Source organism: Haloglomus salinum (assembly GCF_024298825.1).
In the GTDB taxonomy this organism is placed as follows: Archaea; Halobacteriota; Halobacteria; order Halobacteriales; family Haloarculaceae; genus Haloglomus; species Haloglomus salinum.
Window position 1 is genome coordinate 3,366,219 of the sequence record NZ_CP101153.1, and the last position, 56,073, is coordinate 3,422,291.

Sequence of the window (56,073 nt, forward strand, 5' to 3'; positions counted from 1 at the left end):
CTCGTCCTCGGGATGGACGAGGCCCACAACTTCCTCACCGACGCCGACAGCGTGCAGGCCCGGAAGGTCGTCTCGAAGTTCTCCGAGGCCGCCAAGCAGGGCCGCAAGGAACGGCTCGGCCTCTTCCTCATCACGCAGGACCCCCAGGACATCGCGGACCCCATCTTCAAGCAGGTGAACACGCGCCTCGTGCTGAACCTCGGCGACGAGGACGCCGTTTCCGCCGTCAACCTCCCCAGCGCGCTGGAGGGGAAGGTCCCCTACTTCGAGAAGGGACAGCTGGCGGTCTACTCGCCGGACAACTCCGAGCCCGTCGAGCTCATCGGGCTGTCGAACTGTCTCACCAAGCACGGCCGGGACTGAAGCATGGCCAGGGCCGGCCCACCGTCCGCGTCGCCATCCGGCGACACCCACGCAGTGCGGCGATTCGGGCTCCCCGCCCGGTACGCATCTTTATATGTGGTCCGTTCACAGGGAAGTGGTATGAGCGACGATGACGCCCCTCGCTTCGACTTCCCCGGGGCGTTCGACCTGTCGGGCGAGGTGGCGGTCGTCACCGGTGGGTCACGCGGTATCGGGCGAGCTATCGCCCACGGACTCGCGTCGGCGGGCGCGGCCGTGGCGCCGGTCTCTCGGACGGAATCCGATGTCGAGGAGGTCACAGCCGAACTCGGAGAGTACGGGGCCGAGACGTGCGTGGCCACCGCGGACGTGGCCGACGAGGCGGACGTACTGGACTGCTTCGATACCGTCGCGGCGGAGCTCGGGCGGCCGTCCGTCGTCGTCAACAACGCGGGAGTCAACCCCGAGGCCGCACTCGGCACCCCCGACCGCGTCGACACCGACGGGTTCGATAAGGTTAACAACGTTAATCTCAGGGGGGCCTACGCCTGCGCCCACGCGGCGGCCGACCATCTGGAAGCGACGGGGGGGTCACTGGTCAACGTGGCCAGCGTCGGTGGGCTCGTCGGACTGCCGCGTCAGCACCCCTACGTGGCCTCGAAGCACGGGCTGGTCGGCCTCACGAAGAGCCTCGCGCTGGACTGGGCGCCGGACGTCCGGGCGAACTGTCTGGCCCCCGGCTACGTCGCGACGGACCTGACCGAGGACCTGACCGGAAACGAGGAGCTCGCAGCCTCTATCCGGGAGCGAACGCCGCTCGACCGGTTCGCCGACCCGGCGGAGGTTGCCGGCCCGGCGGTCTTCCTCGCGTCGCCGGCAGCGAGCTATCTCACCGGCGCCACGATCTCCGTCGACGGCGGCTGGACGGCCCGATAGCGGAGGCGGGACTTCGTTCACGCCACCGGGGCCTGGTATTCTCGTTCCTGTGCCCATTATATTGTAACCGGCATACGACGGCCCCACACATTTATCTGTGAGGTGGGCTAACGTGCCACCGGTATGGCTAACGATGGAAACCGAGATGACGCGAACGAGGGCAAGACACCGGAACACGCCGACTCCGACCGGCGGGACTTCCTGAAGGTAACGGGGCTCGGAGCGGCAGGTGTCGCGGCGGGGCTGGCCGGCTGTACGGGCCCGTCCGATGGCGGTGATGGTGGCGACGGTGGCGGTGGTGATGGTGGCGACGGTGGAAGTGGTGGCCTCCCGGATACCATCCGTGTCGGTGCGCTCGGCCCGGCCGAGCAGTCGTTCGGGAGTTCGATCATCAAAAGCGTCGAGCTGGCCGCCGATGAGATCAACAACGACGGTGGTATCGGTGAGAGCGGCGCCACGGTCGAGGTCGTCAGCGGCGATACGAAGGACCAGCCCAGCGTCGCTCGGCAGCGATACGAGGAAATGACTGCCGGTGGGAACGCGGTCGACGCGACCATCGGTATCTTCGGCTCCGAGCAGCTGCTGGCGCTGATGCAGAACATCGCCCAGAAGGAGACCGTCCACCTGACCGCCGGCTCGGCGACGCCCGAGGCCCCGGCGCAGGTCAAATCCGACTACGACAAGTACAAGTACTGGTTCCGGGTTGGACCGGTCAACTCCTCGTTCCTGGGCGACAGCCTGCTCCAGTACGCGGAGGACAGGTTCGCCGATATGGGCTGGGAGCGGGTCGCTTTCGTCGCCGAGCAGTACAAGTGGACGGAGCCGGTCACCCGGAAGATCAAGAACAACCTCGAGGACCGGGCCGACGTGACACTCACCTCCGCTCGCCGTGTCTCGGAGGGGACCGAGGACTTCTCGCCGGTGTACGACCAGCTGGAGAGCGAGAACGTCGACGGCTGCTTCACGGCTCTGGCACACACCGGTGTCAACGCGCTGGGCCAGTGGGCCGGCCAGCAGCGCCCGTTCGGCTTCGGTGGCATCCACGTCCCGACGCAGCTCCCGTCGTTCTACGAGGCGACCAGCGGGGCCGCCATCGCCACCTTCAGTCAGACGACCGCGACCCCGAACGCGGCGGTCACCGAGAAGACCATCCCGTACGCGGAGGCCTACAACGAGGCCAACGACGCCTTCCCGGTGTACAGCGGGTACAGCGCCTACGACGCGATGTACCTCCTGAAGGAGGCGATCGAGTCAGCCGGAACCCTCAACAGCGACGACCTGGTCACGGAACTGGAGGCCACGTCCTACACCGGCACCTCCGGACAGATCGAGTTCTACGGGGAGGACAAGAAGTACCCGCACGACGTCCGGTACGGTGCGGAGTACGCCCGTGGCGTCTACTTCCAGTGGCAGCAGGAGAACGGCGAGGGCGTCCAGAAGACCATCTGGCCGGACAACCTGGCCGATGCAGAGTACAAGAAGCCGCCCTGGGTCTGAACCGTCCCACCAGCAAGTCCCTACTATAGATAAATGGCAGTAAGTCCAATCACGGTCGGCATCAACGTCCTCATGCTGGGGGCGCTGTATGCACTGATCGCTGTCGGGTTCACGCTCATCTTCGGGGTCGGAGGTATCCTGAACCTCGCCCACGGGGCGTTCCTGACCATCGGTGGATACGTCGCCTTCTACATCGTCGATGCCGGTCAGAACGTTGCCCTCGCGATACCCATCGCGGCGGTCGTTGCCGGCGTCGCCGGCGTCGCCCTCTACAAGGGTGTCCTCAAGAAGGTCTCCGACAATCCAGTGTCCGTGCTCATCCTCTCGCTGGTCGCGGGACTCCTCGTCGAACAGGTGTTCCTCATCCTCGAGGGCGGTGAACCGAAGATCCTCCCCGGCATCGTCGAGGGGAGCCTCGCGCTGGGGGGTGCCTCGGTCCAGTCGAATCGCCTCCTCGTGTTCATCGCCAGCTGGGTCGTCATCGGCGCCCTGTTCTACTTCGTCAACCGGACGAAGACCGGGCAGGCCATCCTCGCGACCTCGATGTCCCGGAAGGGGGCCGCCATCGTCGGCATCGATGCCGACCGGGTGTTCACTCTGACCTGGATCCTGGCCGCCGCGCTGGCGGGCATCGCCGGCGTGTTCCTGGCGACGTTCCAGTCGGTCAACCCGCTGATGGGCCGGAACCCGCTCCTGCTGTCCTTCTCGATCGTCGTCCTCGGCGGTCTGGGTTCGATCCGCGGGAGCATCGTCGGCGCCTACGTCATCAGCTTCCTCGACCAGATCACCGTCCAGTACATCGACTCACAGCTCGCCGGTGTCTCCGGCCTCATCGTGCTGGTCGCAGTGCTCATCCTCCGGCCGGAGGGGCTGTTCGGCCGGGAACTCACGGAGGGCTAACATGGCAGGAGAAACTACCGACGCGCCGACCGCCGACGAGTACGAGGAGCAGAGCCTCCTCGAGCTGTTCGACCCACGCGGGTTCGGATGGCCCACCCGGTTCGGGCTGTTCGGTCTGCTGCTGCTGGCGATACTCCCGTTGCTCCGGGGGTACGGCGTCGCCGTCCCCGGGCTCGGTATCGTCAGAGTGAACAGCCTGCTCCTGGGCAACTTCACCGGAGCGCTGTTCTTCGCCATCTTCGCGATGTCCTGGGACGTGGTCTCGGGGTACACCGGCGAGATATCGTTCGGTCACGGTCTCTTCTTCGGGGTCGGCGGGTTCACCAGTGCTATCCTCAACGCCGACTTCGGCCTGGGACTGATGATGAGCATCCCTCTGGGGATGGTCGCGGCGGCCATCGCCGGCCTGCTCATCGGTGTTCCGTCGCTGCGACTCCAGGGGCCGTACTTCTCGCTCATCACGCTGGTCACTCCGATCATCGTGCTGGGCCTGTTCAAGTTCGCGCCCGAACTCACGGGCGGAGCGACGGGGAAGTTCACCGGGACCCTCAGCGTCGACCCCGCGATGAACTACGCCTACGCGTTCCTCCTGTTCGTCTTCACGCTGGGGCTGTTCCTGGCTATCACCCGCTCGGACGCGGGAATCGTCCTGACGGCCATCCGCGAGGACGAACTGGCGGTCGAGGCCGCGGGCCTCAACCCGGCGAAGTTCAAGCTGTTCGCCTTTATCCTCTCGGGGAGCGTGGGCGGCCTCGCCGGCGCCATGTACGTCCACACGTACCTCGGTGGCATCGCCACGCCCAGCGACCTGCTGGCACTGGTCATCAGCATCGAGGTCATCATCGCCGCCATCCTCGGCGGCATCGGGACCATCGTCGGGGCCGCGGTCGCGGGGCTCGTCCTGTTCCTGTTCCGCATCTACATCGCCAACATCAACGCGACCGTCCCCGTGCTCGGCGTCGATATCGCGGAGATCTACTTCTTCCTCTTCCTCGCCGCCACGTTCCTCTTCCTGTTCTACATCCCGGAGGGGATGGTGCCCCGCATCCTGCGGGCCGTCCGCAGTCGGGAGGAGAGCGCCGACGACGGCACCGGTGGGTCCGGTGGCGACGGCGGCGAGGAACAGGAGGTCGCGGCCGACGGTGCGGGCCCCGGCTGGACCGAGGGCGGCTCGACGACCCTCGAGCGCATCGTCGCGAAGTTCACCCGCGAACTCCGCGAACTGACGGGCGGAGGTGACGACCGATGAGTGCCGAATCAGAGGGAGGCGACACTCCCACCGACCTGGAGGACGGTGCGGCCGGCGAGTCGACCGACCACGCGTCCGAGAGCTACGGCCCCGACGACGGCGTGCTGGTCGTCGACAGTCTCACCAAGCGGTTCGGTGGGCTCGTCGCCGTCGACGACCTCTCCTTCGCGGTCGAGAAACAGGAGATACTCGGCTTCATCGGCCCGAACGGTGCCGGGAAGTCGACCACGTTCAACTGCATCACCGGCGTCTACCCGCCCAGCGAGGGGACCGTCTACTACAACGGCCAGGAGGTCACGGGCTCTGCGTTCTATCGGATGGTCCAGAACGGGATGGCCCGCACCTTCCAGGAGTTCAGGCCCCTGGAGGACCGCACGGTCGTCGGTAACGTCCAGATATCGCTGGTCCCGGACAAGCTGTTCTCGACCTCCGGGCTGCGCGGGCGGACCAAGGCGAAGGCCGTCGAGCTCTGCGAGCGGGTCGGCCTCGGCGAGCGACTCCACCAGCTCCCCGACGAACTCCCGCACGCGGACATGATCCGCCTGGAACTCGCCCGTGCGATGGCGACCGACCCGGACCTCCTGCTGGTCGACGAGCCGTTCGCCGGCCTCGCCGAGGAGGACGTAAAGGGTCTGTCGGACCTCATCCGGAGCCTCCGCGACGAGGGCACGACGTTCATCGTCGTCGACCACAACATGCGCGGTCTGCTCCAGCTCATCGACCGCGCCATCGTCATCAACTTCGGGGAGAAAATCGCCGACGGCACCCCCGAGGAGATCACGAACGACCCGGCGGTCCGGAAGGCCTACCTCGGGTCCGAGGACTGAGCGCAGGGCGCCGCTAGATATTCTCTATATATCTAGTTTATTCGGTAAGTTCCTTTCATTTCTTGCTTGTATTCGCCACTGCGAGTTTATACTCCTTGTAGTACTTAATATCGATGAAATACTCCTCGGAGGTGTAGCTCTTGTAGAACATGACGACTCGTCCGAGAGTGGCTCTCACGCCGACTCAGTCGCGCCGCCGGAGCGTGAGCGCGGCTGTCAACAGCCCGCCCAGCAGGGCCGCGAGGACGCCGAAACCGGGACCGGACCCGGCGGTCGGCGTCTGGTTGTCGCCGCTGCTGCTATCGGTGTCACCACCGACGGTGGCGGTCGGAGTCGCGGTACTGCCGCTGCCGTTGCCGGCTGCGGTCGCGGTTGCGGTCGCCGTCCCCCCGGTGCCACCGCCGCCGCCGGTGGCGGTCGGGGTCGCGGTCGCCGTTGCGGTGGTGCTCCCGCTCCCTCCACCGCTCGCGGGCGTCGGCGTCGCAGTCGGCGTCTGAGTCGGCGTTGCGGTGGCGGTATCGCCCCCCTCTCCGCCGCTCTCGGGTGTCGCCGTCGCGGTCTCTACCGGAGTCGCCGTGGCCGTCGCGGTACCGGGGTCGCCACCGCCCTCGCTCGGCGGCGGGCCGAGTTTCTCGCGGGCCTGCGCGCGAGAATCGCAGTCGCAGACGTAGACCCACTGCGAGAGGTCCCGGATCTTGTAGTCTGTGTCCGTTCCGCTATCGTCGGAGTCGACGTGGCCGGTGATGGTGCCGTTGATGCGGTACCAGCCGGGCTCGGAGGGGTTGTCGTAGCAGTTGCTCTGTGCCGCGACGATCTGGTCGTGGACGCTCCCTCGGACCGGTTCGCCGGCCAGCTGTGATTCCCGGTAGTAGACGATGTCGATGAAGTTCTCCTCGGAGGTGTAGCTCTTGTAGGCCGTCAGTAGGGACTTGTCGGTGGTCGTCCCGGGGTCGTCGTTGCCGCGGTCGATACCGAACGCGCTGGCGTCACTCGGTTCGCAGTTCCCGAATCCGAAGTCGTCCGAGACCAGTTTGATGCGGTAGAGGGTCCCGTTCTCGGTCAGGCCCACGGCGTAGTGCTTCGCCGCGCCGTCGGTGACGCCGGGCTGGTGGTTCTCGAGGCGGAAGGTGTAGTTGACCTCGTAGATCTGGTCATCGTTGTCTTCCGCTGCTCTCAGCTCCTCGCCGTTGGAGACATCGCCGTCGGTGGCGCTTGCGAGGTCCTCGGCTGCGACGAGCCCCGCACCCACCGCGGATGCGAGGACGAGCGACGCCACCACGAGGAGCGTGGTCGTGTGTTTCGGTCGCATATCTCAGTCGTCTATGAACGGGCTCTCCCACATCCGGGTTGGGCGACAGAACTGCGGCTTTTTAAATTCGCCCGTACCTGTTCGACAGAAATCGTGCTGGGCCGAGTTACCGGCGCGCCAGCAGGAGTGCGACGAGTCCGCCCAGAAGCGCCGCCCCGGCACCGAACCCGGGTCCGGAACCGATTGTGGGGGTCCCGACCGTCCCGGAGTCCGGGGCGTCTCCCTGCGCGGGTTGGCGCGCCGCGGTCGCCGTGTCGGTGTTCGCACTCCCGCCGTCGCTGCCGCCACTCGCGGCCGTCGCCGTCGGGGTGTCCGTGCGCTCGTCTCCCTCGTTATCGTCGCTGTCCGGGGTTGCCGTTGCGGTCGTGGATGCCGTCGCGGTCGCGGTCGCGGATGCCGTGGCCGTTGCGGTCGCGGATGCCGTCGCAGTCGCGGTCGCCGTAGCCGTCGAACCGTCGCTGCCCGACGGGGTCGCGGTCGCCGCCGCAGTCGCAGTCGCCGTCGGCGTGCTGGCGTCGCCGCCGTCGCTACCACCGTCCTCGTTCGGCGGCGGGCCGAGCGTCGACTCGGCCTCGGCGCGCGAGGAACAGTCACAGACGTAGAAGTACCCGGACAGGTCACGGACCTTGTAGTCGGTCGTCGTGTCGCCGTTGGTACTCCCGGTGATGGTACCGTTGATGCGGTACCAGCCCGGTTCGGACGGATTGTCGTAACAGCCGTTCTGTGCGGCCACGACCTGGTCGTCCACGTACGCCTGGATGGGGCCGCCCGCGAGTTTCTCCTCCTTGTAGTACTTGATGTCGATGAAGTCCTCCTCGGAGGTGTAGCTCTTGAAGGAGGTCAGCAGCGAGACGTCCGTGTTCGTGCCGGGGTTGTCGTTGCCGCGGTCGATACCGAACGCCGCCGTATTGTCCGGCTCGCAGTTGCTGTAGCCGATATCCTCGCTGTACAGCTTGATGCGGTGGAGCGTGATCTCCTCGGTCAACCCGACGGCGAAGTGCCGGGCGTCGCCCTCCGCACCAGGCTGTGGGTTATCGATGACGAACGTGTAGTTCGTATCGAGGACCTGGTCCTCGTCGTCCTCCGCGGACTTCAACTCTTCACCGTTCGTTACGTCACCGTCCGTCGCGCTAGGTTTGTCGGCTGCCGCGGCGAGGCCGATTCCGACGACGGCCATGACTACCACCAGTGCGACCGTCCCCAGCACCACGTTCCGCCCTGTCGCAACACTCATCTATGCGCCGAGTCGACGGGCAGGAACTTTTTGAACGTTCTGTTCATATTTGAAGGGAGAGTTATCAGTCGCCGTCCTCGACCGCCGGGGGGGAGGCCGCTCGGGCGTCAGTCGCGCCGCAGTGCGAGCACCCCGGCCAGCAGTGCGCCGACGAGTGCGGCTACCACACCGAAGCCGGGGCCGTCGCCGACCGTCGGCGTCGAGGGCTGCCCGGCGCCGGCGTCGCCCTGTGCGGGCTGCTGGGTCGCCGTCGCCGCGCTCGAATCGTCACCGGCTTCGCCTCCACCGTCGGTGCCCGGTGTGGCGGTCGCGGTGCTCGTCGGTGCGTTCCCACCGCCATCACTGCCATCACCGCCACCGTCGCTCGGCGCGGCGGTCGCGGTTTCCGTCGCGGTGGCCGTCGCCGTCGCGGTCGCCTCCGGAGTCGCGGTGGCCGTCACGGTGGCGGTCGCCGTAGCCGTCGACTCGCCCGGCGCGGCGGTCGCGGTTTCCGTCGCGGTGGCCGTCGCCGTCGGAGTGCTGTCCCCGGACCCGCTGTCGCCGCTATCGGAGCCGTCCTGTCCTGGCGGCGGGCCGAGTTGCTGCTCGGCCTCGGCACGCGAGGAACAGTCACAGATGTAGATCCACTGCGAGAGGTCGCGGATCTTGTAGTCGGTCGTCGTATCGCCGTTGGTACTCCCGGTGATGGTGCCGTTGATGCGGTACCAGCCCGGCTCGGAGGGGTTGTCGTAACAGCCGTTCTGGGCCGCGACGATCTGGTCGTAGACGGAGCCACCGATGGGTGAGCCGGCGAGTTTCTCCTCCTTGTAGTACTTGATATCGATGAAGTCCTCCTCGGAGGTGTAGCTCTTGAAGGAGGTCAGCAGCGAGACGTCCGTGTTGGTGCCGGGGTCGTCGTCGTTCCGGTCGATGCCGAACGCCGCCGTGTTATCCGGTTCGCAGTTGCTGTACCCGAAGTCCTCGCTGTACAGTTTGATGCGGTGGAGTGTCGCGTTCTCGGTCAACCCGACCGCGAAGTGCCGGGCGTCGACCTCCTTGCCCGGGGTGTGGTCCGCGATGACGAACGTGTAGTTGATGTCCTTGACCTGGTCGTCGTCGTCCTCTCCGACCTTGATGACCTCGCCGTTGGTGAGGTCGCCGTCGGAGGAACTGGCGAAGTCCTCGGCCGCGACGAGTCCAGCCCCTGCAATGGAGCCCAGCAGGAGCAACGCTACCACCAATACCGTGCCGGCGTCAGTTCCGTCCATTCGCTGTATCCGTCGGTGGTCGGTCCGGGAGAAAACGTTTTGACCGCCGATATGCGGCGCTATTTAATAGCGGTCGGCCAGGAAAGTAAACAACGGGCCGAAGCCGGTCGGCACCGGTGGCTGAGAACTGCGTGGAGTGGGGCGATGCGGCCCCCGATATCGGGCGACCGCTCGTCCCGGGTCGGTGAGCTACTCCTCCTCGTCGTCGATCTCGACGTCGTCGAGCGACTCCTCGATCTCCTCGAGGTCCTCTTCGACTTCGTCCTGAAGCTCCTCGAAACGGTCCTGGACCTCCTGCAGGCGGTCGAGACGCTGCTCGAACTGGTCCTGGAACCGGTCGAGCTGGTCCTCGAACTGGTTCTGGAACTCCTCGCCCTGGTTCTCGTACTCGTCCTGGAGCTCCTCGAGCCGGTCGAGGACCTCCTCGAAGGTGTCGACGGTGGCGCCCTCGAGCTCCTCGTTGGCGTCGATGAGGAAGTCGAGCTGCTCGTTGAGCGCGTCGAGGAACTCCTCGCTCAGCGGGCGGACGTCCTCCTCGTCGGGGTCGTAGCGCTCGGAGAGCGACTCGAACAGCTCACCCTGCTGCTCCTGGATGTCCTCGAACCCCTCGTCGACGGCGTCGCGGATATCCTGGACCGTGTCCTCGGACCCGTCGACGTTCTCCTCGATGGCGTCGAGCAGGCTGTCGATTGACTCCTGACTGAACTCGAGCGTGCGCTTCTGTGCCTCCTCCTGGGTCTCCAGCCCGCCGATGACGAGGTCGTTGAAGCTGCGCCGCGTCTCCGCGGTCTGCTCCAGCGCGCGCTGGCCGAGCTTGAGTGTGTTCCGCTGTAGTTCGAACGCCGTACCGATGACTGTGTTCTCGTTATCGTCGCTCATGATGGGTCACTTCGGTTGCGGCACGGGCTCGCCGGGCCCCCGGCGGAGTGTGCCGTCTAGGTTCATCTCCGGCGGCGAACCACTTAATCATTGGGTGGTTTGGTCCATATCTACTCTGAAAACCATTCAGTACCATCTTTGGATGGTGGGTGCCATGTTACACCGTCTCTCGGCGCCACGCAGTCGGGCGGTTTCACCGCGTGAGGCGGGAATCGGCCCGAGGGAGACTGACCACCTGCTTAACCGTGGTATTAAGTTAATGCAGTCGGAATCCCGGTTCAACCACCCGAGGGCGTCCCCCCGAACCCGGTGGGCGCCGGGCGGACCCTCGACCGCGCGGGCGGTATCTCACTGCGCCCAGTCGCGCCAGCCACCGACGCCAGCCAGCAATGATTCCACCCCTGCCGATCGAACCACGGCTCCTGCTCATCCCCCTCATCTCGGGGATAATCGGCTACATCACCAACTGGTTCGGCATCAAGATGCTGTTCTACCCGATAAACCACCTCGGATTCCGCGTGCCCGGACTGCAGGATGTGGTGGTCAAGCTCCCGAACCGGATCCAGCAGATTCCGGGCCTCCTGCAGGGGCGGGTCGGCTGGCAGGGCATCATTCCCGCACGCGCGGACAAGATGGCCAGTATCTCCGTCGACACCGGCATCTCGAAGCTGGCCACACAGCGCGAGTTCTACGAGACGTTCGACCCCGACCGCATCGCACAGCATATCCTCACCGAATCCGGCGACGAGATCCACGAACTCGTCGACGATGTCATCCGGCAGGAACATCCCGACCTCTGGAACAACATGCCCGAGCCGATGTACGAACTGGTACATCGGCGCGTCGAATCCCGGCTCCCGCAGATCGTCGACACCGTCACCGAGGAGCTCGGAGAGAACATCGACGAGCTGCTGGACGTGAAGACGATGGTCATCCGGAACATGGAGCGGAATCCGGAGCTCATCAACCGCCTGTTCTTCGAAGCTGGGGACAAGGAGCTCCGGTTCGTCATCAACTCCGGGTTCCTCATCGGCGGCTTCCTCGGCTTCTTCACAATCCCGCTGTTCCTCCTCATCGATGCCTGGTGGGTCCTGCCGGTCGTCGGTGCCACGGTCGGCTACGTCACGAACTGGATCGCTCTGAAGGTCATCTTCAACCCCGTCGAGAAGAAGACGCTCGGCCCCTTCGAACTGCAGGGCCTGTTCATCCAGCGCCAGCCCGAGGTCGCGCGCGCCTACGGCCGCGAGGTCGCACAGAACACCATCACGCTGGAGAACGTCGCCAGAGACATGCTCCACGGCCGAAAGTCCGACCGGACCCGTCGGATGCTCCGGGACCTCCTCCGTCCGGAGGTGGACCGCGCCATGGGTGTCGCCGGGCCGGCGGTCCGGGTGGCGACGGGGACCAGCGAGTACGAGGCGATGCGTGAACGGATGGCGGCGGAAGCGGCCGAGATCTCCATCGAACCCATGACAGACCCCGAGTTCAACGAGGAACGCGCCGTGGCTATCGAGGAACTCATCGCCAGCCGGCTGGCGGAGATGCCGCCGGACCAGTACGTCGAGACCCTCCGAACGGCCTTCGAGGAGGACGAGTGGATGCTCATCGGACTGGGTGCCGTCCTCGGCTTCGTCGCCGGCTGGATCCAGCTTCTGGTGGTGACCGCCGCATGACGACGCGGGACCCCGGCAACGACCCCAGCCCCGGGGGCTCATCCCCCGAACCGGGAGCTCCCGGGACCGGCCCACGCGCGTCGGATGACCCGTCCGACCCGTCCCCGGACGGTACCGGTACCGATAAGCAGCGGAACGGGGACGCGACGGACAACGGCACCGACATGTCCTCGTCGAACGACGACCCGTCCGGAGATGACACTGCCCCGACGGCAGCCGACGGCACGGCGACTCCGGGTGACGGAGACGACACTGCGGCTGGCCGAGACCGTCACCAGGAGGACGATTCCGGGGACGGTGCAAGTCCCGGCCGCCGGGGTGACGGCCGCGGGAGTGGTGACTCCGGCCCCGACCCGCTCGACGTGACCGAGAAGGACCTCGACACGTCGGACGTGGACGAGGAGGACCTCGACCGGCTCGTCGAGCTGCTCGAGGAGGCTCGGGACGACCCGGATACCGTCCAGGACCGCGACTTCGAGGACATGCTGACGGTCTTCGACGACGCCGGCATCGACACCACCGACCTCGATGTCGAGGACCTGGAGGAGCGGTTCGACGAGTCGCTGAAGGTGGCTCGGATGCTCGTGACGGCGGCCGCCAACACCGGCGAGTACGCCGGACTCGCGGGGCTGCGGGCCGGCGGACGGATGGCCGAGGCTGCGTTCACCTCCGAATCGCCACGAGACCTGCTCGAGGAGACGACCGACATCGCCCGGGACGAACTGGGGCGGCTGGGGCTCCCGTTCGGCAGCCTCGGACGCAACCGGGCGAACGGCAGTTCGGACCAGCGGGGCAGCCGGCGCCCCGACACCGACGATGCGGACGGGCCGGTGACCGTCGCCGACCTCCGGGACCGTGGCCAGCGGCTCCTCGAACTCTCCGCGGATGTCGACCACGAGGAGCCGTTCCATCCCGCGTACGTCCGGGTCATCGAGCAGCTGTCAGCCGACGAGGCGCGCATCCTCCGCCTCCTCGCGACGGAGGGACCCCAGCCCGCGCTCGACGTCTACGACAAGGGACTCATCCCGGTCGGCGAGGGGTCGCTCGTCGCCGACGGACTGACCATGCTGGATACGGACGCTGGCCTGCGATACGAGGACCGTGCGGATGTCTACATCGACAACCTCGAACGGCTCGGGCTCCTCAGCATCGAGCGTAGCGCCCTCGACGACCTCGGGCAGTACCGCGTCCTCCAGGCCCAGCCGAACGTCGAGCGCGCTGAGGAGGCCGCCCGCCGCCCGGCCGTCAGACGCGGGAGCGTCCGCCTCACGCCCATGGGTATCGATTTCTGTCGGACGGTGTTCCCGTTCGAGGTCGCCGACCGGTACGACAGCACCGGGGAGCCCAGCTAGGGGAGTACGGCCGCCGCCTCCACGGGAAGGTTTACGTTGTAAGGCCCGGACCACACGGTCGCATGAGCGAGCCCGTGCTGTACGACGTCGACGACGGCGTCGCGACACTGACGCTGAACCGGCCCGACAACCGCAACGCCCTGACCGGGGACATGTCCAACGCCATCATCGACGCGGTGGACCGTGCCGAGGAGGACCCGGACGTCCGGGCGCTCGTCATCACGGGGACGGAGGGAACCTTCTGCGCCGGTGGTGATGTCAACTCAATGATGGAGATGATGTCCGGGGCGGCCGAACTCCACGAGGCCGTCGAGCGCATCCAGCACAACACCCACCGCGCCATCATGCGTGTCGCGCAGTTCCACCTCCCGACTATCGCGAAGGTCGACGGCGTGGCCTACGGTGCCGGCGCCAACCTCGCCATCGCGACGGACGTGCCGCTGGCGAGCACGGACGCGAGCATCAGCTTCGGCTTCCGCCAGGTCGGCCTCGCGGTCGACTCCGGGACCTCGTACCTGCTGCCGCGCATCGTGGGAGAGAACAAGGCCAAGGAGCTGGTGTTCACGGGCGAACTCCTCCCGGCCGAGGAGGCCGGCGAGGAGGGTATCTTCAACCACGTCTACGACGCCGACGAGTTCGAGGCCGAGGCCGACGAACTCATCCAGAGTATCGCCTCGGGTCCGACCATCGCCCTGCGTACCTCGAAGCAGGCAATCAGCCAGGGGCTCAACATGTCGCTGAAGGACGCCCTCGACAACGAGGCCGCGCTGCAGGCGCAGGTGTTCGCCACGCAGGACCACGAGGAGGGGGCTACCGCGTTCATGGAGGGACGCTCTCCGGAGTTCCAGGGGGAGTGAGTCCGCCTCTCGGTGGAGCCCGTATTTGACTTCCCCGGCCACTGCCGGGTGCCGGTCGCCACGCTTTAACAACTTCCAGCCAGTAGGGAATATCTTTTAACACCGGAAACCCAAATGCGGAGTATGTCGTTCACCACGACCGGCGAGCACGAGGCGATTCGGAAGGCCGTCCGGGACTTCGGCGAGGAGGAACTGAAACCCGTCGCGCGCGAACACGACGAGGAGCAGATCTATCCGGAGGACCTCCGCCGCAAGGCTGCGGACCTTGACTTCGTCGCACCCCACATCCCCGAGGAGTACGGGGGTGCCGGGATGGACATGCTCGCTCGCTGTATCGTCACGGAGGAGCTGTGGCGCGCGGACCCTGGGCTGGGCAGCGCCATCGGCTCGGCTGGCTTCGGCTCCTCGATGATTCTGAAGTACGGCGACGAGTGGATGAAAGAGGAGTGGCTCACCCGCATCGCTGCCGGCGAGTCGGCGTCCTGTTCCTGCATCTCCGAGCCCGCACACGGGTCCAACGTGGCGGGTATCGAGACCCACGCCGAGAAGGATGGCGACGAGTGGGTCCTCAACGGCAACAAGATGTGGATCACCAACGGGACCGTCGCGGACGTGGGCGTCGTGATGGCCAAGACGACCCGGGACGCGGGGCACAAGGGCATCACCGCCTTCCTCGTCCCGACGGACCTGGACGGGTTCCAGCCCACCAAGATCGACAACAAGCTCGGTATCCGCGCGTCGGACCTCGCGGAGGTCGTCATCGACGACGCCCGCATCCCCGAGCAGAACGTCATCGGCGAGGTCGACAAGGGGTTCTACCAGCTGATGGACTTCTTCGCATCCGGCCGGACGGGCGTCGCCGCGCAGGCCGTCGGCGCCGCACAGGGTGCGTTCGACGCCGCCCTCGACTACGCCGGCGAGCGCGAGCAGTTCGACCAGAAGATCGGTGAGTTCCAGGCCATCCGGCACAAGCTCGCAGACATGGCGACCGACATCGAGGCCGCCCGCTCGCTCGTCTACCGTGCCGCCGCCAACGTCGAGGAGGGGAACCCCGACCAGGCCGCGAAGTTCGCCTCGATGGCGAAGCTGTTCGCCTCCGAGCACGCCGTCGAGGTGGCCGACGAGGCCCTCCAGGTGTTCGGTGGCGCCGGCTACGTGAGCGACCACCCCGCCGAGCGGTACTACCGCGACGCCCGCATCACGAAGATCTACGAGGGGACCTCCGAGATACAGAAGAACATCATCGCGGACCGGCTGCTGTAGCACTACAGCAGTTCCGCTATCCAGTCACACCAGGCTTCGAACTCATCGGCACCGCACTGGTCGGCGATAGACTGCAACGTCCCGGTGTCGATTTCCCCGTGTATCGGGACGGTGACGTTGCGCACCTCGTCGGTTTCGGGGTGGACGTACCGAAGCTTCAGGTGACTCCCGGCTCGATCGACGGGCCGGTATCCCATCTCCGTGAGGGCTGTCGCGACATCCTGGCCGGTGAACGTGCGCCGCGTCACTCGTCGTCGAACCAGGGTGCGTCCGGCTCTCTCGGCTCGTCGGGAACCGAATCGGGGTCGATACCCAGTTTCCGGAGATCCTCATCCGTGACCGGGCGCCCGGTCTCCCCCTCGTGGAGTGCGACCGCCTCGTCCAGCATCGCCAGTGCCTCCTCGCGGGTGTCTCCCTGGCTGGCGACACCGGTCTCGACATCCTTCGCGACCCACGTTTCCTCCTCACGCCAGAGGTGAACCTCGTCGGCCCGCGAAGCATCCTCGGGTCGGGTGGAACTCGCCATCATCACCGATTGGTCCGCTATCGTCCAAAAGGATTCGGCCCGCAGGAACATCGTCATCAGGACAGCAGTGTGGTACCATGCCCAGCAGTCACCGACCCGTTCGCCCCGCTTCGGACACGCTTAAGCGGGGCCGACCGCACCCTTCGAGTATGCAACCGCGGGACCTGTCGGCGCTCACGCCCTACGAGGCCGGCCGAGGTATCGAGGAGGTCGCCCGCGAGGTCGGTATCGACCCCGACGACCTCGTCAAACTCTCGTCGAACGAGAACCCGCACGGCCCCTCGCCGGCCGCCGTCGAGACCATGCGCGAACACGCCGACGGCGTCCACCACTACCCGAAGGCCGCCCACGCCGACCTGCAGGACGCGCTCGCCGAGCGCTGGGACCTCGCGCCCGAGCAGGTCTGGCTCGCCAACGGCGGCGACGGCGCGCTCGATTACCTCGCGCGGGCGATGCTGGAGCCGGATGACTCGGTCCTCGTCCCGGACCCCGGCTTCGCCTACTACGCGATGTCCGTGCGCTACCATCACGGCCGCGTGAACACGTATCCGCTCTACAAGGAGGAGGACTTCGAACAGCGACCGGAGAACGTCCTCGACGCGTACGACGGGGAGCGGGTCGTCTACCTCATCAGCCCGCACTCGCCGACAGGTCGGGAGATTCCACGCGAAGCCATCCTCGAGGTCGCCGACGGCGTGGCCGACGACACGGTCGTCCTGGTCGACGAGGCGTACGGCGCGTTCTCGGAGGCGCCCTCGAAGGTCGACCTCGTGCGCGAGCGCGACGACGTCGCAGTGTTGCGGACGTTCTCGAAATCCCACGGATTAGCCGGCGTACGGCTGGGCTACCTGCTCGCACCCGAGTCGTGGGGCGACGCCTACGCCCGCATCAACACGCCGTTCGCCGTGAACGAACTCGCGCTCCGGGCGGGCCTCGCGGCGCTGGAAGACGACGACCACGTCGAGACGACCGTCGAGTCCGCGACCTGGGCCCGCGAGTTCGTCCACGACAACCTCGCCGCGAAGACCTGGCCCAGCCAGGGGAACTTCGTCCTCGCGGAGGTCGGCGATGCCGAGGCGGTGTTCGAGGCCGCGAAGGGGCGCGGCGTCATCGTCCGCGACGCGTCGAGCTTCGGCCTGCCGGGGTGCATCCGCATCACCTGCGGGACGAAGGCCGAGACGACCCGGGCGGTCGAGGTGCTGAACGAGGTGCTCGCGATGCAGGACCCGCACGGGGCGACCGGCGGCGCTCCCCCGGACGCGGCGGGCGGGGGCTTCGGGATGGACGGCCCCCGACCACCGACCGACGGACCTGATGACGTGGGGGACGAGTGATGCGGGTCGCCGTCACCGGGACGCCGGGCACCGGGAAGACCACCGCGACCCGGCTGCTGGCCGAGCGCGACGGGTTCGACTTCGATGTGGTCCACCTGAACGACATCGTCCGCGAGGAGGGGCTCGTGGAGTCGACCGACGAGGCCCGCGACTCGCTCGTCGTCGACCTCGACGCCGTCCGCGAGTGGCTGGTGGACGAGTACGACGACGCCGACCTGGTGCTCGACTCGCACCTCGCGCACCTGCTTGACGTGGACCGGGTGGTCGTCCTGCGCGCGCATCCAGAGCGCATCCTCGAACGGCTCCGCGAGCGCGGCGAAACCGAGGCCTCGGCCGCGGAGAATGCCGAAAGCGAGGCGCTCGATGTCGTGCTCTCCGAATCCGTCGACCGCCACGGCACGACCGCCGTCCACGAGGTCGACACCACCGACCGGGACCCCGATGCGGTCGCTGACGAGGTCGCGGCGGTCGTGGCCGGCGAGCGCGACCCGGCGGTCGGTATCGTCGACTTCACGGACTACCTCGTCGGCTCGACGCTCCCGGAGCCGGGAGCGGAGGCCCCGCCAGAGGATGGAGGTGACGGCGCGTGACGCTCGACCAGTACCGCTCGACCGCGAAGCGCGTGGCGGACCCGTTCGTCTCGCTGTTCGTTCGCCTCGGCCTGACGCCGAATCAGGTGAGCGTCCTCGCGGTCGTGCTGGCGGGTGCCGCCGGGGTCGCGTTCGCGCTCGGCGGGTCGAACCCCCTGTTCTACCTGCTCGGCGCCGTGTTCGTCTTCTTCAACGGCGCGCTGGACGTGCTGGACGGTGAACTCGCACGCGAACTCGGAACCGACTCCCCGGCGGGCGACCTGCTGGACCACGTCCTCGACCGGTACGCCGACATCCTCCTGCTCGTGGGGCTGGCCGCCGGGAGCGGCCGGTACGCGCTCGGCCTCGCGGCCGTCACGGGCGTCCTGATGACCTCCTACCTCGGGACACAGGCCCAGGCCGTCGGGCTCGACCGCGTCTACGGCGGACTCGTCGGTCGGGCCGACCGCCTCGTCATCATCGGGCTCGGCGCGACGGTCGCGGCGTTCGTCACCGGCACCGTCGCGGCCGGCCCGCTCGGGCAACTGGGGGTCGTCGGTGGCCTGCTCGTGTTCTTCGCCGTCGTCGGCCATCTGACCGCACTCCAGCGGTTCTACTACTCCTATCGGGAGCTGGCATAAGTCCCATCAGGGTCAACCTTCGAGAGATACACGGCATCTTTGGCGAAAAAACCGAGGGTATCTTGAAGATCCGTTCCGCTCAGCCTCAACGATAGAGTCTCAGCTGGCGCCCGAGTTCGGCCGCGGCGGCGTGTCTGAGCGCCGTGTGGTCGCGGTCACTGACAGCCGCCGTGATATCCACGTCGGTGTCGAGGGCGTCGAATACGGCCTCGGCGGCGTCGTAGCCTGCCATCGCACCGGTGACGAGCGCGGCCGTCGCGTCCGGGAGGTCGGTGTCGGTCAGTCGCTCGCGGAGACGTGGCACGTCCGCCGAAACCTCGTCGTCGGGGCCGTATCCGGCGGCCCCGCGGATGGCGTCACCGGCCACGACCAGGGCTGCAGCGTCGACCCAGGGGTCGGTCACCTCGGCGGCGTCGCCGAGTGCTCGTTCCGCGAGCGCCGTCCCACGCCACACGTCACGCCCGGCGACTGCGAGGAAGGCGGCCCGGACCCGGTGTGTCGCCGCCGTCTCGCCTTCGGTGACCTCGCCGAGTTCGACTAGCACCCGGAGGCCGTGGTCCGGTAGCTCGTCGGCCCGGTCGAGCGCGGCCTCGTAGTCGGTAGCGGCGGCGTCCTCGTCGCCCAGTCGCCGGTTCGCGTTCCCGCGGTTGAAGTACGCTCGCGCGGCGTCGGTGCGGTCGATGGCGCGCGTGAAGTCCTCGCGGGCGTACTCGTCGGCGCCCGCCTCCGCGTACGTGTTCCCGCGCACGAGGAACGGGTGTCCGGTTCCGGCGTCGGCCGCGCGTTCGAGGTCGGCGGTGGAGGCCTCGCGCCTCCCGAGGCGGGCGCGGGCGAGGCCACGGTTGAACAGGGCTTCCCCGTTCTCGGGGTCGGCATCGAGCGCGGCGGTGTAATCAGCGACGGCGGCCTCGATGGCCGTCCGGACCTCGTCGGCGTCCGGTTCGGCCCGTGGGTCCCCCTCGTCGGAATCGGCCCGCTCCACCCGGACGTTGCCGCGGTCGGTCAGCACGCCCGCCACGAGCGCGTCGTTCCCGTCCTCGCGCGCGAGTCCGAGGGCCTCGTCGAGGTGGTCGAGGGCGCTCTCCACGTCGTCCGCGCCGAGCGCGCGGCGGGCCGCCTGCCGATGCTCGACAGTCGTCTCGGGCTCCGGGTCGGGAGCGCGGTCCGTCCCGGACCCGACCGGAGTGCCGTCGGGACCGAGCTGGTAGCTCTCGCGCTCGCCGTCGGCGTTTCCGGTCTCGTCGTCCATCGTGCCGGCGGGTCGGGGCCGGAGAGAAAGAGCGTTCCGGCGTTCCGGCAGACCGCAGATATTGCCAGATATTGACATACACTGTCTGAAACGGCAAATTTCGCACGATTTTTGGGGTCCCCCTCGATACAGCGGGTCATGAGTGACCGCGAGACGTGGACGACGCGGCTGGGATTCATCCTGGCGTCCGTCGGGAGTGCAGTGGGCCTGGGCAACATCTGGCGCTTCCCCTTCCAGACAGCGACGAACGGTGGCGCAGCCTTCCTGTTCGTCTACCTCGTCGCCGTGGTGGTCATCGGACTTCCGGCGATTCTCGCCGAGTTCGTCGTCGGCCGTCGGGCCGAGATGGATGCCATCGGCGCGTTCGACGAACTCGGCCATCCCGGCTGGCGAGCGGTCGGCGCGCTGGGGGTCTTCGCGGGCTTCTGGACCCTCTCGTACTACAGCGTCGTCGGCGGCTGGGTGATCCGGTACATCGGCCAGGCCGCGATGGGGAGCTACGGGTCGAACCCGAAGGTGTTCTTCGGCAACGTCTCGGCTGGGCCCGAGGCCGTCGCGCTCCACGCGCTGTTCATGCTGTTGGCGGTCGGTATCGTGGCCTTCGGCATCGAGGGGGGAATCGAGCGAGCGACCAAGGTGATGGTTCCGGCTATCATCCTCATCCTCGTCGGGCTCGTGGGCTACGGGGCCTCGCTCTCGGGAGCCGGCGAGGCGTACGACTACTTCCTCACGCCGGATTTCGGCGTCATCGTCGCGAACGCGCCCAGCGTGATCCCCGCAGCGGTCGGGCAGGCGCTGTTCTCGCTCTCGCTGGGCTTCGCGGTCATGATAACCTACGCCTCCTACATCGACGGTGACGAGAGCCTCCCCGTCGACGGCCTCTCCATCGCCGTGACGAACACCGCCATCGGTATCCTCGCGGGACTGGTCGTCTTCCCGCTCCTGTTCACGCAGGGCGTGGGCCCGGATACCTCCGGCCCCGGCGCCGTGTTCATCGCGCTCCCCACCGCTCTGGCCGACTTCGGAGCAGCCGGACGGGTCGTCGGTGTCGCCTTCTTCGTCGTCATCCTCATCGCCGCGCTCTCCTCGGCCATCTCGCTGCTGGAGGTCGCGGTGTCGTATCTCGTCGACACGCACGGGTTCGAGCGCAAGCGGACGACTGCCGTACTCGGTGTGCTCCTCTTCCTCCTCGGCATCCCGTCTGCCTGGGACACCGCCTGGCTGAGCTGGTTCGACAGCATCGCCGTGAACCTGCTCCTGCCCGTCGCAGTGCTCCTGCTCGTCCTGTTCGTCGGATGGGTGCTCGCTCCCGATGCCGTTGACGAACTCCGAATCGGTTCGGGAGATTCGTTCGACGACCTCGCCCCGCTGTGGCTCTGGTCGCTCCGGACCGTCGTTCTCCTCGCGGTACTGGTGACGGTCGCACTCAGCGTCACCGACCTCACCGGCGCACCGGTCTGAGCTCTCCACTGGCGGACTGGCGCACCCGGCCGTCGCCCACCGGCAGCCGCCGGACGCTCGGCGCGTCGAGCCGCGGTCCTGTCGCCGTCTGTGATATCCGTAGCCGTTCTGGTGCGGCCGTGGGCCGTACCTCGGCTGGACCGACACGAGTCCACTGGCTGACGGGTCTCCCCCAGTGCATCCCGGAACGCATTTGCGGGGGCCGGTCGTTCGCCCGCCCATGGTTCGCGTTGGCACGCATACGGCGCCAGTGACAGGGTGGTCGTCGTGGTAGACGAGGAGGACATCGAGGAGTTGCGCGAGCGCAAGCGCGAGGCCGAACTCGGCGGCGGTGAGGACCGCATCGAGAAGCAACACGAGAAGGGGAAGATGACCGCGCGCGAGCGGGTCGAGTACTTCCTCGACGACGACAGCTTCCGCGAGGTCGACACGCTCCGCGAGCACCGTTCGACCAACTTCGATATGGCCGAGAAGAAGTTCCCCGGCGATGGCGTCGTCGTCGGCTACGGGACCGTCGAGGGGCGACAGGTCGCCGTCTTCGCCCACGACTTCACCGTCCTCGGTGGCTCGCTCGGCGAGGTGTTCGCCCAGAAGGTCTGCAAGGTGATGGACCAGGCGATGGACACGGGTATCCCCATCATCGGCCTGAACGATTCGGCCGGCGCGCGCATCCAGGAGGGAATCGACTCGCTGGCCGGCTACGCCGACATCTTCCACCGCAACCAGCAGGCCTCGGGCGTCGTCCCGCAGATTTCGGCCATCATGGGTCCCTGCGCAGGCGGCGCGGTCTACTCCCCCGCCATCACGGACTTCATCCTGATGGTCGAGGAGAGCAGCCACATGTTCATCACCGGGCCGGACGTCATCGAGACGGTCACCGGTGAGGAGGTCACCTTCGACGAACTCGGTGGCACGGGCGTCCACTCCTCCGAGTCGGGCGTCGCGCACTTCACCCGGGCGGACGAGGAGGCCGCGCTCGACGACCTCCGCTACCTCCTCTCGTACCTCCCGCAGAACAACATGGAGGACCCGCCCCGCGTCGAGCCGTGGGATGACCCCGACCGCGCTGACGAGGGCCTCAACGACGTGGTCCCGTCCTCGCCACAGAAGCCGTACGACATGCACGATGTCATCGGGCGTGTCGTCGACGAGGATTCGTTCTTCGAGGTGGCCGACCGCTTCGCCCGGAACCTGCTCACCGGGTTCGCGCGCCTCGACGGGCGCTCCATCGGTGTCGTCGCCAACCAGCCCCGCGTCAACGCGGGGACGCTGGACATCGACGCCTCGGTGAAGGGCGCGCGCTTCGTCCGCTTCTGCGACGCGTTCAACATCCCCATCCTCACGTTCGTCGACGTGCCCGGCTTCATGCCCGGCAAGGACCAGGAGCACGGCGGAATCATCAAGCACGGGGCCAAACTGCTGTACGCGTTCAGCGAGGCGACCGTTCCCCTGATGACCGTCATCACGCGGAAGGCGTACGGGGGCGCGTACGACGTGATGTCCTCGAAGCACATCGGCGCCGATGTCAACTACGCGTGGCCGACCGCCGAGATCGCGGTGATGGGGCCGCAGGGCGCCGTCAACGTCCTCTACCGGAAGGAGCTCTCCGAGGCCGACGACCCCGAGGCGCGCCGGCAGGAGCTCATCGACGACTACCGCGAGACGTTCGCGAACCCGTACAAGGCGGCCGAGCGCGGCTTCGTCGACGACGTCATCGAACCCCCCGAGACGCGCCCGCGGCTGGTGCAGGACCTCGAGATGCTATCCCGCAAGCGTGCGGACACGCCCGACCGCAAGCACGGGAACATCCCGCTCTGAAATCGCTTCGACCTCCCTCTCACCTCACCGCTCTGAAGCCGTTCCGAACCATCTCTCAACGGCCATACCACCCGCTAGACGGGCGTCGGCGCCGCTCCAGCGGACGTGGTCACCGTGACATCGTCAACAACCAGACGACAGTTGGTAAACATACAACGCGTTGTTCCTGGCCGGAACCGGTACACTAAGGGGGAAGGCACTGGCACCGTCGCCTGATAATGTTCGACAAGGTTCTCGTCGCCAATCGGGGTGAAATCGCGGTTCGCGTGATGCGGGCCTGCGAGGACCTCGGTGTTGGGACGGTCGCCGTCTACAGCGAGGCCGACAAGCACTCCGGGCACGTGCGGTTCGCCGACGAAGCGTACAACGTCGGGCCCGCGCGAGCGGCCGACTCGTACCTGGACCAGGAGGCCATCGTCGAGGCCGCGCAGAAGGCCGACGCCGATGCCATCCACCCGGGCTACGGCTTCCTCGCGGAGAACGCATCGTTCGCCGAGCGCGTGGAGAACACCGACGGCATCACCTGGGTCGGCCCCGCTTCCGAGTCGATGGAGCAGCTGGGCGAGAAGACCCACGCCCGGAAGACGATGCGCGATGCCGACGTGCCCATCGTCCCGGGGACGACCGACCCCGTGGAGGACCCCGCGGAGGTCGAGGAGTTCGGCGAGGAGTACGGCTACCCCATCGCCATCAAGGCCGAGGGCGGCGGCGGCGGCCGCGGGATGAAGGTAGTCCGCGGCCCCGACGAGGCAGAGGAGAAGCTGGAGACCGCCATGCGCGAGGGGGAGGCCTACTTCGACAACGACAACGTCTACATGGAGCGGTACCTCCAGGACCCCCGCCACATCGAGGTGCAGATCATCGCGGACCACCACGGCAACGTTCGTCACATCGGCGAGCGTGACTGCTCGCTCCAGCGACGCTACCAGAAAGTCATCGAGGAGGGGCCCTCGCCGGCGCTGTCCGACGAGCTCCGCGAGGAGATCACCGAGGCCGCCCGCCGGGGCGCCGACGAGGCCGGCTACTACAACGCCGGCACGTTCGAGTTCCTCGTCGAGGAGGAGGACGACCGCGACGGCCCCGACGAGCTGCTGGGTCCGGACACGGACTTCTACTTCCTGGAGGTGAACACCCGCATCCAGGTCGAGCACTGCGTCTCCGAGGAGCTGACCGGCATCGACCTCGTGAAGTGGCAGCTTCGCGTGGCGGCCGACGAGGAGATCACCTTCGACCAGGAGGACGTGGAGCTGGACGGCCACGCCATCGAGTACCGCATCAACGCGGAGAACGCGGCCGACGATTTCGCGCCCGCCAGCGGCGGCGAACTGGAGACGTACGACACGCCGGGCGGCATCGGTGTCCGACTGGACGACGCCTCCCGGCAGGGTGACGACCTCGTCACCGACTACGACTCGATGATCGCGAAGCTCATCGTCCACGGGTCGGACCGCGAGGAGTGTATCGCCCGTTCGCGGCGCGCGCTCGCCGAGTACGACATCGAGGGCATCCCGACCATCATCCCGTTCCACCGGCTCATGCTGGAGGACGAGGCGTTCCTGAATGGGACCCACACCACGAAGTACCTCGACGAGCATATCGACCGCTCGCGCTTCGAGGAGGCCCAGGAGAAGTGGGGAACCGGGGACGCCAGCACGAGCAGCGACGAGGAGACCGTCGAGCGCGAGTTCACGGTCGAGGTCAACGGCAAGCGCTTCCAGGTCAACTTAGAGGAGAGCGCTGACGCGCTCGTCGCGGCCGGTGCCCAGGGTGGCGGCGGTGGCGGTCGCCCGTCGGGCGGCGGTGGAGGCGGCGGAGGCGGTGGTGGCTCCGGTGGCGGCGGCCAGCAGGTCACCGCCGAGGGCGAGACCATCAACGCCGAGATGCAGGGCACGGTGCTGGAGGTCAACGTCGCCGAGGGCGACGAGGTCGAAGCCGGCGACGTGGTCGTCGTGCTGGAGGCGATGAAGATGGAGAACGACATCGTCGCCGAGTTCGGCGGGACCGTCGCACAGGTCCCCGTCGAGGAGGGTCAGTCCGTCGACCAGGGTGACGTGCTGCTCGTCCTGGACTAGCGGACGGCCCTGGCTTCTGCATTATTCCCGGTTCTGTTGAGCTGTGGCACGTCTCTAGTGGATATGCTCGGAGTATGGGCTCTGAATCGGAGATAGCAGGATTAGCACAACGGTGGCCGTACGGCTCGGGACTCAGTTACCGCGTTCCCCGGACCCCGTGTCGACCGCGTCGGTCGCCTTCCGGAGTCCCTTCTCGGCCTGTTCCTTGCTCACACTGGTCCGCTTGCTGACCGTTGCCGCGAGTTCCTCCTCGTGGCCCTCGACGAGTCCGAGCAGCCGCTTGAGTTTCGTCGTGATGCCCATGACGTGCCCGATGTGGGTTCCGGAGGCACGAAAGCGTGATGGCTGTCCCGTGGCCTGCCGGTCGACTCACGCGACGGATGGGCGCCCCTACTACCGCAGTCACTCCCATTCCGTCGACGGGACGGCCTCGCCGTACTCGATGGTGATCCACTCGGTGGTGAGGTTCGGCCGTTCCGGGCTGAAGATGGTGAGTTCCTCGGGGTCGTCCGGGTCGTCGGTCCCGTACTCCAGGTCGTGGGCGCCCCAGGACGCTTCAGACAGGGATTCCCCCGTGCTCACGGGCGACCACCCTCCGGGTCGGTGCACTCCGGACAGTACGGGCCGCCCTCCCCTCGACCGCCAGCGATCGGCCCGCTGCAGGCGAGACAGTGACCCCAGTTCTGACTCCCTCCCGTCTCCTTCCGTCCATCGTTCCGATTCATATCTCCGGGTACCGGACAGAGTGACTAATATCTATTGGTATTCGTAAGGATTGTAGTCGAAAATGGCGACAAACGAATGGGTATTGGTCGTAGAACAGTCCAAACGTTTCTCGCGTTCCGGTCGGTGGGGGGTGTCCGAGCGTGAGAGTCGAGTCCGGCTGAGGAAGGCCGCCCGTTCTCGCGAGCGGCGCGACGGCCTACAGGTCCTCGTCGAGGTGGCTCGCACACTTCAGCGCGAGCGCCGCGATGGTCAGGGTCGGGTTCATCGCACCGCTGGTCGCGAACACGGAGGAACCCACGAGCGACAGGTTCGAGATGTCGTGTGTTCGCAGTCGGCCGTCCACGACCCCCTTCGACGGGTCGACGTGCATCCGCGTGGCGCCCATCTGGTGGTACGCCGGGCCGGTGGTGTCGTGGCCGATGGTCACTTCGACCGTCGCGCCCAGTTCACGCAGGATGCGTGTCTGGATGTCCAGGGCACGCTCGATGGTGCGCTCGGTGCGGTCGTCGAGCGCCCACTGGACATCGGGCACGGGGTTCCCGTGGTCGTCCGTGCGCGAGGGGTCCAGCGTGACGCGGTTCTCCTTCCGGGGGAGCTGTCCGACGAGCCCGCCCATCGCGATGTGGGTGCCGTAGTCGGCGCGCAGCCGTTCGAGCAGGTCGTCGCCGAACTCCCCGGCGTCCATCGCCACCTCCACGGGGGAGGGGCCGGCGTAGTTGAGGAACTCCAGTTTGATGGGCCCGAGGTCGGCGTCGCTCCCGGGGATGGCGCCGCCGGTCCCCTCGGTGGCGCGCCCCGGCTCGTCGTAGAACGCGTGGCTCTCGCTCGTGAGGAAGCCGATGTGGTTCTGCCGGGTTCGCCGGTCGAGTCGTCCCCCGGTGCCGACGAACAGGTGGTCCATGAATCCCCGCCCGACCCAGCCCGACGAGTTCGCCAGACCGTCCGGGTGGCCGCGGTCGGTATCCTCGGACAGCAGGAGGAGCCGGGGGGTCTCGACGCCACCGGCCGCGACGACGAACTGGCGTGCCTCCTGGCGGTGTTCGCGCCCGTCCGGCGTGGCGTAGACGGCGGCCTCGACCGTCGAGCCGTCACGCGACGGGACGAGTCGCTGGACCGGCGCGCGGTCGATGATGCGCGCGCCCGCCTCCTCGGCGGCCTCGGCGGTGTAGTCGGCGCTGTACTTCGCGCCCGACGGACAGACGGGCTTGCAGGTGCCGTAGCCGACGCAGGCCGAGCGGTCGTCGTTGGGCTCGGAGTTCCGGGCGTTCGGGACCGTGTGGGTGGCGACACCGAGTCGCTCGCAGGCCTCCGCGAACAGCGCATCGGAGTAGGAGGGCTCGAACGCCGGCAGCGGGAACGGCTCCTCGCGCGGCGGCGCGAACGGGTTGTCGCTCGCGCCCGCCACGCCCATCGCGGACTCCGCCGCCGCGTAGTACGGCCGCAGGTCATCGTACGCGATGGGCCAGTCGACGCCGACGCCGTCGACGCTCCGCCGGCGGAAGTCGTCCTCGTGAAGCCGCATCACCATCCCCTGCCAGTGGAGCGTCGACCCGCCGACACCCTTCACCCGAGCCTGATTGAGTGGGTAGTAGCGGGGGCCCGTAGAACTGAACGCGTCGCGCTCGCCGCCCATCTCCCACACGTCCTCGGGCCCCCACGCGGGGCGGATGGCGCGTTCCATCCGCTCGAGTCGCTCGCCGCGGTCGAAACGCGGGCCGGCCTCCAGCACGACGACGGCGTAGCCGGCGCTAGCGAGGTCCCGGGCGACGAGCGCGCCGGCCGGGCCGCTCCCGACGACGCAGACATCGACCCGCTCGCTGGGTGTCCGGTCGCGGCCGTCGTTCCGGGTCACGCGACCCGATTAGGCGAACCTAAATTTATGTCTTGGCTTCCGGACTCGACCCCCGGAGTGCCAGACAATCAGGTGGACGGCGAGTCCCTTCCGCCCCGTTCCCGTCGCCGGTAGACGACGAACGAGTACGCTGCCGGCACCAGCGCAGCGATGGCGGCCGCGACCCCGACGACGAACTCCGTCGGGACCGGGAGGAAGGCACCGACGACCATGAGCGCGCCGGCGAGGACGTACAGTGGTGCGGCGACGCGATGGGTCCGGCGCCACACCTCGTCGTCGGAGAGGGTCCACGGCGTCCGGATACCGACGAACCAGTTCGGCTCCGCATGGCGGAACAGAACGCCGAGACCGGCGAACAGCAGACCAACGCCACCCAGGACGAGCGCGTTCTGCGGGTAGTCGATACCGAGGTTGTACGCCAGCAGGAGTCCCTGGACGAAGGCGAGGAACACGAGTGTCAGCAGCACGATAGCGTCGTACGTCGCCCGGAACTTCCGGAAGTTCTCGCCCCGCGGGTCGATGACCGGCAGGACGCGGAACATGGCGTACATGACGACGCTGATGGCCGGAACGAGGGTAGCGCCGAGTGCCCGGCCGTAGAACGAGTCCGGCGTCCCGGTCGCGTCGAAGTGGACCGCGAACTGCTCGGGAAGCGACGGGTAGACCATCGCCGTGCCGCCCGCTGTCACGGCCAGGACCAGCAGTGCGGCGGCATCGCTCCACCGGAGGGGAGGGCTATCCATATGTCAAATTCGAAACTTACCGAATATAATCCTTGTGCCGCTTACCGGTCCGTCGCCGCTCAGGGGATGTGGACCTCGTTGCGGAGCGTTCCGATCCCCTCGACCTCGACCTCGACGGTGTCGCCGTCGGCCAGTGGGCCCACGCCGGCCGGTGTCCCCGTCGAGATGACATCGCCGGGTTCGAGCGTCAGGTAGGTCGTGATCTCCGCCACGAGCTCCGGGACGGAGAAGATGAACTCCTCGCGGCTGGAGGCCTGCCGCGTCTCCCCGTTCACGCGACATTCGACGCTCGCGTCGACGGGCACCTCGTCGGGTGTGGCGACGACCGGGCCGAGCGGGCAGGCGTCGTCGAAGGCCTTCCCTCGGACCCAGTTCTGCTCGACCGCCTGGTCGTCGCGGTTCGAGAGGTCGTTGACGCAGGTGAAGCCGGCGACGTGGGCCATCGCCTCGTCGACGTCCACGCCGCTCGCGCGCTCGCCGATGACGACGCCGAGTTCTGCCTCGTGGTCGATGCGCTCCTTGTCGGCGGGCAGGTCCACCGTCTCGCCGTGGCCCGTCACGGTGTTCTGCGTCTTGAGGAACAGCAGCGGGCGGTCGGGCACGTCCTTGCCCTGCTCGTCGGCGTGGTCGGCGTAGTTCAGGCCCACGCAGACGACCTTCGACGGGTCGCAGGGTGGGAGGATGTCGACGTCGGTGGCGGCGAGCGGTTCCGGTTCGAGGTCGAGACGGGACACGGAGTCGGGATACGGGTCGATTTCGGCACCCGTGTCGCCGGTCCACTCGCCGGTCCTGATGTCGCCAGTCGCATCGCGAAAACGGACGTATCGCATGGTCGACGGCTCGTCCGGCCGTGGATTAGGCGTTGTGTTGTCGGAAGTGCGAGGCCCTGGCCCAGTGGGGACAGTCGGTGCCGCGAGTTCAGCTCCTGACCTCTTCGGGTGGCTTGTCGTAGATATCCGCGATGGCCTCGCGGTTCTCGTCGACGATGTTGCGGCGTTTCTTCTTCATCGACGGGGTGAGCAGGTCGTTGTCGGCAGTCCACTCGCGGGGGACGAGCCGGAACTCCTTGATGGTCTCGTGGTGGCCGAGGCGTTCGTTGACCTCGTCGATCTCCTCCTGGATCCACTCGCGAACGCGGTCGTCCTGGCACGCCTCGGCCTCGTCCTCGGAGATGTCGTACCCCTGGTCCTCGGCCCAGTCCTGCAACTGCTCGAAGTTCGGCACGACGACCGCGCCGATGAACTTCTCGTCCTGCCCGACGACCATTATCTGGTCGACGCGCGCGGAGGTGGCGAACTCGTCCTCGATGGGCTCGGGGGCGATGTTCTTCCCGGTGTCGAGGACGATGAGCTGCTTCACACGGTCGACGAAGGTGAAGTAGCCATCGTCGTCGACGGCGACCACGTCGCCGGTCCGGAAGTACCCGTCCTCGGTGAACGCCTCCTCGGTCTTGTCGGGCTTGTTCCAGTAGCCCTCCGTGATGTTGGGGCCCTTGACGAGCAGTTCGCCGACCTCGCCCTCCTCGGACTCCTTCTGTTCCGGACCGACCACCGAGCCGTCGAGACGGTAGTCGACCGACGAGAGCGCCGGGCCCATCGTCCCGACGCGGATGTCCTCCGGCGGGTTCAGCGAGATGACGGGTGCGGACTCGGTCATCCCGTACCCCTCCAGGATGGTGAGCCCCATCGCACGGTACATTTTCGCCAGTCCTTTCGAGAGCGACCCACCGCCGCTGATGAACAGCTCGATGTTGCCGCCCAGCTTCTCGCGGACCTTCGAGAAGACGAGTCGGTCGGCGAGCTTCATCTTCAGCCGGAGGCCGACGCCCGGCGACTCGGCATCGTCGTAGTCCTGTGCGGTGTCGACCGCCCACTCGAAGATGCGCTTGCCGATGTCGGACTCGGAGGCCTGGTTGCGCATCTGGTCGAAGATGCGCTCGTAGACGCGGGGGACCGACGCTGCGCCGTGGGGCTGGACCTGTGCCATGTCGTCGCCGACCGTGTCCGGCGACTCGGCGTAGGCGATGGTGAGGCCGCCGCCCAGCTGGACGAAGTGGTTGAACCGCTCGAAGACGTGTGCGAGCGGGAGGAAGGAGAGAACGGTCATCCCGTGTTCCATCGTCGGGATATCGTCGGGCTTGTCCGGGCGCGGGCCAACGCGGCGCCAGACGGTGTTGATGGATGAACGGAAGTTCTCGTGACTCAACTCGACGCCCTTGGGGTCGCCCGTCGTCCCGGAGGTGTAGACGAGCGAGGCCAGGGACTCGAACTCGCGGTCGTCGACCCACCCGTCGACCTGTCCCTCGGAGCGCTCGGTGGTCCCCATCGCGTGGACCTCCGCGAGCGTGTACACGTCGTCACGGTCGGCGTACTCGCCGGCCTCGTCCATCGTGACGATGAACTCCAGGTCGAGGTCGTCCTCAACCTCGACGACGGTGTCGACGAGGTCGGTCGTGCCCACCACGACTCCGGATGCGCCGGGGTCGTCCAGCAGGTACTGGACCTGCGGGGCCGACGACTCCGTGTAGACGGTCGTGATGACGCCGCCCGCCGACTGGACGGCGAGGTCCGTCTGGATCCACTCCGGGCGTGTGTCGGCGTACAGGCCGATACGGTCGTCCGGGCCGACACCGAGTTCGCGGAATCCCACGGCGAGGTTCCGGACGATGCGGCCGACCTCCTCGTAGCTGAGCGAGCCGTACTCCCCGTCCGCCGGTTCGGGCATCACGCCCGGCGTCATCGAGCGGTCGCCCAGTCCACCCTTGTACATCTGACAGGTCGTGTCACGGTGCCGGTCGACGGAGTCGAAGAACAGCGCCGGAATCGTGTTCTCCCCGATGACCTCGTCGTCGTACTCCAGTTCGGCCTGTCGCCAGTCCCCGGTCATGGCTCCGGCTGCGAACGATTCTCACTTAACCCTGACCAATCGTCGCAACTGAACACGCGTTCATCGTGTGTCCGCCCCCGACCCGCCGGTCGAGTGGCCGCGCCGCCCCCGGAGCGCTCCCACAGCTTCAGGTGCGTGGCACGCCCGCCTCCGGTATGGAACGACGCATTCGACGGCTCACCGTCGGCGGCCTCCGGCTCTTCGAGGACGACACCATCGCCTTCGGCGACGGCGGGCCGGGGCCGGACCTGCATCTCGTGGTCGGGGACAGCGGCACCGGGAAGACCACGCTCTGTCACGCGCTCCGGCTGGCCCTCTACGGCACCACGCCCTGGGTCTCGGCGGCGAACGTTTCGCTTCCGCGCCACATGGCTACTGACGGGCCGGTGTCGGCTACCGTCGCCGCGACGGTCGAGACCGACGACGCCCGCCACCAGGTCGAACGGACACTCACCGAGGAGACCGCCGACGGCCAGGGTGACGCGACGGTCGGACCGCCTCGTGTCGACCGGTGGACCGGGGAGGACTGGACGGCCGTCGACGACCCGTCGGCATCGGCACGGCGACTCGCCCCGCCGGAGACCGAGGCCATCCTCGTCAACGACCCCGGGCTACAGCGGGGCGCCCAGCCGGCCGGCTGGGCGCCGGTCGCGCAGGAGCTCCTCACCGCAGCGGCGGCCGGCCGGAGCGCGTCCGAGACGGACACCGTCACGCCGCCGGGGCTCTGGGACGAGTTCCAGCAACGGGTATCGGCCTACGTCGATATCGTCGGCCCGGCGCCGCGCCACGCGGTCGAACTCGACGCGGAGCCGTTCGGTCTCCGGGTCTCCGCGACCGGGGACTCGGACGCCGCAGTGGGGGGACTGCCGACGGGTGCGTCGATCCAACTGGGGCTCGCGATGACGCTCGCTGCGGGTGACTGCGCGAGGCTCCCCCAGTGGTTCGACGTGCCCTTCGGGCGGCTGGACGGTGACGCGGCGGCCCGTGCCATCGAGGGGTTCGAGGTGGCCGCACGACGGCGGCAGGTCGTGCTCCTCCCGCATCAGGGCACGTTCGTCGAACAGCAGGGGCTGGCGCGGAACGCTGCGACCGCGCACCGACTCGAACTGGTCGCGGACCACCGGGCACGGATTTCGGGGCTGGAGCCGAACTGAACCGGAGTCTCGTCGCGACGTGGCTTCCGAACGACCCTTGTCCGGTGACGCATTACCGACCGATATGAGCAAAGTGAGTATCGGCCTGCGCGGCTGGCGGTTCGACGAGGAGGAGGTCTTCACCGAGGATGGCGACCTCCGCTCTATCGACGAGGTGTCGCCGGACACGCGGGACCGCCTCGTGCGGCTGTCGGTCGTCGCGGGCCAGCCCTGCAACGCCTGCTGGCTCATCCACGGTGACGAGAACATCCAGGAGTGCAACGTCGCGCGCGTCGTCTACGGCGAACCGCTCCACGAGGTACTGCTGTGCAACGAGCACGAACCCGATTTCCTCTACTGGTACCAGGAGGAGGGCGGCTCGCAGTACCGGGGCGAGGCCGAGGCGTTCGAGGCGGCCTTCCAGGAGTGGTTCGCCGCAGGGAACCGTGCCCCCGAGGGCTTCCGCGGGGTCGAGCACGTCGAGACGGACCCCGACAGCGTCCCTCAGCCCGAACCGGATGTCGAACAGGACACGCTGGAGGAGGCTATCGCCGAACTCGACGACGAGGAACGCGAGGCGCTGGAGACCGACTTCAGCGACCTGGATATCTGAGCGACAGTTCCACCCGTCCGCGAGCCATATCCTTTTGCCATCCCCGCGCCACGCCCGGGTATGCATCCGACCGAGGGCGACGACGCGCCCCGATTCGAGACACTGCTCTGCGACGGCGAGACGTTCCGCGGAACGACGCTCGAAGCGGCGGCGGGCGACCGTGGGACCGTTCTCGTCTTCTTCGGCTTCGTCTTCTCGGCCATCTCGGACAACTGGTGGCGCCGCTACGAGGCCGGCGACTGGCACGAGTTCGACGACGTGCCCGTCTACGGCGTCTGCCGCGACGGCCCGTACGGCATCAACGCCTTCCTCCGTGGTATCGACTCCCCGTTCTCCGTCTTCGCCGACGTGGACGGCGAGGTGGCCGACGCCTACGACCTGCTCGTCGAGCGCGAGGGGATGGCCGGGACGAAGACGCCCCGGCGCGCGGTGTTCGTCCTCGACGACGAGGGGACCGTCCAGCACGCGTGGAGCACGGACGAGTGGATTCATCCGGTCCCGGTCGAGGAGCTGGAGGAGAGTATCGAGGCGCTGTAGGTAGAGGCACCTGCATACGCGCGCCGCAGGCGCGCGTTTCACCGACCGGAGCGAGCGAAGCGAGCGGAGGTCGGCAGAGGTTTTCCGCAAGTTCTTGCGAGGAGTGGTTCGTCGGCTTTGCCGACGAACCCGACGAGTAAAACGTGCGTGTTAATTGACGCCCATCTGCTTCGCGATGGTGTTGAGCTGGATCTCGTCGGTGCCCTCGACGATGCGGAGCAGTTTGGCCGTCTCCAGTTCCGTCATGAAGTCGTTGTCCTCGGCGAGGCCGTTGCCGCCGTGGACCTGCACCACGTCGTCGGCCACGTCGAACATGACGTTCGTGGAGAGGTACTTGACGATGGAGGAGTCCTCGATGGCCTGCTCGCCGTTGTCCATCTTCCAGGCGAGCTGGAGGCCGGCGGCGTCGGCGGCGTACATCCGGGCCTTCCCCTCGGCCAGTTTGTGGGAGATGCCCTGGAACTTGCCGATGGGGCGGCCGAACGCCTCGCGGTCGTTGGCGTACTGGGTGCCCTGCTCGAGGAGGTACTGGGTGTGGCCGACCGCGCGGCCACCGATCTCCAGCCGGCCCAGCGAGAGGAAGTCCATCGCGTCGTAGAACGCCGTGTCCACGTCGCCGAGGACGCGGTCCTCCGGGACGCGCACGTCGTCGAGGGCGATCTCGCCCTGCCGGCCGATGGCCGAATGGGCGTTGTTGAGCGAGGCGATCTCGAACTCGTCGGCCTCGACGATGAAGCAGGTGATACCCCCGTACCGGCCCATCTCCTCCTGGGGGCTCGTGCGGGCGAACACCTGCACGAAGTCGGCGTACGGGGCGTTCGTGATCCACTGCTTGCGCCCGTTGATGACCCACTCGTCGCCGTCCTTCTCGGCGCTGGTCTTCATCGCCGGGGAGTCCGAGCCGGCACCGGGCTCGGTCTGGGCGAACGCCGTGGACTTCTCACCCCGGACCGCGGGCTTGAGGTACTTCTCGACCTGGTCGCCCTCGGCCTGCATCAGGAGCGGCTTCGGGCCCTCCGGCCCGGCGAGCATCGCCGAGTGGAGGCCTGGCCCGCGCGAGGCGACGTGCTTCATCGCACGGTACCAGGTCACGTTGGAGACGCCCTCGCCGCCGACCTCCTCGGGGAGGTTCATCGCGTAGAAGCCGGCGTCGGCCGAGCGCTTGCGGACCTCCTGCAGTGTCTCGACGACCTCGGGCACCATCCGGCCGTCGTCCTCGTGGCGTTTGCGTGGGTTCGACCAGGTGTCGCCCAGCTCGTCCTCCAGCGGCTCGACCTCCTGCTCGATGAAGTCGTCGATGGACTGGAGGATGAGCCGTGTCTCCTCGTCGGTGTCGAAGCTGACGCCCGCGGGGGCGGCGTCCTGTGTTGCCATACCTCGCCCTACGGCGGCGGCCTCTTAATCCCTGCGCGCGGGGTACACGGGACGTTTAAACGGACGGCGCGTGGTTCGTTGTCGGCGGGGCGCGCGGGGCTCACTCCTCGATGGCGAGGGTCACGTCGAGGTCGGACAGCGCGAGATTCAGGTTCCGCCGATGCGCGCGGAACGCCACGTCGAACAGGTCACCGACGACGGGGACGGAGCCGATGGCCGCGTCGACGAGGATGTTGAGCAGCATCCTGGCGATGGTCCAGTAGGAGACGCCCTGCCGGGCCGATTCGACCACGATGTAGAGCCCGACGACGGCCATCGCCGTGTCGCCGGCGACCGGGAGCACCCCGAGAATCGGGTCCAGACCGATACGGACCCCGACCACGGGGAGTCTGATGCCGTCGTCGAGCAGCTGCGCGACCGCGTGCATCCGCCGGATGGCAGCCTCGTCGATATCGGTCGCCGCATCCACCTCCGCAATCGCATCCTGCGACACGTCGGCAGGGAGTTCGTCGTTCACGGTCTGCTCTGGGCCGGGCGGCCGTGAAAGGATTATGGGGCGGATAGCGGACTGTCACTCTCTGTTATGCGACAGTCAAGCCGTTCAGCCCCTGGTGCGAGTGGACGGAGAGCAGCCGGTCAGTCGGCGTGCTCCTCGCTGAGCGTCAGCTCGTCGAACCGGTCGCGCAGCACCTTCTTGTCGAACTTACCGGTCGAGGTGCGCGGGATGGCGTCGACGATCTCGTAGTGGTCCGGGAGCCACCACGCGGGGAACCGCTCGCCGAGGAACTCGTCGAGTTCGTCCTCGGTCACCTCGTGCCCTTCCCGGAGGACGATGCAGGCCATCGGCCGCTCCTGCCACTTCTCGTGGTCGACCGCGATGACGGTCGCCTCCGAGACGGCCTCGTGGGCCATCAGCTCGTTCTCCAGTTCCACGCTCGATATCCACTCCCCGCCGGACTTGATGACGTCCTTCGTCCGGTCGACGATATCGAGGTAGCCCTGCTCGTCCATCGTCGCGATGTCGCCGGTCTTCAGCCACCGCCCCTCGTCGTCCTCGGCGAACGACTCCGCGTTCGCCTCGGGCCGGTTGTGGTACTCATCGACGACCCAGGGACCGCGGACCTGGAGTTCGCCGAACGCCTCGCCGTCGTGTGCCACCTGCTCCCCGTCGTCGTCGACGATTCGCGTGTCGATGGCCGGGACCGGCATGCCGGCCTTGGCGCGGTACTCGTATCGGGTCTCGGGGTCGGCGTCGGCCACCTCCTTGCGGAGGATCGACAGCGAACCGAGCGGGCTCATCTCTGTCATCCCCCAGCCCTGGATGATGGGCGCGTCGAAGTCCTCGTCGTAGCGCCTGATGAGCGACTCCGGCGGGGCCGAGCCACCGACGGTCAGGCGGTCGATACTGGAGATGTCCGCCTCGGGGTTCTCGTCGAGGTACTCGGCCATCTCCAGCCAGATGGTCGGGACGGCGGCCGACAGCGTCACGTCCTCCTCGTCGATGAGTTCGGCGATGGGGCCGGGGTCGGTGTGGACGTTGGGGAGGACCTGCTTCGCGCCGACCAGCGTCGAGGCGTAGGGGATACCCCAGCCGTTGGCGTGGAACATCGGAACGACCGGCAACACCGTGTCGTCCTGCCCGACGGCGTTCGCGTCGACGTGCCCGCACATCAGCGTGTGGAGGTAGACGCCCCGGTGTGAGTAGGCGACACCCTTCGGCTTACCCGTCGTCCCGGAGGTGTAGCACATCCCGCACTCGTCGTCCTCGTCGATGTCGGGCCACTCGTAGTTGGTCGACTGCTCGGCGAGCAGGTCCTCGTAGGAGACCACGGGCTCCAGCGACGTGTCAGGGACGGCCTCGCCGAGGACCACGTACTGCTCGACGGTGTCGAGTTCCGCCGCGTTGGCCTCGACCTTCTCGATGAACGCCGGGTCCACGAACAGCACCCTGTCCTCGGCATCGTTGACGATGTACTGGAAGTGCTCGTCGGGCAGCCGCATGTTGCACATGTGGATGGAGCGCCCGGAGGCCGGCGGGCCGAAGTAGAGCTCCAGATGCCGGTGGTTGTTGAGCGCGACCGTGGCGACCCGCTCTCCGTCCTCTACGCCGAGGTCGTCCAGCGCGTTCGCCAGCTGGGCGACGCGGTCGCCCATCTCGGCGTAGGTGTAGCGATGCTTCGAGCCGTCGGGTCTGACGCTCACGATCTCCCGGTCCGGGTAGAGCGATGTCGCGCGGTCGAGTATCTTCTCGAGCGTCAACTGGTAGTCCATCATGGCGTGTGCCGGTTGTTGGCAGGTAGCGTAATCGTTCTTTCGCCGACGGCGGGTCGGTTCGGCCGGCGCCGAGTGGCCGGCACGACGTGGGGCCGGTCGGCAATCGGTGGGGGAGCCTGTCCCGGCAGCGTCGCCGCGACCGTGTGGAACGACTCCTCCGGGACGGACGGTCCCGCGAGGAGTGGTGCCGGCATCCGGCGGGACGCCGGAGCCACGGAACGGGTAGGGAACCGTCCATTCGCCGCAGGGGATTTAAGCCGGGCCAGTGGCAGGCAGGTCCATGGACCTCGACAGACGGACCGTGCTCCGGCGCGCCGGCGCGGTCGGCCTCGCTGCCCTCGCTGGCTGTACAGGCGGCGACGGTGGCGACGGCAGCGACGGCAGCGACGGCAGCGACGGGGCGAGCGGTCCGGGTGGTGAATCCCCGTCGGACTCCCCCACCGGCGTATCGAGCCCGTCACCGACGCCGGCCTGTGGCGACTCCAACTACATCGACGAGGGTGAGTTCTCGTTCGAGTACGGCGTCGTCACCCACAACGACCCGAACAACTACGAGGGCACCGTGCGCATCTACCACATCCGGACGCCGGTCTGCAACTTCCCGGAGGCGGACCCGACGCCGGCGTTCCCGGGAGCGGGGACGCCGACGCCGACGGTGTCCTCGGCGAACTGCGAGGGCGCCTCCGAGACGCTACTCAAGGAGCAGACCTACCGGGTCACGAGCGATCTCACCTACGACATCGTGGATGCGCCGGTCACGCCGGATGTCGACACCTACCGGCTGGAGTGGGAGGCCGCCGGCGGGAAGGACATCAAGTTCGGGGTCGAGGAGGGGGCCCGAGCGTTCGTGGATACCGACCTCAAGTACGAGTTCTTCGTCTGCAACCCCGGCGCTCGCCGGTTCGGGTTCGCCGTCGCGGACGGGAAGCCGCGTATCGTGCGGTCGCCGACGGCGGATTCGGAGTGAGGCGTATATTTGCGTATAAACTGTCTTGTAATGTGTGGGGTGCGTAAACATCTCAATAATTTTGAACCCTTGTCAGTAATGAAGGGGATAGTTCATTTTTCCACTGGTGCTATCATATCGAAACGCCCTGGTAGCTCTCACCGCGACGGCTACGACCGTGATGATCGAGTCCTGTTGAAAGCCCCCGGCCGCTCGACCCGCCGGGCCTCGCTGCGCTCCTCACTCCGGTCGCTCCGCTCCCTCCGTTGCGGTGCTTGCTTCGTCCGGGCGGGGTCGACCGGCCGGCCCCTTTCAGTCCCACCCTGTTGCCTGTTTCACTAAGCGTTCGTACGTGATGGTTCCAGACGAGCAGGGAGAGACCCCACACCTCTCCGCGCGAGCGCCGGCGTGTTCCAGCACGCTCGCTGACGCTCACGGCTTCGCCGTTCGCTCGGGGGAGCTTCGCTCCCCCGCTGCTCGCGGCTTCCACGGGAGGGCGCTCGCGCGCTTCCTGTTCGTGGAACCGGCCACCGAGCAACTGTTCTCCGGCCGGGAGCGCGTGGTGAGTGCGGACGCGCGAATCCGCGCGACCTGGGGAAGGGCAGGGGAGCCGCGACCCTCGACGGGCCATGTTCCTGGCGGAATCGAAGGGCGAGCGCTCCCGACCCGGCCCGGACGACGTAAGCACCGCAGGGTGAGCGAAGCGAACCCGAGGAGCGCAGCGAGTCCCGGCCGGTCGAGAGCGCGAGGGCTTCGTAGGTGGTTCACCCGTTGCTGTTGGAGTTGTGAGGGAGTGCGAGGGCTTCGTAATGGGTTCGATTCATCTCGTCGCCATCCCCACCGAACCACGCGACATCCTGCCTGCCATCCGAGCGGGAGTCTTCAAGTGTGCCCCCCGACAGCGGTGGGTATGCGACTCGACGACGTGCGGGTGCTCGACCTGACCCGCCTCCTGCCGGGACCGTACGCCACCCAACTGCTCGCCGACATGGGCGCCGACGTGGTCAAGATCGAAGACACCGGCGCCGGCGACTACGCCCGCCACACCCCGCCGGTCACCGACCGCGGGACAGGCGCGCTGTTCGACTCGGTCAACCGGGGCAAGCGCTCGGTCGCCATCGACCTCAAGAGCGACGAGGGGCGCGAGGCGTTCCTCGACCTCGCCGCCGACGCGGATGTCGTCTTCGAGCAGTTCCGCCCGGGCGTCGTGGACCGACTCGGCGTCGATTACGAGAGCGTCCGCGAGGTGAACGACGAGGTCGTCTACTGCTCGCTCTCGGGCTACGGCAACAGCGGACCGTACCGCGAGCGCGCCGGCCACGACCTCAACTACATCGGTGTCGCCGGCCTGCTCGACATGACCCGGAACGGCGAGGACGACGCGCCCCGGGTGCCGGGCTACCAGATCGGCGACCTCGGCGGCGGCCTGTTCGCCGCGTTCAGCATCGTCTCGGCGCTCCTCTCCCGCGAACTCGGGAACACCGGGGGTGAGTACATCGACGTCTCGATGACTGACGTGGTGGCCTCGTTCTCCCAGTCCATCGCGTACGAGGCGCTCGCGGGCGACGACCCGCGTCCCGGCGAGACGGCGCTGACCGGCCTCTACCCGTGGTACGACGTGTACGAGTGTGCCGACGGCCAGTATCTCACGCTGGGGGCGCTCGAACCCGAGTTCTGGCAGGCGTTCTGCGAGGAGGTCGGCAAGGAGGAGTGGGTCGGCGAGCACATGACCGGCGACCCGGACCGGCGGGCCGCGCTGCGGGAGGCGCTGGAGGAGCTGTTCGTCGAGAAGTCCCGAGACGCGTGGCTCGAAGAGCTCAGCGACCAGACGATGACCGGGCCGGTCCTCTCGCCGGCGGAGGCGTTCGAGCACGAGCAACTCGCCGAGCGGGTCGTGAAGCGACCCGACGACGCGCCGCCGCGGGTCGGCTTCCCCGCGGCCGGGACCGACGCCCCGGAGGACACCGACGAGTCCGTCCCCGGCCACGGCGAGCACACGGCGGCCGTCCTCAGCGAGGCCGGACTGGACGATGACGAGGTCGAGGCGCTCCGTGACGCGGGTGCCATCAACTGATGCCGGGCGCCGACGCGGCCGACAACGTCGGCTTCCTGCTCCCGCAACTGGGCCGGGACCCGGCGGACGTGGCGGCCCGGGCCGAGGACCTGGGCTACGATTCGGTGTGGCTCGGGGAACTCTGGTTCACCGCGTCGCCCGTGAAGCTGGCGCAGATCGTCGAGCGCACGGAGACGGTCGACGTGGGCTCGGCCATCCTGAACACGTACTCCCGGTCGCCCGCGGTGCTGGCGATGACCGCCGCGACGCTCCATCGGGACTCGGGTGGCCGCTTCAATCTCGGCCTCGGCACGAGTACGCCGAAGGCCGTCGAGGACCTCCACGGGATGGAGTTCGACGACCCGAACCCGGCCCGGCGGCTCCACGAGTGCGTGGAACTCTGCCGCGAGTTCTTCACCGGCGCGGGACGGGTCGACTACGACGGGCAGGTCTTCCACGCTGCTGACTTCCCCGCGCTCGGGTCGGACGTGCCCATCTACGCCGCCGCGCTCGGGACGGCCAACCGCCGGGTCGTCGCGCGGCTCTGCGACGGCTGGATTCCGCACAACGTCCCGTTCCCGGACCTCGCGGAGTCGTTCGACTACATCCGCGAGCATACGCCCGACGAGCGCGACGCCGAGGACATCTCCGTCGCGCCGTACGTCCCGGCGGCCGTCGACGAGGACCCCACAGAGGCCCGGGACGCGATTCGCGGCCACGTCGCGTACTACGTCGGCAACGGCGACGGGTACCGGCGCGCGGTCGCCTCGCGGTTCCCGGACGGCGCGGAGGCGGTGTCCGAGGCGTGGCGGTCGGGCGAGCGTGCCGCGGCCCGCGAGGCCGTCACCGACGAGATGGTCGACGCCCTCGGAATCGCCGGCACGCCCGAAGAGGCCCGCGAGCAGTTCGACGAGCTCTGTGCGATGGACGTGCTCGACCAGCCGCTGGTGACGATTCCACAGGACGCCTCCGGCGTGCTGGACGCGACCATCGAGGCGCTCGCACCGGCGAACCGCTGAGGCGTCCCCCTTCTCGCTCAGTCGCCAGGCCGGACCACCGCGTCCTCGTAGCCCAGCAGGTCCGCCAGCTGGCGTCGCTTCAGCAGCGCGAAGCCCAGGAAGACGATGGCGAAGCCGCCGATGGTCGCCAGCGTGATGGACTCGTCCAGCAGGACGACACCCGCGACGGTCGCCACGACCGGAACGAGGTAGGCGACGAGGCTGGTCTCCAGGGCACCGTAGCGTTCGAGGATGGTGAAGTAGATGACGAACGCCAGGGCCGTCGAGAAGACGCCGAGGTAGACGATGGCGCCGACGGCGGTCGGTGTGAACGTCGCGCCCGCCAGTCCCTCGCCGGCGGCGAGGCTCCCCAGATGAAGCAGGATTCCGCCCAGTGCCATCGACCAGCCCGTGAGCGCGCTGCTTGCCATCGTCGGCTTCGCCCGGTCGACCAGCACGCCCCCGAGCGCGACGAACAGCACCTGCCCGAGGATGATGACCTTCCCGACGAGGTCTGTGGCCAGCAGGTTCGACGGGTCCGGCCGGACGATGAGGCCGACGCCGAGAAAGCCCAGCAGGATACCGGCTGCACCGGCGGGCGTCAGCTGCTGGTCGAGCAACAGGAGCGCCCACAGCGTCGTGAGGATGGGCACGAGCCCCTGGAGGATGGCCGCGACGCCGCTTGGGACGGTCTGCTGGCCGACGAACAGGAGCGCGTTCGCCGCGACGAGGAAGGTCCCGCCCGCGAGGACGGCACTCACGTCGCGGCGCTCGGTCGGCCGGCGGTCGCCCGGAGCCGCCGTCAGGGCGACGTACGCCAGCAACAGAACGCCCGCCACGTCGTAGCGGAACGCGGCGAACAGGATGGGCGGGAGGTCACGCAGGCCGACCGTGATAGCGGGGAACGACAGGCCCCACATCGTCGCGAGAGCGCCGAACAGGAGGACTGCAGAGCGGCGGGACACGTCGGCTCGACGAGGCCGAATCCCATGAGTCCGTCGAAGCCCGGGTCGAACGACCCCCGGGCTGGTAGTCCGCTGTCGTCCGGGGCCGTCTCACGTCCCGGCTACAGCCCGTCGACGATGCGCTCGCCCGTCTCCAGCCCGTTCCGGAGCGCGGCGTGGAGGCGCGCCTCGCCAGCGACCCAGTCTCCCGTGAAGTGGAGGCCGTACTCTTCGGCCTCGTCCAGCAGGTCCGTGTCCGCTCCTTCGTCCGGGAGCGCGTAGCGCCACCCCTGATGGTCGGTCCAGTCCGGGTCCGTGAGATGGGGCTCGCCGAGCAGGTCGGCCGTCGCGTCCGCGACCGACGTACAGACCGATTCCGTGTCGTCGTCGTACTGTTCGTGAGACCATTCCGGCGACAGCTGGACCACCAGCAGCGATTCCCCGTCCGGGACGTGGCCGTCCTTGCACTCCTCGCGCGCGAGCCAGCCGATGTCGTGGTCCTTGTCGACGTTCACGAGCGCGTACCACTCGCGGTCGAGCGTCGTGTCGTAGCCGAGGACGGCCGTGACGATGGTCCGGTAGGAGACAGAGGCGGCCTCGCTCGCCAGGTCCGTCCGGAGGTCCCGGTCCCACTCGGCGTCACGCAGGAGTTCGGCGGTCTGTGGCGCCGGCGGGTTCAGTACCAGCCGGTCGAACGGGCCGTACGACTCGCCCTCGTCGTCGAGGAGTGTCCACGTGCGGTCGGTGTTCCGCCGGACGGTCTCTACGCGGGTCCGCCGGTGGACCGTCGCGTCCGTGGTCCCGAGCAGGCGTTTCGCGATCTGCGTGAGGCCGCGCTCGTAGCTCCACTTGTGCTCGTCGGCGTCCTGTCCCTCCGAGATTGTTCCCTCGGCGTCGAACGTCCACACCGGTTCCGTCACGTCCACCAGTCCCTCGCTGTCGAGGCCCTCGGTCAGGAGTCGGTTGACCCGTTCGTCGTTGGATTTCACGTAGTTGGCTCCGTAATCGTAGACGTACTCGTAGTCGCCGCGCCGGCGGGTCGCCGCGCGGCCGCAGACGCCACCCGACTTCTCGACGACGGTCAGGTCGGCGTCCGCGTTCCGGAGCGCGTAGGCCGCGGCGGCGGCCCCGGCCCCTGCCCCCACGAACCCGATTCGTGTCATGCGATCCGCTAGGGGCGGACGGCGGGAAAACGTTCCTCCCGCGGCGAAGGAGGTGAGGATGACGGTGACGGACCCGAGAAATCCGGAAACCGGAGGCGTCGCCGACCGGGGGACAAGGGGGGCGCCCTGCTCGTCGCGTACCCGTTCCGTTCAAGTGTGGAAGTCGCATATCCCCTGGCAACGAGATGAGCGAGGACTTCTACGAGGTACTGGGGGTCTCACGCGACGCGAGCGAGGACGAGATCAAGCAGGCCTACCGGAAGAAGGCGGCCGAGTATCACCCGGACGTGAGCGACGACCCGAACGCCGAGGAGAAGTTCAAGCAGGTCAAGAAGGCAAAGGAGGTGCTCACGGACGAGGAACAGCGACGCGCGTACGACCAGATGGGCCACGAGCGCTTCGAGCAGGCCGAGAAGCGCGGCGGCTTCGACGGCGGCGCGGGCGGTGCCGGCGGCGGCCCCTTCGGCGGTGGCGCCGGTGGCGACCCGTTCGGCGGCGCCGGCGGGATGGGCGACATCTTCGAGCAGTTCTTCGGCGGCGGTGGTGGCGGCGGCGGCCGCGGCGGTGCCCGGCAGGGGGCCGACCTCCGCACGTCGCTGACCATCACACTCGAAGAGGCCTACCACGGTGTCACGAAGCAGCTGAACATCACGCGGCCCGAACGGTGCCCGGACTGTGACGGCTCCGGCCATCCGCCGGGCGCTGACTCGGAGACCTGTCCCCAGTGTAACGGCCGCGGGCAGGAGACGACGGTCCGGCAGACGCCGCTCGGGCGCGTCCAGCAGACCCGGACCTGCAGCCGTTGTGAGGGCGAGGGGACGCTGTACGACGAGACCTGCTCGACCTGTGGTGGCGAGGGCGTCACGCGCGAGGACGCGAGTCTGGAGGTGGAGATTCCAGGCGGTATCGACAGCGGGCAGACCCTCCGCATGGAGCGCGAGGGCGCGCCCGGCGAGGGCGGCGGGCCGAACGGCGACCTGCTCGTCGAGATCCAGGTCGAGGAGCACCCGGACTTCGACCGCGACGGTGCCGACCTCCACTACACGCTCCCGGTCTCCTTCCCGCAGGCCGTCTTCGGCGACACCGTCGAGATACCGACGCTCGACGGCAAGGTCGAGATGGACCTCGACGCGGGCGTCCAGTCCGGCGAGACCCGGCGGCTCCGCGGCAAGGGGATGCCCCGACTCCAGCGCCGCGGCCAGGGCGACCTCCTGGTCCACGTGCAGGTCGTCACGCCCCAGAAGCTGAACGAGGAGCAACAGGAAGCACTGGAGGCGTTCGCCGAGGCCTCCGACGAGGACCTCTCGGTGGACCAGAGCTTCTTCGAGAAGATCAAGAGCAGCTTCTGAGACGCCCGGGCCCCCAGCGCTTCACTTCCACCCCGCACTGCCCGCGAATTTAAACGTGATGCGGCCCACATATCCGGTGAGTGGGCCCATGAGCGAGCAGTCGGACGCCGACCCGGACCTGTCGTTCTCGACCGCGGCCGACCTCCGGGAGGCGTCTGGCGATGGCCCCGGAAGCGAGTCCGACGACGCGTTCGCTGACCTGCACCACCCCGAGCGGACCTTCCCTCGCGCCGGTGGGATGCGCTACGAGGGTGCGACGGTCATCGAACTCACACCCCGGGACGGACCGGTCGACGAGGCCGAACTGGTCGCGCTGACCGACACGGTGCTGTCGGCCGACCGCTACCGGGTCGGTGACTGGTTCGACCTGCCGCTCCCGGTCTTCCTCGTCCACGACGACGAGACCGGAGACACGTTCCGCCTGGCCGTTCGCGAGGCGGCCATCGAACTCCACGTCCGGTCGGAGACGGGCGCCGAGGGCCTGCGCGCGTTCCACGACCGCCTCGTCGAGGTCGCCGAACACGACGCTGCTGGCGCCTCCCTCGACTGGCGGGTGACCCGCCGGACGGATTGAACGCCCGAATCGGCGAGTCTCGCCCACGTTTGGACGGTTTCTCGAGTTCCTTCATAAGGACGTATCGGCTCTGTACGGACACGCGATGACCGAACTGAACAGGCGGAGTTTCGTACGGGCCGCGGGGGTTGCCGGTGCCGGGGCCGCGTTCGCCGGGCCGGCGGGCGCACGCACCGTCGCGGACGCGCTGGACACGGACGGGGGGCGACAGGAGGTCGTCGTCGTCTTCCGTGACACCGACGACCAGTCGGTCCTCGACGAGTTCGACCTGCCGGTCGGGCGCTTCGACTACGGGGTGCTCCCGATGTCGTGGACGGAGCTCGACGGGGACGGGATTGCCGACCTCGCCGGGCGCGAGGAGGTCCGCTACGTCAGCGATACGTTCGAACTGGAGTACTACAACGACGTCGAGTCCCGCGAGTCGATGCACGTCGAGGCGGTGAACGCCGCGGCCGACTTCGCCAGCGCAGAATTCAACGGCGAGGGCATCGACACCGTCGTCATCGATTCGGGCATCGACGGGGCGCATCCGGACTTCCAGGGCCGCATCGTCGGCAACTACGAGTACGTCGACGAGCCGTTCGGCGACCGTGACCCCGAGATGTGGGTCGATATCGGTCCCGGTGACTCCGACGACATCGGGCACGGCCAGCACTGCTGTGGCACCGTCGCCGGCGACGGGTTCGCCTCCAAGACGGAGGGAACCGGCCCGTACGTCGGGATGGCACCTGCGGCGCGCCTCTCGGCGTACTCGGTGAGCCAGGCAGTCTACCTCCCGTACGCGGTCGGCGCGTGGGACCACATGCTCGCACGGAAGCGCGACGAGAGCGACGACTTCGACCCGGTCGTCTGCTCGAACTCCTACGGCGTGGCCCGCGGCAACCGCTACAACCCGCTCGACCCGCTGAACGTGGCCACGTGGGAGGCGTTCCAGGAGGGGATACTCCCGGTGTTCGCCCTGGGGAACAGCGGGCCCAGCGAGGGTACCGCCTCCCGGTACGCGAAGGCACCCCACGTCCTCGGCGTCGCCGCCAGCCGGAAGGACGAGACGGTCACGGAGTTCTCCTCGCGTGGACGGAGCGTCGGCACCGAACTGCCGAACGCCGAGGAGACGGTGTCCCCCGCGCATCACGACCGGCAGTCGCTTCTCGAGAACATGGAGGGGTTCCACGCCCTCACGCGCGACGGCCGCCTCATCGTCGACCGGGGGACCCTCTCGGGGACCCTCGGTCCCGGGGTCAAGGACCCGGCCGGCGGCACGGGTGTCGACCAGGACAGCGGCGTCGTCACGCACCACCTGAAGATGCCCGACGGCGACGAGGACCTGCTCGCGGGGACGCTGTCGCTGACGCCCGACGGTCAGCAGGTGACCGTCTCCTTCTACACGGACTACGGCGAGCCCGACGAGGAACTGCTCGCACGGATGGGAGAGGAGCCGGTCAAGGTCCACGAGGACATCGCGCTCGATGTCCCCGGTGGCGAGCCGGTCACCGTCGAGTTCGACCCGCAGGTGACCGCTGCCCTTCGGTACGAGTTCGACTACCGGGTGTACGACCTCATCGAGTCCGACGGTGACTCGTTCGAGCAGACGTCTCTCGATTCGTTCCGCCCGCTCACGCTCTACCGGCCGGGCATCCTGACCCACGGGAACAGCGTCATGTCGACGTTCGACCCCGAGGACGCGCTGGCGCCGCTCTCGACCGGCGACGGCGAACCGTTCTACGGCCGCATCTCCGGCACCTCGATGGCGTGCCCGGCCGCGGCGGGCATCGCGGCGCTCGTCATCGAGGCCGGCCGCTCGCACACGACGGACGCCGCCCCCGATGGCCTGGCGTTCGTCGGCCACGAGGACGCCGGCGAGCCCGGTACCTTCGGCCCGATGGACGTCATCCGGACCATCGAAGCGACGGCGAACCACGACGCCGACGGCTACACCGTCGCCAACGCCGGTCCGGGGCACGTGAACGCCGCCGCCGCCGTCGAGCGAGCGAGGTACGGGGCGTTCGCGACACCCAGCGAGGCACACGACTCCCTCGTCTCGGGCACGGGCGACGGCGGAGACGGTGGGGACGGCGACGCGACCGTGACCGCGGGCGGGAGCCGCGCCGATGACGGGCAGGTGTTCACCGCTGGCGGGACCAATCAGGTCGATATCACTGTCGCGAACCCGTCGGCGGACGTGACCGTGTACGACGAGATTCCGTCCTCGTGGTCGGTGGTCTCCGGCGAGTCGACACAGTCGACCGACGACGGCCGACAGCGCGTGGAACTCGGGACGGTCCCGTCCGGCGAGACGCGGACGCTGACCTACTTCGTCGAGGCCCCCGACGGTCCGGCGGCGACCAACCAGTACACCTTCGGGCCTGCGACGGCGGAGACGGAGGCCGCCACGACGCAGGTCGCAGGCACCGAGACGAACTACGTCGTCGGCGTCGGTACCAGCCCGTCGCTCTGACCCTCGTGTCGCGACGGCCGGCCGGTCCCCGTGACCGGGGTCGGTCCGCCGGTCCTTCGACGGCAGTCTGGCGCAGCCGCTGCCTGGTAGCTGAACCGAGAACGGGACAGCGCGGAGCCTACTCACCAAGCGCGAAGCCGACACCGAGGAAGACGACGGCCAGCGCGAGATGCAGGACGTTGTCGGCCGTGTTCAGCGCGATGAGGTCCGCGAGCAGGTCGAACAGGACGAACCCGAGGAGCGTCACCAGCAGGTAGACCACGCCGAGGGCCTTGTTGTACTCCGATGCGTACTGGCCGCCGGCGTAGTAGCCCGCCGCGAGGCCAGCCAGCCCCGAGAGGAGATGGATGCCGTCGTGCAGGTAGTTACGCCCGAAGATGATGAGTTCGCCGCTTGCGCCGCCCAGTACCGGGCCGAGCACGCCGACGAGGGCGAGGACTGCGCCGAACAGGACCGCAACGATGGTCTGTGGACTATCACCGATTCCGCCTGTGGTGGCTGCCTCCGTTGCTTGTGCCATTGCGTCTGTAGAGGTCCGATACTGGTTAATTACGGTTTTCCGGACTGTTACGGAACTGGGTCCCACATCACGCCCAAATTGCCGCAAGTCAGGTTCTTATATATCTCTGGTGGTCCCCGTATCCGGTGCGTTTAGGGGGGAGGCCCGCGCGGTGAGGAACAGATGGAGGGCGTTCTCTGGTACGTGCTGACGGGGACGCGGGGTGGGTCCAACCGGGCCCGCATCCTCAGAGCCATCGACGAACGTCCCCGCAACGCGAACAAGCTCGCCGAGGAACTCGACCTCGACTACAAGACCGTCCGTCACCACCTCGACGTGCTCAAGGAGAACGATATCGTCCGCGACACGGGCGACGACTACGGCGCCGTCTACCTGCCGACGGACCGCGCACGGCAGAACTGGGACACTGTGGAGGAGATCATCCAGAATGCACTCTAGTACCGTCTCGGCGGGTCAGATGCCGCCCAGCGTGGTTGGGGTAGTCGGGCCGGATTTGGGAAAACGTATACCCGGCGACATGGACAAGCAACGGTAGACATAGAGAATGGCCTCAACACTCGTCGACGTGGTTCGCCTGCTAACCGTACTGAACCTGTTCGTACTTCTGGGTCTCGCCGCAGTCTGGGGCCGAAACTGGTGGGACCTGCGCTCGAAGCACGCCTTCGGGCTCCTGCTGTTCGCACTTCTGCTCATCGGCGAGAACGCACTCGGCGCCTACCTGTTCCTGCTGGACCCCACCGTCTCGGCGTGGATCGGCAACCCCGAGCAGGTGCCGCCGCCGGCACAGACCGCGATGGCCGCGTTCCGTGCGCTGGAGTTCGCCGGCCTCGCGTTCCTCTCCTGGGTCACGTACGACTGAACCGCTCCCGACCGAGGCCATTCTCCCTTCTGCCGCCGGGATTCCGCACCCGCAAGCGACTTGCCACCAGCCCCTGTCCCACGGCGCATGACGGTCTCTCGTGAGGTCGAACTGGAGGGCCACATCATCGACTCGGGGATGATGCAGTCGGCCTTCGGTATCATCATGGACATGGGTGGGTCGTTCGACGTCGAGGAGTTCGATATCGGCCGCTCGAAGACCGAGACCTCCTACGCGCTCCTCACCGTCAGCGCCGACGACCCCGGGACGCTGCAGGCCATCGTCCACGAACTCCACCAGAACGGTGCCAATCCCGCCGACCCGGACGACGTCGAACTGACGCCTGCACCCGACGACCAGGTCGTTCCGACCGGCTTCTACTCCACCACCAACCACCCGACGGAGGTCCGCGTCGACGGCGAATGGCTCGCCGTGGACGACATCGAGATGGACTGTGCGGTCGTCGTCGAGGGGGTGGCGCGTGGCGCCACCGACGCGAGCGGCGAGGCGGCCGAGCCGCGAGCGGATTCGGAGCCACGTGCGTACACGAAGGTGCTCAACGCTATCGACGAGGGCGACCTCGTCGTCACCGACGAGGCCGGTATCCGAGTCCGACCCCCCGAGCGCCCCCGCGGGAGCGAGGGCGCCTTCGGCTTCATGCAGGGCGGCGTCTCCTCGGAACGCCCGTCCGAGTCGACCATCGAGAAGGTGGCTGACGCCATCACCGAGACCAAACGCGAGGGTGGGAAGGTGCTCGCGGTCTGTGGGCCGGCACTCATCCACTCGGGCGCGCGCGAGGAGCTCGCTCGCCTCGTCCGCGAGGGGTATATCGACATGTTGTCGGCCGGCAACGGCTTCGCCGTCCACGACATCGAGCGCGACCTCTACGGCACCTCGCTCGGGATGAACACGGAGACGCTCGACCACGCACGGAAGGGCCACAAACACCATATCTACACCATCTCCGAGGTCATCCGCGCGGGCGGCATCGAGCAGGCCGTCGAGGACGGCCTCATCGAGTCCGGCGTGATGTACGAGTGCGTCGAGAACGACCGACCCTACGTGCTGGCGGGTTCCATCCGTGACGACGGTCCGCTGCCCGACACCATCACGGACGCCGTCGAGGCACAGAACGCCATCCGCGAACAGGCCCACGAGGCCGACATGGTGCTGATGCTGTCGACGCTGCTGCACTCGGTCGCCGTCGGGAACTGCCTCCCCTCCACGACGCGGGTGGTCTGTGTCGACATCAACCCCGCCACCGTCACCCAGCTGCTCGACCGCGGCTCCGCGCAGGCCGTCGGGATGGTCACCGACATCGGGACGTTCGTCCCCATCCTCGCCGAGAAGATTCTCGACGGGGAGTGAGCGGTTCCGAGCGGGGCAAGGACCCACGGCTTCCGAGCAGGGCAAGGACCCACGGCTTCCGAGCAGGGCAAGGACCCACGGCTTCCGAGCAGGGCAAGGACCCACGGCTTCCGAGCGGGGAGCAGCGACCCAGAGGGGGAACGGCAGCGAGCGACGCGAGACACCCGCTGTTCGAGCGGCGGTCGACGGGACGCCGGGAAGATGTTCGCGGCCAGCCTTTTGCGTTCGCGGGTCCTCGGCGGAGACGATGCCAACCGAAGGCGACACCGCCCCGACGTTCACCGCGACGTACGGCACCAGCGACCACGAACCGTTCGACCTCGACGACGTCCTCGGCCATGGACCTGTCGTGCTGGCGTTCTTCCCCGGCGCGTTCACGCCGCCGTGTCGCAACGAGATGGTCGCGCTTCAGAACCACCTCGACGACTTCGAGGCCGCGGGGGCGACGCTGCTCGGCGTCAGCGCCGATTCACCCTTCTCACAGGGTGCGTTCCGCGAGGAGCACGGGCTGGAGTTCGACCTCGTGAGTGACATGGCCCGGGAGGCCATCGGCGCGTACGACCTCGAGATCGACATCGGTGACCTGGGCCTGCACGGCATCGCCAACCGGGCCGTCTACGTCCTCGACGACGAGGGCACCGTCACGTTCGCGTGGGAGGCCGACGACCCGACGAACGAGCCGGACTACGAGGCGGTGCTGGACGCCGTCGCAGCGGCGTAGGGCCGTCCAGGGGCGACCGGGTTGCACATATAATCATCGAATAATCTGTACATCTGGCTTATGGCGCGCGTCTATCGCAGAAATAGCGATTATGGGTGTTTTTCGGTTGCTTCAGACGCCACCGACGGTCTTGCGGAACTCGGTGATCTCCGAGCGGGCCGTCTGGATGGTCTCGGCCGCGTCGCCGCCCACCTCGTCGGCCAGGTCGTCGAGTTTGAGCAGGATGTTGGCGAGGGCGCCGTGGTCCGGGCCGTTCTCCTGGTCGGCCCAGCCCTCGACGCGCTCGGCGAACCCGGACAGTCGGTCGGCCGTGTCGCCCTCGGCGGCCTCGGCGGCCTCGGCGATACGGTCGCTGGCGGTGCGCAGGTGCTCTCGGGGGTCGTCGCTCATGGACTGCGGTTCCGCCGAGGGTGATAAAACGGTGTCGCTCGCCTCAGACCGGTTCCGTCAGCGGCACGACCACGGTCGGGCGCGTGGTCTCGAGGAGGAGGTCCTGTGCCGTCGAGCCGAACACGAGCTTGCCCGTCGGCGACCGCTTCCGGATGCCGATGACGAGTTCGTCCACCGCGTGCTCGTCGGCGAACTGGACGAGGTCCTCCTGCGGACTGTTGCCGCGGATGAGCTGGTGGGCCTCCGCGTTGGGGAGCTCGCCCTCGGCGTACTCCGTAGCCTCACGCCCCTCGATGACGTCCTTGTCGCTCGTCTCCTCGCCGCCGGGCAACGAGTTCACGATGAACACCGTGTCCTCGTCCGTCAGGGTACCCGTGAGGTAGTCGACCAGCTGCTCTGCAGTCTCTCTGGAGTCCACGCCGACCAGATAGCGCGTCATACCTCGGGTGACTCGCGGCTGGTATATAAAAACGGGCGATGATTGACCGGCCTCGGGACCGACCCGGGCCAACCCGGGCCGACGCGCCCCGTGGATGCGCACCGAGCATACGGCAACGTATTTGTATATCTGGCAGGAATTGCCGCCCGATATGCGCCCCACACCGGGCGGGTGGCCAGCGTGACCGCGACGCGGCGGCGACTGGCGCAGGAACTCGGCGTCGTCACGGGGTTCGAGGACCCCGTGGCGGCGCTGGAGCAGTACCACACGCCGCCGGACCTGGCCGCACACATCGTCCACGTCGCGGACCTGCAGGGCGACATCGAGGACGAGACCGTGCTGGACCTGGGCTGTGGAACCGGGATGCTGTCGCTGGGTGCGGCGTTGCGCTCGCCGGCGCGCGTCGTCGGCGTGGAACTCGACGCGGACGCGCTCGTGACCGCTCGCGAGAACGAGCGCCGGGTGGGTGCCCGCGCGGACGTGGCGTGGGTGCGCGGGGACGCGACCCGCCTCCCGCTCTGCCCGCCGGACTGTACGGTGCTGATGAACCCGCCGTTCGGCGCGCAGGACGGCAACGAACACGCCGACCGCGCGTTCCTCGAGACCGCCGCCGAGGTGGCACGCGTCTCCTACTCGGTCCACAACGCCGGGAGCGAGTCGTTCGTCGAGTCGTTCGTCGCTGACAACGACGGCGAGGTCACCCACGCGTTCCAGGCCGAGCTGGAGCTCCCACACCAGTTCGACCACCACGAGACGGAGGCCGGCGTCGTCGACGCCGAGGTGTTCCGCATCCGCTGGCGCGACGGGGCGTGACAGCCGCCGCCCCCCGCCAAGCCGGCTCAGTTGTAGTTCTCTCGACGCGCGACCTGCACACGGGTCCCGTCCCGTGCGACGTACAGTCCGCGGTTCTCTCGGATGACCCGGAGGCCGCCGACCTCGACGCGGGTCCCGTTCGCCGGGATGGGGGCGCGCCCGAGCCGTTCGCCGTCCCGCGTGACGTTGACCGCGAACGCGTTCGGGTCGTCCGCCCGCCCGGGGAGCGGGTGGATGGAGACGTTCCGCCCGGCGACGGTCGGGCCGGCCCGGGCAGGGTCGGACCGGTGGGCGAACTGCCACGGCTCGCCCGCGACCCGCAGGCGGACGCGGTAGGTCGTCGGGCCGCCGACGGCCGACCACCCGGTCCGGTTCACGACGACCGTCTGCCGGTAGGTGGGGCCACCGAGGACGACCCGTCGGGTCCCGTCGAACGCGAGCCGGCGTTCGCTGACGGTCTCCCACCAGATGTTGCGTTGCTCGCTGACCACGATGGCGCCGGAGACGGTGACGTTCGAGGTCTGCACGCCGGGCACGTCGAAGGCGGTGACGAACCGGTCCGGTGCATCCTCGGCGTAGTAGACAGTGTAGTCGCCGGCCTCGACGCCGGTATCGTCCTCGAAGCCGCTTCCGCCGTCGGCGATGGCGAGCAGGTTGTACGGCACCGCGACGGCCGAGAGCGCGACGAGGACGCTCAGGAGTAGTCCGAGCGCTGCCTCCCGTCGCGAGAGGTCGATACTGGAGATCAGGTCACGGGCGGTCGCGCCGGCCCCGCTGGCGACGAGCGCCGCGATGAGGAACAGGAGCGCCACGCCGCCGGCGCGGTAGAGGACGAAGCTCCCGCCCTCGCCGTAGGTGTAGACGGCCCACAGGCCGCGGTCGACGGCGAACAGGAGCGCCGCGGCCCAGACGAGCGCTGGGGAGGCCCCCTGCCGGCGGCGAGCGACCACGAGTGCGCCGAGCAGGACGCCGAGGAAGAACCCGATGGCGTGGCCCTGGATGGCGATCTCGGCCCAGAACGGCGACGAGAAGGAGGGCCCCGGCGTCGCGGTCGACGTGGGGCTGCGGAGCGCCCGATAGACGAGACCGAGCAGGTCACCTGCGAGGAGGATGCCGATGGTGCCGACCGGGTAGCGGACGATGGCGAACCCGGCGTACGCGAAGACGACGCCGGAGAAGCCGATGACCGGCCCGAGCGAGAACGCCCCCATGAAGACGCCCGCGAACAGCGTCACGGCGACGAAGGCGGCGATACGGGCCCGCGGGTCCTCGCGGAGCGACCGGAACGACTGGCTCCCCCGGGCCGTGGGGAAGTGGCTCCACGCGTACTCCGCGAGGACGCCGAACGTGAACGTCCCGAGCAGGTTCCCGACGAGATGCCCCGGCCCGGAGTGGGCGAACCCGGCCGAGAGGATACCGAGCGGGTAGAAGTACGACCACGCGCGGTACGGGATGACCAGCGGCTGGAACCAGTGTGTCAGTCCGTCCTGTGGGACGAGATAGAACAGCAGGACCAGCGCCGCGACGACGAGCGTTCCCCAGGGGACGCCGAGGACGAACCGTGAGCGGAGGTGCCGCCCCCAGCGACCCCCGGGGCGAGCGAGCGCGTAGCAGACACCGGCGGAGCAGAGTGCGGCGACCGCGATGGCGAGGTACCAGACGACGGGCGGTACGGCGGCCATACGTGTCCTCCGGGGGCCGGCGGATTAACTGACGGGGGTTCGACCGTGGCCGCCACCCGCACGCCAACGCGCCTGCTGCCCCGATATCGAGCTCACGCCTGGTCGTAGTAGCGGACACCGTCCTCGACGGTCGCGACCACCTCGCCCTCGGATTCGAGGTGGGCCAGCGCGCTCATCGCCTCGGGGAGGAGGTAGCGGACGCTCCGGTCGTCGCCGGCGATGCCCATCGCGACGCCCGGAACCGTGCGGACGCCGTCGGCGACCTGCTCGCGGACGCCGTCGAGCCGGCGCTCCAGCGACCCGCGGTGGCGCTCGACCACGCCCGGGAGGTCGTCGTGGACGGGGCCGTGGCCGGGGTAGACACGGTCGGGCGCCGGCTTCAGGTCGTCGAGACGGTCCAGCCCGCGGACGAAGGCTGCAAACGCCCCGCGGTAGCCGTCGTCGAGCCCGTCGTGGATGACGACCGGACGGAAGGGCTGGATGCCGGCATCGCCCGAGAGGAGGGCGTCCTCGCCGTCGAGGCTGCCCGTGTAGACGAGGTGGTCGGCCTGGTGGCCGGGCGTGTGCGTCGCGGTCAGGTCGAGGTCGCCGACGGTGAAGGTCTCGCCGGGGTCGACCCAGTGGTCGACCGCGGTCGGGGGGAGGAACGAGCGGTCCCGTTCCAGTGACTCGCGCGCCATGTCGACCGCGTCCTCGAGCTGGTCGCCCGAGAGCCCTGCCATAGTGGCGTTCTCGCGGACCCGGCGGGCGAGCGCGTCGGCATCCCTCGCGAACCGCTCCCGGACGCCGGTCGGGACGTGGACCGTCGGGTCGGCCGCCTCGAGGACGGCCGGAACCTGCCCGATGTGGTCCACGTGCGGGTGCGTGACGACGAGGTGCTCGATATCCGCGACCTCGTAGCCGTGACGGGCTAGCCCCTCGCGGAACGCCTCGTCGTGGCCGCCCAGTCCACGCTCGTCCGGCATCCCCGCGTCCACGAGGACCGGGACGCCGGCGTCGACGACGTAGCAGGCGACGTGCCCGGGCGGGAACTCCACCTCGAACTCGACGCGCCCGACGGAGGCTGTCCCGGCGCGCAGGCGACTCTCGCTCATTCGTTGGAAACTGACGACGCAGTCGGATAAGCATTCGTTATTCGGAACAGGGCGCTTCTACGTCCCGGAATCGGCGCTTCGAGGGACATCTCATCTCTGCACACCCGGCGGTGCATGGCGCACCTTTATTTACGGTTGGTGAAAACACCGCACCTGCAATTACCAATGGTAAACGTCAACGAGCGGTTCTCCGTCGAGGGCAAGAACGTCATCATCACCGGGTCGAGCCAGGGTATCGGCCGGGAAACCGCCGAGCAGTTCGCCCACGAGGGCGCGAACGTCGTGGTCACGAGCCGGTCCCAGGAGACCATCGAAGAGGTCGCCGACGGTAT

General features: G+C 68.1%; 54 protein-coding genes (2 of these 54 running past the window's edge). 31 read left to right on the top strand and 23 right to left on the bottom strand.

Annotation, left to right across the window (positions count from 1 at the left end; translation table 11 throughout):
• The 6 genes from NL115_RS16405 to NL115_RS16430 all read left to right on the top strand — a co-directional run.
• Nucleotides 1–363: the 3' end of an ATP-binding protein gene (locus NL115_RS16405; RefSeq protein ID WP_254830406.1), read on the top strand. 1,497 nt of this gene lie to the left of the window's left edge; only the last 363 of its 1,860 coding nucleotides appear in the window; its start codon lies off the left edge, out of view; its stop codon occupies nt 361–363.
• Nucleotides 364–483: 120 nt separating this feature from the next.
• Nucleotides 484–1,278 (top strand): SDR family NAD(P)-dependent oxidoreductase, encoded by a 795-nt coding sequence (locus tag NL115_RS16410; protein ID WP_254830407.1) that lies wholly within the window; start codon nt 484–486, stop codon nt 1,276–1,278.
• Nucleotides 1,279–1,401: 123 nt separating this feature from the next.
• Nucleotides 1,402–2,775, top strand: coding sequence for an ABC transporter substrate-binding protein (locus NL115_RS16415; protein ID WP_254830408.1), 1,374 nt, complete (start codon nt 1,402–1,404; stop codon nt 2,773–2,775).
• Between the two features lie 33 nt (nt 2,776–2,808).
• A complete protein-coding gene (locus NL115_RS16420) occupies nt 2,809–3,675 on the top strand; it encodes a branched-chain amino acid ABC transporter permease (RefSeq protein WP_254830409.1) in 867 nt (288 codons plus the stop codon).
• Nucleotide 3,676: 1 nt separating this feature from the next.
• Nucleotides 3,677–4,924, top strand: coding sequence for a branched-chain amino acid ABC transporter permease (locus NL115_RS16425; RefSeq protein ID WP_254830410.1), 1,248 nt, complete (start codon nt 3,677–3,679; stop codon nt 4,922–4,924).
• Complete coding sequence (locus tag NL115_RS16430) at nt 4,921–5,751, top strand: ABC transporter ATP-binding protein (protein WP_254830411.1); 831 nt, start codon at nt 4,921–4,923, stop codon at nt 5,749–5,751. Before NL115_RS16425 ends, NL115_RS16430 begins: the two co-directional genes overlap by 4 nt.
• 184 nt (nt 5,752–5,935) lie before the next feature.
• On the opposite strand, the gene NL115_RS16435 is transcribed toward NL115_RS16430, so the two are convergent.
• The 4 genes from NL115_RS16435 to NL115_RS16450 form a co-directional block, all read right to left on the bottom strand.
• Nucleotides 5,936–7,060, bottom strand: a complete 1,125-nt coding sequence (locus NL115_RS16435) for a hypothetical protein (protein ID WP_254830412.1) — start codon at nt 7,058–7,060, stop codon at nt 5,936–5,938.
• A gap of 106 nt (nt 7,061–7,166) precedes the next feature.
• Nucleotides 7,167–8,294: a hypothetical protein gene (locus NL115_RS16440; RefSeq protein WP_254830413.1), complete on the bottom strand. Its 1,128-nt coding sequence runs from the start codon at nt 8,292–8,294 to the stop codon at nt 7,167–7,169.
• Nucleotides 8,295–8,401: 107 nt separating this feature from the next.
• A complete protein-coding gene (locus tag NL115_RS16445) occupies nt 8,402–9,541 on the bottom strand; it encodes a PGF-CTERM sorting domain-containing protein (RefSeq protein ID WP_254830414.1) in 1,140 nt (379 codons plus the stop codon).
• A gap of 189 nt (nt 9,542–9,730) precedes the next feature.
• Nucleotides 9,731–10,420, bottom strand: coding sequence for a hypothetical protein (locus tag NL115_RS16450; protein WP_254822022.1), 690 nt, complete (start codon nt 10,418–10,420; stop codon nt 9,731–9,733).
• A 389-nt stretch (nt 10,421–10,809) separates the two neighbouring features.
• On the opposite strand from NL115_RS16450, the gene NL115_RS16455 reads away from it, so the two are divergent.
• The 4 genes from NL115_RS16455 to NL115_RS16470 all read left to right on the top strand — a co-directional run bounded on the left by NL115_RS16455 (nt 10,810) and on the right by NL115_RS16470 (nt 15,565).
• On the top strand, nt 10,810–12,093 hold the full coding sequence (locus NL115_RS16455) for a DUF445 domain-containing protein (RefSeq protein WP_254830415.1): 1,284 nt from the start codon (nt 10,810–10,812) through the stop codon (nt 12,091–12,093).
• Nucleotides 12,090–13,445, top strand: a complete 1,356-nt coding sequence (locus tag NL115_RS16460) for an Abi-alpha family protein (RefSeq protein ID WP_254830416.1) — start codon at nt 12,090–12,092, stop codon at nt 13,443–13,445. The genes NL115_RS16455 and NL115_RS16460 overlap by 4 nt, the downstream gene beginning before the upstream one ends.
• Nucleotides 13,446–13,507: 62 nt before the next feature.
• The gene (locus NL115_RS16465; RefSeq protein ID WP_254830417.1) at nt 13,508–14,302 is read left to right on the top strand and encodes an enoyl-CoA hydratase/isomerase family protein; all 795 of its coding nucleotides are present in this window, start codon (nt 13,508–13,510) and stop codon (nt 14,300–14,302) included.
• A 123-nt stretch (nt 14,303–14,425) separates the two neighbouring features.
• On the top strand, nt 14,426–15,565 hold the full coding sequence (locus tag NL115_RS16470) for an acyl-CoA dehydrogenase family protein (protein ID WP_254830418.1): 1,140 nt from the start codon (nt 14,426–14,428) through the stop codon (nt 15,563–15,565).
• Between the two features lie 2 nt (nt 15,566–15,567).
• Here NL115_RS16470 and NL115_RS16475 read toward each other — a convergent pair whose 3' ends face one another.
• Nucleotides 15,568–15,813: a type II toxin-antitoxin system HicA family toxin gene (locus tag NL115_RS16475; protein WP_254830419.1), complete on the bottom strand. Its 246-nt coding sequence runs from the start codon at nt 15,811–15,813 to the stop codon at nt 15,568–15,570.
• Nucleotides 15,810–16,091, bottom strand: coding sequence for a type II toxin-antitoxin system HicB family antitoxin (locus NL115_RS16480; protein WP_254830420.1), 282 nt, complete (start codon nt 16,089–16,091; stop codon nt 15,810–15,812). Before NL115_RS16480 ends, NL115_RS16475 begins: the two co-directional genes overlap by 4 nt.
• Before the next feature lie 149 nt (nt 16,092–16,240).
• On the opposite strand from NL115_RS16480, the gene hisC reads away from it, so the two are divergent.
• Genes hisC through NL115_RS16495 form a run of 3 tightly spaced genes read left to right on the top strand, consistent with a single transcriptional unit; the run spans nt 16,241 to nt 18,635 of the window.
• Complete coding sequence (gene hisC, locus NL115_RS16485) at nt 16,241–17,425, top strand: histidinol-phosphate transaminase (protein WP_254830421.1); 1,185 nt, start codon at nt 16,241–16,243, stop codon at nt 17,423–17,425.
• A complete protein-coding gene (locus tag NL115_RS16490) occupies nt 17,425–18,015 on the top strand; it encodes an adenylate kinase family protein (protein ID WP_254830422.1) in 591 nt (196 codons plus the stop codon). Before hisC ends, NL115_RS16490 begins: the two co-directional genes overlap by 1 nt.
• Nucleotides 18,012–18,635 (top strand): CDP-alcohol phosphatidyltransferase family protein, encoded by a 624-nt coding sequence (locus NL115_RS16495; protein WP_254830423.1) that lies wholly within the window; start codon nt 18,012–18,014, stop codon nt 18,633–18,635. The genes NL115_RS16490 and NL115_RS16495 overlap by 4 nt, the downstream gene beginning before the upstream one ends.
• An 85-nt stretch (nt 18,636–18,720) precedes the next feature.
• Here the strand turns inward: NL115_RS16495 and NL115_RS16500 are convergent, their stop codons facing one another.
• Nucleotides 18,721–19,884, bottom strand: a complete 1,164-nt coding sequence (locus NL115_RS16500) for a tetratricopeptide repeat protein (protein ID WP_254830424.1) — start codon at nt 19,882–19,884, stop codon at nt 18,721–18,723.
• Between the two features lie 138 nt (nt 19,885–20,022).
• On the opposite strand from NL115_RS16500, the gene NL115_RS16505 reads away from it, so the two are divergent.
• The 3 genes from NL115_RS16505 to NL115_RS16515 all read left to right on the top strand — a co-directional run bounded on the left by NL115_RS16505 (nt 20,023) and on the right by NL115_RS16515 (nt 25,235).
• Nucleotides 20,023–21,345 (top strand): sodium-dependent transporter, encoded by a 1,323-nt coding sequence (locus NL115_RS16505; protein WP_254830425.1) that lies wholly within the window; start codon nt 20,023–20,025, stop codon nt 21,343–21,345.
• Nucleotides 21,346–21,612: 267 nt separating this feature from the next.
• Nucleotides 21,613–23,163, top strand: a complete 1,551-nt coding sequence (locus tag NL115_RS16510) for an acyl-CoA carboxylase subunit beta (protein WP_254830426.1) — start codon at nt 21,613–21,615, stop codon at nt 23,161–23,163.
• A gap of 218 nt (nt 23,164–23,381) precedes the next feature.
• Entirely contained in the window at nt 23,382–25,235 is a 1,854-nt protein-coding gene (locus tag NL115_RS16515) for an acetyl/propionyl/methylcrotonyl-CoA carboxylase subunit alpha (RefSeq protein WP_254830427.1), read from the top strand.
• Between the two features lie 132 nt (nt 25,236–25,367).
• Here the strand turns inward: NL115_RS16515 and NL115_RS16520 are convergent, their stop codons facing one another.
• The 6 genes from NL115_RS16520 to NL115_RS16545 all read right to left on the bottom strand — a co-directional run bounded on the left by NL115_RS16520 (nt 25,368) and on the right by NL115_RS16545 (nt 31,442).
• Nucleotides 25,368–25,538, bottom strand: coding sequence for a hypothetical protein (locus NL115_RS16520; protein WP_254830428.1), 171 nt, complete (start codon nt 25,536–25,538; stop codon nt 25,368–25,370).
• A 99-nt stretch (nt 25,539–25,637) separates the two neighbouring features.
• Nucleotides 25,638–25,817 (bottom strand): hypothetical protein, encoded by a 180-nt coding sequence (locus tag NL115_RS16525; protein ID WP_254830429.1) that lies wholly within the window; start codon nt 25,815–25,817, stop codon nt 25,638–25,640.
• A gap of 340 nt (nt 25,818–26,157) precedes the next feature.
• On the bottom strand, nt 26,158–27,813 hold the full coding sequence (locus NL115_RS16530; protein ID WP_254830430.1) for a GMC family oxidoreductase: 1,656 nt from the start codon (nt 27,811–27,813) through the stop codon (nt 26,158–26,160).
• Nucleotides 27,814–27,881: 68 nt separating this feature from the next.
• The gene (locus NL115_RS16535) at nt 27,882–28,556 is read right to left on the bottom strand and encodes an SdpI family protein (RefSeq protein WP_254830431.1); all 675 of its coding nucleotides are present in this window, start codon (nt 28,554–28,556) and stop codon (nt 27,882–27,884) included.
• 59 nt (nt 28,557–28,615) lie between these two features.
• Nucleotides 28,616–29,386 carry a fumarylacetoacetate hydrolase family protein gene (locus tag NL115_RS16540; protein ID WP_254830432.1) on the bottom strand — a complete coding sequence of 257 codons (771 nt, stop codon included), beginning with the start codon at nt 29,384–29,386 and terminating at the stop codon, nt 28,616–28,618.
• Between the two features lie 88 nt (nt 29,387–29,474).
• Nucleotides 29,475–31,442: an AMP-dependent synthetase/ligase gene (locus NL115_RS16545; protein WP_254830433.1), complete on the bottom strand. Its 1,968-nt coding sequence runs from the start codon at nt 31,440–31,442 to the stop codon at nt 29,475–29,477.
• Between the two features lie 155 nt (nt 31,443–31,597).
• Here NL115_RS16545 and NL115_RS16550 point away from each other — a divergent pair, with 155 nt between their 5' ends.
• The 3 genes from NL115_RS16550 to NL115_RS16560 all read left to right on the top strand — a co-directional run bounded on the left by NL115_RS16550 (nt 31,598) and on the right by NL115_RS16560 (nt 33,725).
• Nucleotides 31,598–32,596 (top strand): AAA family ATPase, encoded by a 999-nt coding sequence (locus NL115_RS16550; RefSeq protein WP_254830434.1) that lies wholly within the window; start codon nt 31,598–31,600, stop codon nt 32,594–32,596.
• A 64-nt stretch (nt 32,597–32,660) separates the two neighbouring features.
• Complete coding sequence (locus tag NL115_RS16555; RefSeq protein WP_254830435.1) at nt 32,661–33,188, top strand: DUF8114 family protein; 528 nt, start codon at nt 32,661–32,663, stop codon at nt 33,186–33,188.
• A gap of 60 nt (nt 33,189–33,248) precedes the next feature.
• Nucleotides 33,249–33,725 carry a peroxiredoxin family protein gene (locus NL115_RS16560; RefSeq protein ID WP_254830436.1) on the top strand — a complete coding sequence of 159 codons (477 nt, stop codon included), beginning with the start codon at nt 33,249–33,251 and terminating at the stop codon, nt 33,723–33,725.
• A 150-nt stretch (nt 33,726–33,875) separates the two neighbouring features.
• Here the strand turns inward: NL115_RS16560 and NL115_RS16565 are convergent, their stop codons facing one another.
• The 3 genes from NL115_RS16565 to NL115_RS16575 form a co-directional block, all read right to left on the bottom strand.
• Nucleotides 33,876–35,099: an acyl-CoA dehydrogenase family protein gene (locus tag NL115_RS16565; protein ID WP_254830437.1), complete on the bottom strand. Its 1,224-nt coding sequence runs from the start codon at nt 35,097–35,099 to the stop codon at nt 33,876–33,878.
• A 100-nt stretch (nt 35,100–35,199) separates the two neighbouring features.
• Nucleotides 35,200–35,616 carry a DUF4112 domain-containing protein gene (locus NL115_RS16570; RefSeq protein WP_254830438.1) on the bottom strand — a complete coding sequence of 139 codons (417 nt, stop codon included), beginning with the start codon at nt 35,614–35,616 and terminating at the stop codon, nt 35,200–35,202.
• Nucleotides 35,617–35,735: 119 nt separating this feature from the next.
• Entirely contained in the window at nt 35,736–37,370 is a 1,635-nt protein-coding gene (locus NL115_RS16575) for a long-chain fatty acid--CoA ligase (RefSeq protein ID WP_350355325.1), read from the bottom strand.
• A gap of 283 nt (nt 37,371–37,653) precedes the next feature.
• On the opposite strand from NL115_RS16575, the gene NL115_RS20650 reads away from it, so the two are divergent.
• The 3 genes from NL115_RS20650 to NL115_RS16590 all read left to right on the top strand — a co-directional run bounded on the left by NL115_RS20650 (nt 37,654) and on the right by NL115_RS16590 (nt 41,391).
• On the top strand, nt 37,654–38,340 hold the full coding sequence (locus tag NL115_RS20650) for a hypothetical protein (RefSeq protein WP_286667021.1): 687 nt from the start codon (nt 37,654–37,656) through the stop codon (nt 38,338–38,340).
• Between the two features lie 889 nt (nt 38,341–39,229).
• Nucleotides 39,230–40,393 carry a CaiB/BaiF CoA transferase family protein gene (locus NL115_RS16585; protein ID WP_254830440.1) on the top strand — a complete coding sequence of 388 codons (1,164 nt, stop codon included), beginning with the start codon at nt 39,230–39,232 and terminating at the stop codon, nt 40,391–40,393.
• Nucleotides 40,393–41,391 (top strand): LLM class flavin-dependent oxidoreductase, encoded by a 999-nt coding sequence (locus NL115_RS16590; protein WP_254830441.1) that lies wholly within the window; start codon nt 40,393–40,395, stop codon nt 41,389–41,391. Before NL115_RS16585 ends, NL115_RS16590 begins: the two co-directional genes overlap by 1 nt.
• 17 nt (nt 41,392–41,408) lie before the next feature.
• Here the strand turns inward: NL115_RS16590 and NL115_RS16595 are convergent, their stop codons facing one another.
• Complete coding sequence (locus NL115_RS16595) at nt 41,409–42,335, bottom strand: DMT family transporter (protein ID WP_254830442.1); 927 nt, start codon at nt 42,333–42,335, stop codon at nt 41,409–41,411.
• A 101-nt stretch (nt 42,336–42,436) separates the two neighbouring features.
• Nucleotides 42,437–43,477 (bottom strand): NAD(P)/FAD-dependent oxidoreductase, encoded by a 1,041-nt coding sequence (locus NL115_RS16600; RefSeq protein WP_254830443.1) that lies wholly within the window; start codon nt 43,475–43,477, stop codon nt 42,437–42,439.
• A gap of 185 nt (nt 43,478–43,662) precedes the next feature.
• On the opposite strand from NL115_RS16600, the gene dnaJ reads away from it, so the two are divergent.
• From dnaJ to NL115_RS16615, 3 genes are all read left to right on the top strand, one after another.
• Nucleotides 43,663–44,826, top strand: coding sequence for a molecular chaperone DnaJ (gene dnaJ, locus NL115_RS16605; protein WP_254830444.1), 1,164 nt, complete (start codon nt 43,663–43,665; stop codon nt 44,824–44,826).
• A gap of 88 nt (nt 44,827–44,914) precedes the next feature.
• Nucleotides 44,915–45,400: a hypothetical protein gene (locus NL115_RS16610; protein WP_254830445.1), complete on the top strand. Its 486-nt coding sequence runs from the start codon at nt 44,915–44,917 to the stop codon at nt 45,398–45,400.
• An 85-nt stretch (nt 45,401–45,485) separates the two neighbouring features.
• Complete coding sequence (locus NL115_RS16615; RefSeq protein WP_254830446.1) at nt 45,486–47,855, top strand: S8 family peptidase; 2,370 nt, start codon at nt 45,486–45,488, stop codon at nt 47,853–47,855.
• Nucleotides 47,856–47,973: 118 nt separating this feature from the next.
• Here NL115_RS16615 and NL115_RS16620 read toward each other — a convergent pair whose 3' ends face one another.
• On the bottom strand, nt 47,974–48,375 hold the full coding sequence (locus tag NL115_RS16620) for a DUF4383 domain-containing protein (protein ID WP_254830447.1): 402 nt from the start codon (nt 48,373–48,375) through the stop codon (nt 47,974–47,976).
• A gap of 162 nt (nt 48,376–48,537) precedes the next feature.
• On the opposite strand from NL115_RS16620, the gene NL115_RS16625 reads away from it, so the two are divergent.
• The 4 genes from NL115_RS16625 to NL115_RS16640 all read left to right on the top strand — a co-directional run bounded on the left by NL115_RS16625 (nt 48,538) and on the right by NL115_RS16640 (nt 51,323).
• Nucleotides 48,538–48,813 carry an ArsR/SmtB family transcription factor gene (locus NL115_RS16625; RefSeq protein ID WP_254830448.1) on the top strand — a complete coding sequence of 92 codons (276 nt, stop codon included), beginning with the start codon at nt 48,538–48,540 and terminating at the stop codon, nt 48,811–48,813.
• A gap of 106 nt (nt 48,814–48,919) precedes the next feature.
• Nucleotides 48,920–49,234 carry a DUF8036 family membrane protein gene (locus NL115_RS16630; RefSeq protein WP_254830449.1) on the top strand — a complete coding sequence of 105 codons (315 nt, stop codon included), beginning with the start codon at nt 48,920–48,922 and terminating at the stop codon, nt 49,232–49,234.
• Nucleotides 49,235–49,321: 87 nt separating this feature from the next.
• Nucleotides 49,322–50,602: an ornithine cyclodeaminase, nickel-pincer nucleotide-dependent gene (locus tag NL115_RS16635; RefSeq protein ID WP_254830450.1), complete on the top strand. Its 1,281-nt coding sequence runs from the start codon at nt 49,322–49,324 to the stop codon at nt 50,600–50,602.
• Nucleotides 50,603–50,849: 247 nt separating this feature from the next.
• On the top strand, nt 50,850–51,323 hold the full coding sequence (locus NL115_RS16640; RefSeq protein WP_254830451.1) for a redoxin domain-containing protein: 474 nt from the start codon (nt 50,850–50,852) through the stop codon (nt 51,321–51,323).
• 111 nt (nt 51,324–51,434) lie between these two features.
• Here the strand turns inward: NL115_RS16640 and NL115_RS16645 are convergent, their stop codons facing one another.
• A complete protein-coding gene (locus NL115_RS16645) occupies nt 51,435–51,713 on the bottom strand; it encodes a DUF7553 family protein (protein WP_254830452.1) in 279 nt (92 codons plus the stop codon).
• Nucleotides 51,714–51,756: 43 nt separating this feature from the next.
• A complete protein-coding gene (locus NL115_RS16650) occupies nt 51,757–52,152 on the bottom strand; it encodes a universal stress protein (RefSeq protein ID WP_254830453.1) in 396 nt (131 codons plus the stop codon).
• A 180-nt stretch (nt 52,153–52,332) separates the two neighbouring features.
• Between NL115_RS16650 and NL115_RS16655 the strand changes: the two genes are divergently transcribed.
• A complete protein-coding gene (locus NL115_RS16655) occupies nt 52,333–52,965 on the top strand; it encodes an METTL5 family protein (protein ID WP_350355256.1) in 633 nt (210 codons plus the stop codon).
• A 26-nt stretch (nt 52,966–52,991) separates the two neighbouring features.
• Here NL115_RS16655 and NL115_RS16660 read toward each other — a convergent pair whose 3' ends face one another.
• Nucleotides 52,992–54,647: a rhomboid family intramembrane serine protease gene (locus tag NL115_RS16660; RefSeq protein ID WP_254830455.1), complete on the bottom strand. Its 1,656-nt coding sequence runs from the start codon at nt 54,645–54,647 to the stop codon at nt 52,992–52,994.
• 92 nt (nt 54,648–54,739) lie between these two features.
• Nucleotides 54,740–55,741 carry an MBL fold metallo-hydrolase gene (locus NL115_RS16665; protein WP_254830456.1) on the bottom strand — a complete coding sequence of 334 codons (1,002 nt, stop codon included), beginning with the start codon at nt 55,739–55,741 and terminating at the stop codon, nt 54,740–54,742.
• A gap of 165 nt (nt 55,742–55,906) precedes the next feature.
• Here NL115_RS16665 and NL115_RS16670 point away from each other — a divergent pair, with 165 nt between their 5' ends.
• Nucleotides 55,907–56,073, top strand: the 5' end (the start) of a protein-coding gene (locus NL115_RS16670) for an SDR family NAD(P)-dependent oxidoreductase (protein WP_254830457.1). Its footprint extends 619 nt past the window's final position; only the first 167 of its 786 coding nucleotides appear in the window; it begins with the start codon at nt 55,907–55,909; its stop codon lies beyond the right edge, outside the window.

Coding starts and splice junctions, on each gene's coding strand:
- NL115_RS16410 (WP_254830407.1), top strand. CDS start 484: ATGAGCGACGATGACGCCCCTCGCTTCGACTTCCCCGGGGCGTTCGAC.
- NL115_RS16415 (WP_254830408.1), top strand. CDS start 1,402: ATGGCTAACGATGGAAACCGAGATGACGCGAACGAGGGCAAGACACCG.
- NL115_RS16420 (WP_254830409.1), top strand. CDS start 2,809: ATGGCAGTAAGTCCAATCACGGTCGGCATCAACGTCCTCATGCTGGGG.
- NL115_RS16425 (WP_254830410.1), top strand. CDS start 3,677: ATGGCAGGAGAAACTACCGACGCGCCGACCGCCGACGAGTACGAGGAG.
- NL115_RS16430 (WP_254830411.1), top strand. CDS start 4,921: ATGAGTGCCGAATCAGAGGGAGGCGACACTCCCACCGACCTGGAGGAC.
- NL115_RS16435 (WP_254830412.1), bottom strand. CDS start 7,060: ATGCGACCGAAACACACGACCACGCTCCTCGTGGTGGCGTCGCTCGTC.
- NL115_RS16440 (WP_254830413.1), bottom strand. CDS start 8,294: ATGAGTGTTGCGACAGGGCGGAACGTGGTGCTGGGGACGGTCGCACTG.
- NL115_RS16445 (WP_254830414.1), bottom strand. CDS start 9,541: ATGGACGGAACTGACGCCGGCACGGTATTGGTGGTAGCGTTGCTCCTG.
- NL115_RS16450 (WP_254822022.1), bottom strand. CDS start 10,420: ATGAGCGACGATAACGAGAACACAGTCATCGGTACGGCGTTCGAACTA.
- NL115_RS16455 (WP_254830415.1), top strand. CDS start 10,810: ATGATTCCACCCCTGCCGATCGAACCACGGCTCCTGCTCATCCCCCTC.
- NL115_RS16460 (WP_254830416.1), top strand. CDS start 12,090: ATGACGACGCGGGACCCCGGCAACGACCCCAGCCCCGGGGGCTCATCC.
- NL115_RS16465 (WP_254830417.1), top strand. CDS start 13,508: ATGAGCGAGCCCGTGCTGTACGACGTCGACGACGGCGTCGCGACACTG.
- NL115_RS16470 (WP_254830418.1), top strand. CDS start 14,426: ATGTCGTTCACCACGACCGGCGAGCACGAGGCGATTCGGAAGGCCGTC.
- NL115_RS16480 (WP_254830420.1), bottom strand. CDS start 16,091: ATGGCGAGTTCCACCCGACCCGAGGATGCTTCGCGGGCCGACGAGGTT.
- hisC (WP_254830421.1), top strand. CDS start 16,241: ATGCAACCGCGGGACCTGTCGGCGCTCACGCCCTACGAGGCCGGCCGA.
- NL115_RS16490 (WP_254830422.1), top strand. CDS start 17,425: ATGCGGGTCGCCGTCACCGGGACGCCGGGCACCGGGAAGACCACCGCG.
- NL115_RS16500 (WP_254830424.1), bottom strand. CDS start 19,884: ATGGACGACGAGACCGGAAACGCCGACGGCGAGCGCGAGAGCTACCAG.
- NL115_RS16505 (WP_254830425.1), top strand. CDS start 20,023: ATGAGTGACCGCGAGACGTGGACGACGCGGCTGGGATTCATCCTGGCG.
- NL115_RS16515 (WP_254830427.1), top strand. CDS start 23,382: ATGTTCGACAAGGTTCTCGTCGCCAATCGGGGTGAAATCGCGGTTCGC.
- NL115_RS16520 (WP_254830428.1), bottom strand. CDS start 25,538: ATGGGCATCACGACGAAACTCAAGCGGCTGCTCGGACTCGTCGAGGGC.
- NL115_RS16535 (WP_254830431.1), bottom strand. CDS start 28,556: ATGGATAGCCCTCCCCTCCGGTGGAGCGATGCCGCCGCACTGCTGGTC.
- NL115_RS16540 (WP_254830432.1), bottom strand. CDS start 29,386: ATGCGATACGTCCGTTTTCGCGATGCGACTGGCGACATCAGGACCGGC.
- NL115_RS16545 (WP_254830433.1), bottom strand. CDS start 31,442: ATGACCGGGGACTGGCGACAGGCCGAACTGGAGTACGACGACGAGGTC.
- NL115_RS16550 (WP_254830434.1), top strand. CDS start 31,598: ATGGAACGACGCATTCGACGGCTCACCGTCGGCGGCCTCCGGCTCTTC.
- NL115_RS16555 (WP_254830435.1), top strand. CDS start 32,661: ATGAGCAAAGTGAGTATCGGCCTGCGCGGCTGGCGGTTCGACGAGGAG.
- NL115_RS16560 (WP_254830436.1), top strand. CDS start 33,249: ATGCATCCGACCGAGGGCGACGACGCGCCCCGATTCGAGACACTGCTC.
- NL115_RS16565 (WP_254830437.1), bottom strand. CDS start 35,099: ATGGCAACACAGGACGCCGCCCCCGCGGGCGTCAGCTTCGACACCGAC.
- NL115_RS16575 (WP_350355325.1), bottom strand. CDS start 37,370: ATGGACTACCAGTTGACGCTCGAGAAGATACTCGACCGCGCGACATCG.
- NL115_RS20650 (WP_286667021.1), top strand. CDS start 37,654: ATGGACCTCGACAGACGGACCGTGCTCCGGCGCGCCGGCGCGGTCGGC.
- NL115_RS16585 (WP_254830440.1), top strand. CDS start 39,230: ATGCGACTCGACGACGTGCGGGTGCTCGACCTGACCCGCCTCCTGCCG.
- NL115_RS16590 (WP_254830441.1), top strand. CDS start 40,393: ATGCCGGGCGCCGACGCGGCCGACAACGTCGGCTTCCTGCTCCCGCAA.
- NL115_RS16600 (WP_254830443.1), bottom strand. CDS start 43,477: ATGACACGAATCGGGTTCGTGGGGGCAGGGGCCGGGGCCGCCGCCGCG.
- dnaJ (WP_254830444.1), top strand. CDS start 43,663: ATGAGCGAGGACTTCTACGAGGTACTGGGGGTCTCACGCGACGCGAGC.
- NL115_RS16610 (WP_254830445.1), top strand. CDS start 44,915: ATGAGCGAGCAGTCGGACGCCGACCCGGACCTGTCGTTCTCGACCGCG.
- NL115_RS16615 (WP_254830446.1), top strand. CDS start 45,486: ATGACCGAACTGAACAGGCGGAGTTTCGTACGGGCCGCGGGGGTTGCC.
- NL115_RS16620 (WP_254830447.1), bottom strand. CDS start 48,375: ATGGCACAAGCAACGGAGGCAGCCACCACAGGCGGAATCGGTGATAGT.
- NL115_RS16625 (WP_254830448.1), top strand. CDS start 48,538: ATGGAGGGCGTTCTCTGGTACGTGCTGACGGGGACGCGGGGTGGGTCC.
- NL115_RS16630 (WP_254830449.1), top strand. CDS start 48,920: ATGGCCTCAACACTCGTCGACGTGGTTCGCCTGCTAACCGTACTGAAC.
- NL115_RS16635 (WP_254830450.1), top strand. CDS start 49,322: ATGACGGTCTCTCGTGAGGTCGAACTGGAGGGCCACATCATCGACTCG.
- NL115_RS16640 (WP_254830451.1), top strand. CDS start 50,850: ATGCCAACCGAAGGCGACACCGCCCCGACGTTCACCGCGACGTACGGC.
- NL115_RS16645 (WP_254830452.1), bottom strand. CDS start 51,713: ATGAGCGACGACCCCCGAGAGCACCTGCGCACCGCCAGCGACCGTATC.
- NL115_RS16650 (WP_254830453.1), bottom strand. CDS start 52,152: ATGACGCGCTATCTGGTCGGCGTGGACTCCAGAGAGACTGCAGAGCAG.
- NL115_RS16660 (WP_254830455.1), bottom strand. CDS start 54,647: ATGGCCGCCGTACCGCCCGTCGTCTGGTACCTCGCCATCGCGGTCGCC.
- NL115_RS16665 (WP_254830456.1), bottom strand. CDS start 55,741: ATGAGCGAGAGTCGCCTGCGCGCCGGGACAGCCTCCGTCGGGCGCGTC.